Genomic DNA, 53857 nt, shown 5'->3' on the forward strand with positions numbered 1-53857 from the left:
CGGTAAGTAGAATCTTCATTATCTAACCCCTTCTCTCGTATGATACATCTCTATACCCGCTAATCACCGACGTAGTCTGATGAAATCAGGTGACTGGATGGATTGAATGTCTGCTGCATCTTTAGAAATACTTCATACATTTGACATTTCGGGTTTATACATTGATAATGCATATCAAGTAAGCGCTTTCAAATAAGAATCAGGAAGGAGTATAATAATAGAGGAAATTGGAAAGTAAGGTTTCATATTACACATTTGCATTCTTGTAATCTCATTGTAATATGCAGTATAATACGAATAGTAAAAAAGGAGTGAATTGTATGAAAAATTTCAAAGCTTTACTGCTTTTCCTAACTCTAACACTCGTTCTTGCAGCCTGTAATTTCGGCGGAGACAGCGGCGGAGACACTAGTGAAGAGAGTGCTTCAGGCGAAGGAGAATCCGGTGGAAAATCCATCAACCTCTCGATCGCTTCAGATCCACCATCCTTCCACCCGGCACTGGCAACTGATACAACATCAGGTGCAATCATGGCCAGCGTCTTCGAAGGTCTGACACGTCTCGACCCTGAAGGCAATCCGGAACCGGCGATGGCAGAAAACATCGACGTAAGTGAAGATGGCCTCACTTATACGTACACCCTAAGAGATGCACAATGGTCAAACGGTGACCCTGTCACTGCACAAGACTTCGAATATGCTTGGAAATGGGCACTTGACCCTGAAAATGCTTCAGACTACGCTTACCAACTCTACTACATAGAAGGTGCTGAAGCTTATAACACAGGCGAAGGCTCAGTAGATGATGTAGCAGTTACAGCGATTGACGATAAGACACTTGAAGTCAACCTTGTAAACCCGACGCCTTACTTTGACGAACTGACAGCGTTCTACACATACTATCCGGTCAACTCCCAGGTAGTAGAGGAAAATCCGGATTGGCATACAGATCCAGCCGGTGAGGACTACATCGGAAACGGGCCTTTCACACTTGAAAGTTTCACAAGCTCTGATGAAATCGTCCTGACGAAGAACGACAACTACTGGGATGCTGAAAATGTAGCACTCGAAACAGTCAACATCGACATGGTTGAAAGTGCAGCGACAGCACTCAACATGTATCAGGCCGGCGAACTTGACTACCTCGGTTCACCATTCAATACAATTGACCTGAATGCTCTTGAGCAATTCAAGGAAGAAGGTACACTGAATGTCAGTGACCAGGCCGGTACTTACATGTATGTATTCAATACCCAGGATGAAGTAATGCAGAATGTAAACATCCGTAAAGCTCTGACACTCGCAATCGACCGCGAAGGGCTCATCGAAAACGTCACTAAAGGAGAGCAGGTTCCGGCAACCGGCCTTGTTCCTCTGACTATGGAAGGTTTTGAAGAGCCAGGAAACTACTTTGAATCCAACAACATCGAAGAAGCGCAAGCGGCACTCGATGCAGGACTTGAAGAGCTTGGCATGAGCGACCCATCAGAACTTACAGTTGCACTATCCTACAACACTGATGAAGCACACGCAGCGATTGCACAGTTCATCCAGCAAGGCTGGGCTGAGAACCTTGGAATCAATGTTACATTGGATAACGCAGAATGGCAGGTATACCTCGAGACGCTTGATTCAGGCGAATTCCAGGTTGGACGTTACGGCTGGCTCGGAGACTTCAATGATCCGATCAACTTCCTTGAAATCTTCAAAACAGATGGCGGTAACAACGACACTGGCTGGACAAACGAAGAGTATACCCAGCTGCTGAATGATGCTGCTCAGGAAACAGACGAAGCAGCACGCACTGAAATGATGCAAGAAGCTGAAGAGATTTTGATGAGTGAATATCCATTTGCACCGATCTACTTCTACACGAATCTCTCAGTACACGAAGACAAAGTTGAGAATATGAATGCCGATCCACTTGGAAACGTTCAATTGAAATACGTAGATATTCAAGAATAAGAAATATACTGACAGGTGAGTATGCTTACATACTCACCTGTCACTTTTGAGAAGGGAGCGTTACAGATGATCAAATATATAGGTCAGCGCCTGATATATATCATCATCGCTTTATTTATAATCATCACCGCAACATTTTTCCTGATGCGCCTGGCTCCAGGTAATCCTTTTGCGTCTGAAAGAGCAGTACCCCCGGCCATCCAGGAAAGTCTGAATGAAAAATATGGACTGGATAATCCTTGGTATGTACAGTATGGAGAATACCTTCTGAATACTGTTCAAGGTGACTTCGGAACGTCCATGAAGTATAGATACCGCGAAACGAATGAAATGATTGCAGAAGGCTTCCCGATCTCCATGACACTTGGTCTGGAAGCAATGTTCATCGCCGTCGGAATGGGTGTACTGATCGGTACGATTGCCGCCCTCTTCCATAACAAATGGCCGGATTATGCGATGAGCATTGTCGCCGTCATAGGCATATCCGTACCATCCTTTGTCATGGCATCGGTTCTGCAGTATTACCTTGCACTCCAGGTTGGATGGTTCCCTATAGCCGGATGGAATGGCTTCATCTACAGTATATTGCCGGCGGTGGCACTCGCATCCACGCCAATGGCATTCATTGCGAAACTAACACGCTCAAGCATGCTTGAAGAGACAAACAGCGAGTATGTAAAAATGGCTAAAGCCAAAGGTATATCAAAATGGGTCGTTACCTTTAAGCATGCCTTGAGAAATGCACTGCTCCCTGTTGTCACATATCTGGCACCACTCACAGCAGGAATCATCACCGGCAGTTTCGTCATAGAAGAAATTTTTGCGATTCCTGGTATGGGTAAATATTTCGTAACCAGCATCACCAACCGGGACTACACAGTAATCATGGGAACTACCGTATTCTACTCGATCATACTGCTGCTTGCTGTATTGATTGTAGATATTCTTTATAGCTTCATTGATCCACGCATCAAGTTGAGAGGAGGAAAATCAAGTGGCAAATAAAGATATTCCAAAACTCAATTCTTCCGATTTTGAAATTGTTGGATCACGGACTGAGGAAGCGGAAACGCTTGCCAAAAAATCCATTTCCTTCTGGGGTGAAGTGGCTCGAAGGTTCATTAGAAACAAGCTTGCTCTTGTTGGATTCATTACATTGTTCATCATCATTCTGGGCGCAATTTTCGGTCCAATGATTTCGGAATTCACATATAGACAGCAGAATGGCGACTACAATACGAGTCCGAATGGCACCTACTGGTTCGGTACGGACGACCTTGGCCGTGATGTTTTCACGCGTGTATGGGTCGGGGCGAGGATCTCGATCTTCATCGGCTTCGCCGCTGCCATCATCGACTTGATCATCGGAGTTGCCTGGGGGTCTATCGCTGGACTTAGAGGTGGACGTACAGATGAGATCATGATGCGTATCGCAGATATTCTGACTGCCATCCCCTACTTGCTTGTCGTAATCATCCTGCTTGTTGTCATGCAGCCGGGACTGATCCCGATGATCATCGCCCTGTCACTTACAGGCTGGGTGAACATGGCACGTATCACACGATCTGAAATACTCAAACTCAAAAACCAGGAATATGTACTTGCTGCCAGAACACTTGGTGCCAAGAACATGCACCTGATCAGAAAACACCTGCTTCCGAATGCACTCGGTGCCATTCTTGTCACAATGACACTGACAATACCGAATGCGATTTTCACAGAAGCATTCCTCAGCTACCTGGGACTTGGTGTACCTGCGCCACTGGCAAGTTGGGGTACCATGGCAAATGACGGCTATCCCGCCTTGACCAACGCGCCTTGGAGACTATTTTTCCCGGCATTGCTCATCAGTTTGACAATCTTTGCATTCAATGCAATTGGTGACGGATTAAGAGACGCTCTCGATCCTAAGTTAAGGAAGTGATATAGATGAATGAACCAGTTCTACAAATAAAAGATCTGCAGATAGATTTCTCTACGTATGCAGGTACTGTAAATGCCGTCCGAGGCGTCAGCTATGATGTCTTCAAGGGGGAAACACTTGCCATTGTCGGTGAATCAGGTTCCGGCAAGAGTGTGACCAACCAGGCAATCATGAAATTGCTCCCGCAGCCGCCTGCCATCTATTCCGGTGGAGAAATCCTGTTTGATGGCAAAAACCTGCTGGAACAGTCCGAAAAGCAGATGGAAAAAATACGCGGCAACGATATCAGTATGATTTTCCAGGATCCGATGACTTCACTGAACCCGACGATGAAAGTCGGCAGACAGATTACAGAAGTAATGCTCAAGCATCAGAAAATCTCAAGAAGCGATGCTAAAAAACGTGCACTTGAACTGATGCAGATGGTCGGTATCCCAATGCCTGAGAAAAGACTGAACCAGTACCCACACGAATTCTCAGGTGGTATGCGCCAGCGTGTCGTCATCGCCATCGCACTGGCTGCCGATCCCAAGCTGCTCATTGCAGATGAACCGACCACAGCACTTGATGTAACCATACAGGCACAGATTCTTGACGTTATGAAAGATATCCAGAAAAACTCGCAGACTTCCATCATTTTCATCACTCATGACCTCGGTGTGGTCGCCAACGTGGCAGACCGTGTGGCAGTCATGTATGCAGGTGAAATCGTGGAGATCGGTACAGTAGATGATATATTCTATAACCCGCAGCACCCGTATACGTGGGGACTACTGGGATCGATGCCTGACCTGAATGAAGAAAAGGGCCAGAAGCTACGTACGATCGAAGGGTCACCGCCGGATTTGACGGATCCGCCAAAAGGCGACGCATTTGCGCCGCGCAATCCGCATGCGATGAAGATTGATTATGAACAGAATCCTCCAATGTTCAAAGTGAATGATCACCATTTCGCCAAAACTTGGAGGCTGCACCCTGATGCACCTGAAACAGAGATTCCTGATATAATCAAAAACAGATACATGCAGTACTCAGGAGGAGTGAAAGAATGACGGAAGCTATCCTGGAAGTAAAAAATCTTGCAAAGCACTTCGGGCCTAAGAATAACCCGCTCAAAGCTGTAAATGATATTTCTTTCCACGTCATGCCCGGTGAGACACTGGGGCTTGTTGGAGAATCCGGTTGTGGCAAGTCCACTACCGGCCGCACAATCATCAAGCTGTATGAAAAGACCGGTGGCGAAGTCATCTTTGATGGCAAGCATACCGATCAGCTGTCCCGAAAAGAGCAGAAAACATTCAACCAGAACCTTCAGATGATTTTCCAAGATCCATACGCGTCACTCAATCCAAGGATGACCGTCTTCGAGATTCTATCTGAAGGATATGACATTCATGGTCTTCACAAGGACAAGAAGGAAAGACGCCGGAAGATAAACGAACTGCTCGAGTCCGTCGGACTGAACCGTGAACATGCCAACCGCTATCCCCACGAGTTCTCCGGGGGCCAGCGCCAGAGGATCGGTATCGCACGCGCCCTCAGCTTCGATCCGAAACTGATCATCGCCGATGAACCGATTTCTGCACTTGATGTTTCCATCCAGGCCCAGGTCGTAAACATGATGAAGGAGATACAGGAAGAGCGTGGACTCGCGTATCTCTTCATTGCACATGACCTTTCCATGGTAAAATACATCTCTGATCGCATAGCAGTCATGTACATGGGGCAGCTTTTGGAAATTGGTGATGCCGCAGATGTATATGAAAACCCGATACATCCCTACACGAAATCACTGCTTTCTGCAGTACCGCAACCTGACCCTCATACTGAAAAGAACCGCAGAAGAGTCGGTTATGATGCTGACCAGCATAATTACGCCGAAGGTGAAGAAGTGATTCTGAGAGATTTCGGCAACAACCACCAGGCGCTCTGTTCCAAGAAGGAATACGACAGCTGGAGACAATAGAGTCACTCAAACTGAAAACACCCGTAAGCTCAAGTTTAACCTTGGCCTACGGGTGTTTTGCTTTTTATGCCATCTGATTCCTTGTTACAGAAACAGCAGCAGTACAGTATAGCCGAGCATGCCTGAGAAAAAGGCAGGAAAGCTGCTTTCCCTCTCTTCCGGCAATTCTTCCTTCATGACGTTGAGGATGACGCCGCCTGCCAGAAAGGCAGTGAGCACTGAGATGACAAGTATATTCAGCTCCGTGAATACACCGACGAACCAGCCGATGGTGATGGCCACCGCAAGCAGCCAGCGGCCATATCGATCATAGTCATCCTTGTGCGCTGATCTCAGCGCCTTATCATTTGTGATGAAGTGGATGCCCATGGCAAAGAAATAAAGCAGCATGCCCCACTCGGACTGGTATTCTCCTCTGAGCAGCAGGTAGCCGATGATGGCGTTATATAGTGCGAAAGAACAGATGTGAAGCCAGAAGACACCGGATGAGGCCTTGTCTGTCCCCTTTTCTGCACCCCGCTTCCTGGACTTCTTCGCAAGCTGCTCCAATCCATAAAAGATGACAAGCCCGAGCAGCGCAATGATATAGATGTGGCTTTCAAGAAACTCGAGCCCTTCAATTGCCCCTTCGAATTCCTGCTGGTACTCTCCAAGTTCAGGCAGAAGGTGCATGAAGACATATGCAACGGATATGCCCCCGGCAATCGAAAGAAACTTGCTGCGAGGGTCCACTCTCAGAAACTTCATCTGCTTTGAAAGCAGATGAATGATTACAAAACCTATCGCAAATATCAGACTGAACCAGATTCCCATGGCACTACCTCCTGTAAATCGATCAATACAAAGCTGTTCCCGTCGTTATTTTGTATAAACAAACAAAACGGGTATCAGCTGAAGGGACGGCTTGCCTAACGTGCTTCATTCAACGCTTCATCCAGTGCCATTTTCCTGGAATTGATGAATTTATGGTCAACTTCATGTAGTACTGCTTTATCGAAGCGATCGTATATATAACGGCTGAATGGCCTGATCTCCTGTTTGACATCTTCTGAACTGTTCAACGCGATATTCTGCATCGATTCGAGCAGTGTTTCCAGAACGACAACATCCTGCCTGCCATAGAAGCTGATCTGCGAAAGTACATTATACAGCTTTTCCTCCACACTGCTCCTTCTTGTAATCAGGCGTCCAAGGTGGCGGTCATCATGGTAAATGACATACGTCCCGGTATGCTTGAAGCTCTTTATAAGCGCTTCAGTCAAGTAGTGGATGCACTGGACTGCTGTATTCGGGTCATTGATTCCTGGGGAAAGTGCCCGAAGGGCGACATCCACTATTTTATGGAGTCCATAATCCACATCCTGATAGACATTCTGTTCCCTGCCGATTGTGACATTGCTGATCAGGCTATCAGGGACTTCTACATCTTTTCCATGACTGATGGTCAGAATCTCGGTGGATGTCGTTACAAATTCACCAATCAGCGGGGTGACACGGATGACTGCATCATTCTTCTTCGCCCATTGGAACAGGTCATCGTGATCGATGAACTGGATGAAACCAAAGCTCTCGGAACTGAGTACAGTTGTCTCATCATACTGCTCCACCATCTCCGGCTTGAGGCTGGTGACCGATACATGCGCCTGATCCAGCCGCTCCCCTTCCCGATCAATTTCATCCTTGACGTCATCCACCAGTGAATCAATCAGGTTGCTGACCTGTATGCTGGAAGCAACGAAATGGATGAAATAGGCAAAGAAGAACAGGCAGAGTACAGCAAGCAGTACGGCAACGATTGCTGAAATGACTTCTCCTTCAAAAGTGGCCTGCTGCATGAAGGCCAGGGAAAGGATGGAATATAGAAAGCCGCCCATGAACACGCCAAGTACGCGCATCGTTCTTCTATCATTCACAAAGTTGGTAAGAACGCGAGGAGAGAACTGTGATGAGTATGTTGTCAGAACGACCATGATGGTGGAAAAAGTGATGGTCGTCATGGTCAGAAGTGCGCCTGAAATCGAACCGAGTATCTCTTTGGCCAGGTCGACTTCAGTCGCCAGGAAGAACGGCAATTCGAAATCGAGCCTCGGAAGCACATTTATATCAGTATAGACAGCAATCAGGGCAAGAATGACTGCCAGCAGACAATAGAATACCGGTGTCACCCATATGCTGTCTTTTATTTTCAGTATATACTTCATTGCAACGCTCCTATTCATGAAATTCTATAGTTCATCATACCCTGCACAAAGTGGATTACTCAAACCAAAATTAAGAAGAGACCTGCAATCGTCATGATTGCAGGTCTCTTCTAATCAATCTATTCTGTCACTTCACGTCTGTGACCCCGGAGCCTGAAGTGGCGATGGCCGCCTTTATTTTCACGATGCAGGAACCGGTCCAGTCCGAAGCTGCCTGCTTTGTGTCCGGATACCAGGATGATCATGCCGATGATGATGTAGAGCGGATTCACTGATACTGTGCCGGCAAACAGGAATGCAAAGTTCATCATCAGTCCGAAGAATGCAGCATAGGCTGTGAAACCACCAAGCAGAAGTCCGAGACCGACAAGCAGTTCACCCCAAGGTATCATGACATTGATTACGGGGCTCATCGGTAGAAAGACGTTTTCCACTAGAAACGTATACCATGGATAGACCGCATTGCCATCAGGACCGAGAACTGGATTCTGTACCGCATTTTGCAGGAATCCGGATGCATCAAAGCCACCTGTCACTTTACCGAGACCACTCGTAAACCATCCGAAGCCCAAGTAGACTCTCAGAACCAATAGTACCAACTCACTCGCCTTGTGTGCTTTCAACCAACTCATCATAATTTTTTTCTCCTCTCTTATGTTCCGTTCTTTTCTATAGGTTTATTATATGTGAAATTAGTCACAATTACAATACTATATTGTTATTTTTTTCACATTTATTTATAAAAAAGAACCATATGAGAGGAAACCCTTCTCAATCAAGCACCAGCATGTTGGATGCATCGAACTCCCATTCAGCCCCATAGGCCACTTCCCAGTAGTAGCCATCGATATCAGTGAAGTAACCGCCATAACCGCCCCATGATAAAGGCTGTGGTGTCTTTACCACTGTCGCTCCATGCTGGACCACCCTATCCATAATGTCGTCCACTTCCGCTTCTGACTTCCCGTTGTAGGCGAGCGTCACACCATTGAACCCACCTTTCGAAACTTCCGGCGGATTGTCCCTATTGATGTCTGCAGCCAGCTCCTGAATCGGGTAGAGCGACAGCTTCGACCCTTCATTACTGAAAAAGACAACAGTCGGATGTGCCTCGTCTCCAACGATATGAGCTTTGAATCCGATATTCCGGTAAAAATCGAGTGAAGCTGAAATATCCCTGACGCCGAGAGTAACAAGATTGATACGATTCATTCCATCATCTCCTGATCATCATTTTGTTCAATGTAATTATACACTTAAAATAATGGCGATAGAAACCCCTCCTCGTATGAGAAGGGGCATACATCATATTTCTGCAGCGGCTGTTCTAGGAATCGAGAAACTGCAGAATCTGTTCATTCACATATTCCGGCTGTTCCTGATGGACCCAGTGGGTTGCTTCCTCCACCCATGCCACCGAACTGCTGCTTGCATACTTCAGGCTTTCTTCTGCGAGCTTTTTCGACAGAAACTGGTCGCCCGTGCCCCAGATGATCTTTACAGGCATTTCAATCGTATGTTTCGGGATGTGCTTCGTGTTTGCTGGAAGGGCACGATACCAGTTCAGCATGCTCGTCAGCGCCCGAGGCCTTTCCCATGAAATCCTATATGCTCCGAGGTCATCTTCTGTGAATGTACCTCTCCGGCTCGTCTGGACGAGTGCCTGTGCCATATACGCATAATCTTTACTGCTCATGATCTTCTCGGGCAGCATGGGAATCTGGAAGAAGAGAATGTACGAGCTTCTCAGCCCCTGCGAGGGCGTTTTGACAAGCACTTTAGGAAACGCAGCGGGATGCGGCATATTGAGGACGACGAGACGGTTCACCTTCTCAGGATGTGTGCCGGCAAGCTGCCAGGCCACGCCCCCACCCCAGTCATGACCGATGACTGCTGCATTGTCATATCCATAGTACTCGATCAATCCGGCAATATCCTGCTCAAGCTTATTGATACTATAGGCATTTTTGCCTTCCGGCTTATCACTCTTATTGTATCCCCGCTGATCGGGTGCCACGACCCTGTAGCCTGCCCCAGCCAGCACACGGATCTGTTTCCTCCAACTGAACCAGAATTCCGGAAAACCATGGAGCAGAACGACCAGTTCCCCATCCTCGGGCCCTGAAACAGCGACGTGAAGCTGGATGCCATTCGTCTGAATGTACTCGAAGTCAATAATATCAGTTACAGCCACAATACAGTCCTCCTGTCATCATTTCATGCTCCACTATACCCGGTTTCCATCCATGAACCACATGTCCATATTGAAAAATCCTCTCTGCCATCCAGGCAAAGAGGACTATATTCACTCGGAATGCTTGCATCTGCTCCCCACCATGTAGGCAATGGACAGTGTAATGATAACCATGAGCACAAGGCCCACATACACCATCCATAAATTCGCTAGCAGGCCCGCCTGCATCATTGCAGCCGTGACATTTGCCAGTGCATGAAGCACAATTGCCAGCGGGAATAGATACCACTTGCCCTTCTGCATCACTGCCACAAAGACGATGACAGACAGGCCGATATGCAGACTGATGGCAAGAATGCGCTCGAAGATGCCAATGATATACATATAGCCCGGTGCGCCTGTAATGCTTTCCAGGACGCCTGCAGGCAGTTCGTTCAAAAGGCCACTGCCGTTATTCACCAGTATGCTCAATATCAATACATTGAACGTCGAAAGCCCAAGAACGATGATCGCCTCGACACCCCCATGACCAACACCATATGACACCGCCGAATCAATCTGCCTGTACTTCCGCTTCATCAGCAGAAAAGCGACCAGCCTGCCCGTCTCCTCGAATATGCCTGCAGCCAGAACCCCATACAGCACGTACAGCCAGGGAGAGCTGTCAAGAAGTGCAATCGATCCATCCACTCCGGGTCTGAGCACGAGGAAGTGGGCAATCTGTTCCAGCACCATCGCAAAGACGATGAAAGTCGCTGCACCAATAAGTATCGGAACCCACTGAATCTGGAACCTCTTCCTCAGTACCAGTATGAAAATGAAGGGCAGCATCAGCGATGCCAGTACGACAAGCCCCATGATAATGATATTGCCGGTTGAAACCATATTTCCTCCCCTGCCTCGTCATCAGAATAGTAGGTGTTGATACATATATTACCAGAACCGCTATTTCAACTCCAGTTTCTTCCGGAGCAAGGTGAGGAACGCTGCCCGGTCCTCCTTGCTGAACGGCTTCGGCCCTTTCGTCCTGCCGCCACCTTTGCGGATCATGCTGCCCATGTGACGTGTCGCAAGCAGGTTGTCGATATTCAGGTCATTATATTCAAACCCTTTATGATGCAGCACGATGCAACCCTTAGGCAGAAGCAGGGAAGCCAATCCATAATCCTGAGTGACGACGATGTCCCCTTTCTTCGCCAGCTGGACAATCCGGAAGTCCGCCGCATCCGGTCCCGCTTCGACATAAACGGCCTCTACATGCGCCGGGAGGTCTTTACTGGAATAATGGGATAGACTCGATACCAGAGTGACTGGAACACTCGCCCGGGCCGCTTCTTCCATGACAATATCCTTTACTGGACACGCATCGGCATCTACAATGATCTTCATCTTTCCGCCCCCTCTCCATCAGTAACAGTATATCAGAGACGGAATATGTATGGATATTTTAAACAGATTCTACAAAAGAACGATAGAAAGAATATATTTCTGCCGCTACTCCAGAATGGGTATAAAAGAAAAAAGTGTTAATGTAATATGTAAGTGTGACGAAGTCCGGCTCAGCATATGTGTCATGAACTGGAGAGTTGAAATTATCTTTACGTCGATGATCAGTACTTCAATACTTTGTGGAGAAAGAAGGTCGATGGACATCTTAATATTAAATTCTCTGCTAAGGGGCGGTATACCATTTGTCATCATGGGCAGTATCGCACTGCTGCTCTATTTCCAAAATGACCTTTCCAACGCGAAGAGCACATTTCTGGTGGGTCTCATCATATTTTTCGTTGCTGCAGCTTCAGTCATTTATGACCTGGATCACTGGAGCATCTTTAAAAGGAGTATCATCCATTTCCTGACTATGCTCATCACAGTCTACCCGATTCTTTTATTCAGCGGCTGGTTTGATATCACTTCCATATCTGACGCTTTGATCGTATTGCTCATCTTCCTGCTGGTTGGTGTGGTCTTATGGTCCGTATTCATGATATTGGCCAGAATATTCGCCTGGTAGCTGCAAGGAAAGTGTAGAACATGAATATATCGCACTATCCCCGGGGGCCGTCTCCTTTGACTTGCTTCAAAGTCGCAACGATAAGAAAGCTGACAATGACAAGCAGCATCCAGGAACTCACCTTGCCCAGGTGGACGATGCTCCAGACGTCTGCCTGGTTCGGATATTCCCATGCACTGAAATAGGTCGCAATATTTTCAGCAATCCAAATGAAGAATCCGATGAGCATAAAGGACAATACGAGCGGCATCCGGTAGCGGGTGCCGCCGACCTTGTAAGTCACCCGGCAACGCCAGAAGACGATGATGACACACCCGCATAGCCACCAGCGGACATCCAGCCAGTAATGGTGGGTGAAGAAGTTCAGATAGATTGCCGAAGCGAGCGGCACTACAATCAGAAGCGGTGGCCACCGGATCAGTTCGACGTCGAGACGTCTCCAGGCCTGGCAGAGATAGCTCGCGACACTCGCATACATGAATCCGCTATAGAGCGGCACACCGAACAGTTTGAAATGACCAGGCTCCGGATAGGACCAGGAACCCATATGTACTTTGAATATTTCCAGAGTCAGGCCGATGATGTGGAACACGGTGATCACTTTCAGTTCGTCCCGTGTCTCAAGTCCCGACCGTATCATCCCCCACTGGGTCAGCAGACAGATGATGAGCAGCCAGTCGTAACGCGGCAGAAGCGGTAGTGTTATGACTTCCGTCAGTGCCAGGGAGGCAAAGATGACGACCGGAAATATGCAGGACAGTGCCTGTGCCCAACCAAAGCGAACAAGCTGTTTCATTGCTCTCATGGCTACCGCCTCCCGGACCATTCAGATTCTACACACCGCCATACCTCCGTTTTCTCTGACCGTACGCTTCCAGCGCATCGATAAAGTCCTGTCCTGTGAAATCCGGCCACAGAATATCGCTGAACCAGAATTCCGTGTAGGCGAGCTGCCAGAGCAGGAAGTTGCTCAGCCGCTTCTCACCTCCTGTACGGATGAGTAGATCAGGTTCTGTCGTATCTGCTGTATACAGATACTTCGAAAACTGCTCCTCATCCAGTTCCTCCAAGGACAACCTTGCCGTATTCAGATCAGCAAAGACCGCCTTCATGGCGCTCAGCATCTCCTGCCTGCTGCCATAGTTGAGTGCAAAGTTCAGCTGCAGCCCGTCGTTATGACGGGTGCGGTCGATTGCATATTGGATGGCTCTACGGGTCGCAACCGGCAGTTTGCTCATATCACCGATCGCCTCGATGCGTACATTATTCGCCATAAGCTCAGGCAAATGCACACCGAGAAATTCCTTAGGCAGTTTTAGAATGAATTCAACCTCGGTCTTTGGCCGCTTCCAGTTCTCCGTGGAAAACGTATAGAGCGTGAGTGCATCGACACCATAGTCGACTGCCGTCTTGACCACTTTGACGACAGTTGCGACACCCTCCTTATGACCTGCAAACCTCGGCAGACCACGCGCCTTCGCCCAGCGCCCGTTCCCATCCATGATAATTGCGACATGCTTTGGCACATTTGTTTCAGGTCCACCGATTGATGCTGTAGATTCATCATTATATAAAGGATCTCTCATCGACATACATTTACCTCCATTCTGTTTAAAAGACCTGCTTTACACTTCAGGATATTTCAAATTCCTTTGAAGTGCGGCTGAAAAAATGAAAACCATAGCCGAACCGGCGATGATGAACGCACCGATCAAGATGGCTGGTGCATCATCTACTGCCATGAGACGGTACAGGAAAGGCAGTTCCAGAATGTACACAATACCGATGGCAACCGCACAGTATTTAATCTTTCCCACTGCTTTTATCGCTTTTTCCGAAGATGCTTCGTCTCTGCTCATATAGCCAAGGAATTTCAAAGCCTGGTACAGCGCAAAGAAGAACGGAATCATCCCCATATACATGCCAGTCAGTACTGGATACTGTAACTCTGCCAATTAAGCCGTCGCCCAATACCGAGACTCCGGACTGAACCTGGACAATCCGTAGATGCATCCCGCAAGAATTGGAGCACCGACAATCAGAATCAACACTTTGAGGAAATTAAGGTTCATTTTCGCCAACATCATATCCAATCTCATAGGATCACCTCTTCTTTATCATAAGCCTATAATAGCATATATTTATTGATAATCAATAAATATATATTAAAAAGCAATACTTTTTTGCTGTATAGTATTACATCAGATCTCTTCACAAAATAGAACCACCCTCCATTAAATGTGGAGGGTGGTTCTATCGATGGTTCAATTATCCGTATTCCTTCTGGTGCGCTTTCTTCAGCTTAAGGTAGTCTTCGTCTTCCCGTACTGTTTTCCACTTCTCTTCGAAAATGGAAGCCGACTCCGCCTTTTCCGAATCAATATCCCGCTCGTTCACTTCACCGTTCTTGTCGTACTTCCTCCCGCCTTTATAGTTTGCGTAACGACGAGATCTTGTATATCCCATCTGCAGAAACTTCCTCGCCATATCCATTCCGACAAAATCGTCCTTTTCCTTATAATCCAGATACATCTGATATATCTTATCGGATGATTCCTTTGCGATCTCAGGCGTCTTGAATCGCCAGTGCGGGAGAATTTCACTCTTATAGGGCTCCACCATCAGTACACCCTGCTCCCCTCTCCCCACTCTGTAGAGTTCAGGCTGCTCACGAAAGTTGATGTTGTCGAAATCCAGATCATAGTCAAAAGCCATTCATATCCGCCTCACTTATCTCTGTTTTTCCAACTCTGTACCCTTTATTCATACGTCCGAAAAGTACTACCATAATCAGACCCGTCCACGATCACTTTGAAGGCCGGGTCACTCTTTCCCCTATGATAGCCATCGCTTTTCGCGTCATGAATCGGCTCGCCTGGGCAACCCAGTAGTTATTGGCACCATCTACGATATAACTCCTGTTCTTTTCGATACCTTTAAAACCCGTCTTAACGACAGACTCCGGTGTGCCTTTGATTCCCCCCGGCATGTCTGTTGTGCCCATCACATCAAAGAATGATGTCTTCGTCGTTCCCGGACAAAGTGCCAGAACTCTTACCCCAAGATGCCGATTCTCTGCATATAGAGCCTCGGAGAAGGATAGAACAAACGCTTTCGTAGCTGCATATGTCGCCATATAGGCAAGCGGCTGAAACGAAGCGACGGAAGCTAAATTCACAATGATCCCCTCTCTCTGTTGCTGCATGTACGGCAGAAACTGGTGTGTCAGTCCTACGAGAGTAGATATGTTGAGTCGGATCATTTCCTGTTCCCGATCGATCGAAATCGTTTCAAAACGACCATGGGTGCCGAAACCTGCATTATTAATCAGGATATCTACGTCCAGACCAAGCTTCTTGATACGTTCTGCCAACTCATCTACTGAATCCGCTTCGGATAAATCCAGCGGAAGGACATACGTATCTACTTTGTACTTCAATGCTAGTTCGTCTGCCAATGCATTAAGCTTGTCATCAGAGCGTGCAACCAGAATGACATGGCTTCCTCTGGAAGCGAGCTCTTTCGCATACGTCTTACCAATGCCTCCTGAAGCCCCTGTAACAAGCGCTGTCTTGCCTTTATAGTTCACCATCTTCGAAACCTCCACTGTACATGTGTAATAAATGGGCTCCTAAATCTTTTAGAAACCTCTGTTCACATTTGCTTTCGTAACTTCCTGCAGGTAGATTTACTTCAATTACACCTATAAGTAACTTTCCCTAATATATCAAATATAGTATGTTCTAATTACTATTAAGATTAAGGATTTGTTCAAATAAAATAAAAAAGCACTTCCCATTGATGGGAAGTGCTTTGAAACGATAATATCTCGATTAACGTTTTGAGAAATATGTAGCAGCTTTCTAAGTATATCTCATCCTCTTAGAGCCTTACACATCTATATTTTTCGATTATTCATTTGGATAGAAAGGTATGTAAGAGTATTTAAATTGATTTTACTTGAACCAACTTGAACCAATAAGAAGAATGCTAGTTGAATACAATATTAGTACATTCATTCCTCTGGTATCAAGAAGCATCACTGAAAATATCTCTTACTATTTTCTACAGTCTCAAATAATTCATTTTCAATTCGTTTCATATATTGTTCCATGAACTCCCAATCTGGATTGCCATCACCTTTTTCAGGTAACAATAAGCGTTCATTTCTTAATCTATTATTATTTCTCTTGTAGCCAAAGTTATACTTCCCTCTTACTTTATCGGCAACTGTAGTAATGAATGTTCCTGTGTATTTATTTATATGCGAATTATATCCCATAGTAACGTCTGAGGTGGCGATAAATTCTTCAAATTTATAAACAGAGTAGCCCATTGAACCTTCACCGTTTCTTATAAAGATTATTGTGTTACCTCTTGAAGTTAATTTTGGAACTTTCTCAACAAAAGTTAATACTCCATTATTTTTATTTGTTGCTCCTACATATGGTATTGTACCGTCTTCTTTTAGATGAACCAATCCTTTACTTTTCCCGGGAATTAATTCTTTAAAAATATCTCCTAAGCGAAAGCTTTTCCATTTAATATCGGCTAACTCTCGTTTGTCTGTAATTTCATGAGGTATAAAGGACTCTTTTGGTGTCACTTCTTCCTCTATGTCTCTCATGATTTTTTCCATTAGAGCCCAGTAAGGTTCGCCGACCTCATCAATTGGTAATAAAATTGTTTCTTTTTTTAACCTTGTTAAATTTCTTTTATAACCAAAATTATATTTATCTTTATTCTGATCCATAATCGTAGTTAAGAACATTGCATTATACTTATTTAACTCTTTATTATAACCCGCGGATAAAGTTGTAGATCCGATAAAGTCTTCTTCTTTATAAAAGGAAGTTCCCATGGAACCTTCGCCATCCATAACAAAAACTATACATTTTCCTTTTGTTATTAACTTCTTTTCTTTTTTCACAAAATACATCGTGCCGTTCCTCGCATTTGTAGCACCTACATAAGGTATTTCAGGTATATTTTTATTTAGCAGTGAAGCATTGTTGCATTTACACTTCTCTATTTCAAATAGGGAATCGAATTTAAACTTTTTCCACTTTACATTTGCTAATGTTAATTTATCAGTCATTTTCTTTATCACCTATCCTCTTAAAAAGATGACCTTTTCCGTGACTTCTCATATCAAACTGATAGGTTAAATAGTTTGCCATTGTTAATTTAAAATCATCTTTCGTTGGTGGCGTATCATTGAAGTAATAAAAACTATGGAGCCATTCATCTTCAGCCGATGCCGTTGATTGAACAATGAAATTAGTATCTGCGTCTTGATAACCTTTCAACACGTCTAGTAAGAACTCTTTTTTAGATTTCTCTGTGCCATCTCCCACTAAACCAACATGTTTTCTAACTACATATCCATCATCAGAGAAATCAACAAAATTTACACGTTTTTTTTCATTATGAGGTATGCCAGCTGTAAAGACTACAATACATGGGTTTGTCCCGATGCCGTAAAATGTATCTTTATTTAAAGATATAACAGTTTCTAACGTATGGTTTTTTAATATTAATTTCTTTTTTTCTTTGTCTTCTTTAGTTTTACCAACCATGGTACTTTGCGGCACTATCGCACTTAATTTCCCACCTACATTAATCATTTCTAAAGATTCTTTAATGAAGTTTATTTCAGCTAAGTAATGTAAATTCTGAGTTTTCGCTTGAGAATAGGGAGGATTTATTAAAACTTTTGTAACTCCCTCTTTTTTAATCTCCTCTTTATCCACATGGAATAAATCATCTCTTCTAAGATTACTTTTACCGTCTCCACGTAAAATCATATTCGTAGTAGCAATTGTGAATAACTTTTGTTGTAATTCAATACCGTATAATTGATGTTGCTTTACTCTGTCTACTTCATCTGGTTCGCATTGTTCTAACATTTTGTTCATTGCTGAAATTAAAAAAGCTCCAGTACCACAAGCTGGGTCTAACACAACATCATGCTTGTTTACTTCTATTAAATCACACATTAAATTAGTAATATGACGAGGTGTAAGGACAATACCTAATGAATTCCCATCGTTCCCTCCATACTTTACAAACTCACCATAGAAGTTGCCTAATATATCAAAATCAGTGTGCTTAATCTTGGTATGTAATTTCTCTCTTAGTTTTAATGCAAAATACTTTATGGGCGACATTCCGAGGATGTCTTTACTTCTATTTAATGTTATGTCTGTACGAATAAAATTAAATTGGTCTAATAATTCACCCACTTTTGCGTAAGGAATAATACCAGAATTATTTAAATAAACTTGTACTGCATTGAAGATTAAATCTCCATCATGTCCTCTCTCTCTTGTTACTGATTGTAATGAATCAAGGTTAAAAGTTGGTTCTTCTAATGCTAATAAAATCGCTGAAACAACTGTCGCTTTCTTTTCCCCTTCTAGTGATCCATGATTTCTTAAGTCTTCATGTAATTCAGAAGCTATTGCATTAACTTCTCTAAGTTCTCTTTCCTCTTTTGGTAACTCACCTAAAACAGTAACTTTATAAAATTCTTCTATATTATCGGGATGTAAATCTTCTAAGTTATTAACTTCTCGTAATTCTTTTATTTCTTTAGAATTAACATATACTACTTTAATTTCATTACTATGACTATCTCCGCTGGCTCCAATCGCAAATGCTTGTTTAACTGTATTTGTATTATCAACTATATGCTTGGCATAATGTACTGCACCATTCACAGCATATTCAGCAATAGTTGGTCTGGTCAAATCAATTGCTCCTTCACTATCATAAGAAACATTCTTGTTTATATCTGCCTTATCTTCAACTACTACTAAATATCCATTAGAGAAGAAAAGAAATTCTGGCTTCCCAACGTTCCCCATAATTCTTTTACTTGCTGTCCTCAATGCTTCTTTAATCTCCACATTGGTACTTCCTTGTTCTTCGTATTCTACACCTAAACTTTCAATTAACTTTCTAACATATTGGTCAATACCGCTTCTCTCGTTTTTCACTCATATCAATCCTTTTACTTTTTAAATTTACATACTTTCTATTCTTTTCTAACTTGATCTATTTAATTGTTTTAATAGTAATTACAGTTGTGTTAACGAAGATTTTTTATATATGCTTTTTCCTTAAGTTCTAATATTGCTTGTCCATATTCTGAATCTGAATGCATCGATGGTTCATTTATAATGAACAAAATTTTTTCTAAATGCTCTTGCTCGAAGCTAACGTCTGGGAATAATTTCTTAAAGCACATCTCTAGTTTGTCTTCTTTGATTCTATTTAAAGCAGGCACACTATAATCATACATGTTATCAATTTCATGTTGCCTCATGTCTGCCTCAGAAATATTTGATAAAGAATTATAATATTCTATCCTGGCTTTTTCCTCCTCATTCTTCATATTTTCCCCAAGAATTTTTATGTTTTCACGTTTTAATTCTTTGTTCTTTTTTCTTAATAAATTTACTCTTTTAATTTCTTCTAATTTTAAAATATCAGATTTTCTATATCTGATATCTCTATTTCTTGTCGGACGAGGTTGAATACAGTCAATATTTAACTCTTCTATCCATCTTTGTATTGTTCTTTGAGTAACTAGATATTTCACACCATATTTCTTTTCGATAAAATCTAATATTTCCTTTTGAGCAACCTCTTCTTTTAAAAGATTGTCAGCTTTTTCATTTAACATTTCATCATCTCCTCTTCAATGTCACAATAAAATCAAGAAATGTCGCTATAAAACATATTAGCATCAACACCTGAGATTAAGCAACCAAAAATATATATTGTCATGATGACATGTCTTGATAGAATGATGTTTATTGGGTAAGCTTAAATAGATTAAAAAGAAAGGAGGAAAGCCCAAATGATTGTTAAAGGATATTATTCATCTTCAAAAAATTGGTCATTTCCAGAAGTAGTTATAGATTACTTTCTAGAAGATATAGAAGATGAATTAACCTTAAGTAACGTTCAAAGCAATATTGCAATTCTAGAAAATTACAGAAAGAGTTCCAATGAAGATGCTATTGATATTGTTCTTGGAAACTACACATTAGACGTACAAGGTAGTGACGAAGCTTGCGCAACAATAAGAGGCTTAGAGTATGTCGAACATATTTTAAAAGGCACAAATGCCGAAAAATAAAATCAAGAAAGAGGTAATTCACTATGCCGATCGCAAATGCATGGGTATTCACAGAAACCAAGTTCAAAGCAGAGGAATTTTTAAAGAATACACATAACGCTTATAGATTGGTTTCACAGAGACCATATGTAAGTAAAAAAGATCCAGATGAAAAAGGTATTACGTTAACCTTATTAATTGCCAAAGATGATACAGATTACGGCATCGACAAGAAAACCGGTCTTAAAAGAGATAACAACACATTAAATACCTTTGATGTCACTGTCTTAAATGGTAAGGACCGTATCGATGTTCAAAAGGGCGACTATGTACGTTTAATTGATTTCGATCAAGAAAAATCTTTTGTTATAGGATTTGACTTGATACTTCGATTTAGAAACGTGGAAAAAATCAATGCTCAAACAAAGTAAGTTAAGAACACAACGACAACAGAATGGCATCTTTATGTATGGTACTTGCTTTATGCTCGTACTACTAGTTTTATCTTTGCACTATGTTGACTCCCAACTAACGTTGGGAGTTTTTAAACAAGCAAAAAATTTAATTATAGTGTTTGTAGCAATGATATTTTTCATTAACGCATCTATATGGCTAATTCGTAATAACATTCAAAAAGGTTTGAAATATGCCATATACCATTACTTCACACTGTTAAAGATAAGAAAAGCTTTTCTTGATGCTGGCTATTTCAACAAAAGAATTTATTTAAATATTGATATAGCAGAGCTACCAAAAGTGAAATTAGAGTTTTCAGATGAATATTTTAAAGCTAAGTTATTTGTCGAGAACATTAATCTCAATAAAGATATAGGCGACATTAACCTTTCTTATGCACTACGTAATTTCATTGTTGATAGAGCATATTTATCAAATAATGAAATTTACTATATTTTTGAAATTTACGATAGTAGGGTTGATCAACAACTCAAATTCAATACCATTTGGGAATTGAAAAACCAATCTACTCAATTAGATAACTACACGCTGCTTATCGATAAGTCTGTTTCAATTTCTTTATATGGAACTTTGCTAGTCGGGCAAACTGGTTCAGGCAAAACCTATGCGCTTTATTCTCTTATCCTACAGATGCTGACTAAAGATATTTCATACAATATTTACTTTGCCGATCCAAAAAATTCAAGTCTTGCTGTCCTTGGAGAACGGATTTCACAAAAAAATACCGCCACTGACATAGAAGATATTATTAAACTTCTACAAAGATTCAATGGAGCTATGGAAGCTAGAAAGAAAGACATTAAAAAAGATCTTGGTACGAAATTAGAAGCAACATATGCTGATTTCCGTTACGAGCCATATATCTTTATATTTGATGAATTCGCTAGTTTTCAAACCGTATTGCAGACAATGGACAAAAAAAAGCGTGACGAGGTTATGAAGCTGTTATCTCAAGTGGTGTTACAAGGACGACAATTAGGGTTTTTCATATGGATAGTTATGCAAAAATCCGACGCTACATTATTACCTACTAATCTACGCGAAAACTTGCCAGTAAAGTTTGTACTTGGCAATGCTGAAAAACAGACTTATACGACGGCTTTTGGTACTGGAGTAGACATAACAGAAAAAGAGCTTACATTAGGGCAAGGAGTCTTTACTTGTCCGATCATAGCGAACACACCAAAGATTTGTCACTTTAGTTATTTAGATTTTGACATATTAGAAGCTGTGAATCACTTAAGAGCGGAGCGTGGATCATGTAATGACCCACGCTCCGCCAACGATGAATATTACAGTTAAAGCTATTAAATCAGCATTTTAACACAACATGGGAGTGATAGTTTTGTTAGATGTTCAAGTCGATGAATTTACATTAGTACTTCAAACAACAAAAAGACCTAAGTATATAGAAGGATGGGAAAGTATGGCTATCAGTATCATTAATGAATTTGTTAAATTAGCTAAACTGGAAACTCTAATAGGCAATCTAAGAGAAACGTCATATTCATTACCTCAAGGCTATTCGAATGGTTTTGTGTGTGATGATAAACCCTATTATTTCGCTATCGCTTACCATACTGATTTTATTCAAATGGGTGTTTGTATAAAATTTTCAGCCCATGCTTGGATGGAATACAGAAAACAATATGAGTTAATGTACGCTAATTCTTTTCAAATTCATCAGCTTTTCAGAGTTATAAATAACACAGCACTATATACTTCGAGGCTTTCAAGAATTGATATAGCGATTGATTTTATTAATGAAAATTTAAATGTAAATACAATTTACAATCAACTATCAAAGAAAAATCAAATAGTCAAAACCGCTGCTGGTCGAAAAAATCACTCGTATTTATCAGCAATAACTAAAAATAATATTACATCAACCTTTTATCTGGGCTCAAAGGGTAAAAATATTAAAGCTTTGCTGAGAGTCTATGACAAGAAGCTAGAACAAGTTGAAACCATGGGCATTCGATATGAAGAAGCTAGCCAGTATGATAGCTGGGTACGCTTCGAGGCAGTCTATAAAGGCACTTATGCCCATAACTTATCAAACGAGCTTGAAAAGATAAATAATGACACAGAATTAAAAGATTTGTTAGTTTCAGCCTTAACAGATCGTTACCAATTTTATTACGAAAAATCTCAACGGCTTACCACCTATACGACTAAAATGCTGAATTTACTAAATCAGAATGTATTTATCTTTAATTCACCCTCTCCTCGGATGAACTTATTAGAACAATCACAGAAGCATATATTAAATGGTTCTGGGCTGTTTCCTTATTTGTTTAAGGTTTGGAGTATATGGGGTGACGACGGGTTACAAAGGTGTTTAACATTTCTCTATGCTGAATTTGAAAACTACGAACCCACTGACGATGTTAGAGCCTGGCTAAAAAAATATTCATTAATATATTTAAAGCAAGGTCAACCTTTCAAATAGTTTAATTTTAAGGAGTTGAAATCTTCATGAGTAATATTGACAATACTAAAAATTTAAAAGAATATCCCTACCTTTTAACTAGAGAACAAGCATCCAGATTTTTAGGTATAGACCCTAAATCATTTGATAAGTATATGCGCCCCCATGAAGAACTTGAACGCTTCATGATTGGTCGTCAAGAACGTTACACGATTAATTCATTAATTAAATTTATTGAAAAACAATCCGTCTAAATTACTAATAGTTGATAGTTTGCCAGATTCAGAATACAATTCAGGTGTATTCAACTAGCATCTATCAACTATTTTTATGAAAGGAATTGATAGTATGGCTAGTATCGTTAAAAGAGGAAAGTCGTATAGAGCACAAGTTTCACTTTACAAAAAAGGGAAACATCAGAAAATCACTAAAACCTTTTCAACAAGGAGGGAGGCACAGCTCTGGGCTTTAGAAACTGAGCTAGAAAAAGGGAACGGTAAACAGCTCGCTCACAGATCAACGACCTTTGCGGACTACTTCGACAACTGGATGTATTTAGTAAAAATGAATGACGTTAGAGAAACGACCTTTCAAAACTATCTAAGGGCATCCAAGATAATAAGAAAGTTATTTCAAGACATCAAATTAAACGACTTAAATGATATTGTCGTTCAAAAAAAGATTGATGAGTACGCAAAAACGCATTCTCGAAAAACAACCCATGAAGTCGTACTGAAAATTAAAGGCGCACTGCGTGATGCGTATGCTAGAGGATATATATCGAACGATTTTGCAAGGTTATTAAAATCCCGCGGCAAAGTACTCGCGAAGCGTAATAAGGCTTTATCCATTACTGACCTCAAGAAGCTTCGCAAATACGTTTTAGAGCACCCTGAGGATGAATTTAACCTTCTTGTACTCCTAGCATTAGAAACGGGTATGCGCCGCGGAGAGCTGTTAGGAATCCGCCCAGAAAACATTGTTCGTTATGGAATAGAGGTTAGGCATTCAATTAGCCCTACTTCCGATGATACTTCATTGAAAACACGTAACGCAAAGCGTGATATTTCTATTAACAAAGAAGTATACGACCGGATTGTACAAATACCCGTGAAAGAAAATGGTTATATATTTAATTTTGGGGGCTTTAAGCAATCTGAGCGATTAGCGGAGTTACTAGACAAATTGCAGATAAACAGAACCACTTTCCATGGGTTGAGAGATACACATGCATCATTTCTGTTTTCTCAAAATATTGATCTGGTTTACGTTTCGAAGCGTTTAGGACATGACAATATTCAAACTACACAGAATTACTACCTTGAATTAATGCCAGAAAAAAAGCACCAGCAGGATGCCGATGCTTTAAATCTGTTGAATGCATTATAGAATTTAATATCAACTTGAACCAACTTGAACCCAAAAAGCTCTGCAAACGTTGGTGTATCAATATTTCTATTAACGCTTTGAGAACTGTGGAGAACGACGGGCTTTCTTGAGTCCGTATTTCTTACGTTCTTTCATACGTGGGTCACGTGTAAGGAGTCCTGCTCTCTTAAGCACGCCACGGTTTTCCGGATCTGCTTCAAGAAGTGCTCTTGCAATACCATGACGGATTGCTTGTGCTTGTCCTGTGAAGCCACCACCATTAACGTTTACCAGTACATCATAGTTACCTTCAGTTTCTGTAACTGAGAATGGCTGATTCAAGTCAAGGATAAGACTTTCGAATGGAAGGTATTCTCTCATGTCACGTCCGTTCACTGTAACGTTACCTTCACCTGGTACGAGACGTACTCTTGCTACTGCATTTTTACGACGACCTGTTCCTCTGTATTCTACTTTAGCCAATGAATTAACCTCCTATTCTTAACCGCGAAGTTCGTAGTTTTCTGGTTTTTGTGCTTCATGTGGATGCTCGCTTGCAGCATATACATGAAGTTTCTTGCCTTGTGCGCGTCCAAGTCTGTTTTTCGGCAGCATGCCTTTGATGGAGTTTTCCAGCAGGCGTACAGGGTTCTTTTCTCTCAGTTCACCAGCAGAGATGGATCTGATTCCACCTGGATGCCCAGTGTGTCTGTAGTAGATCTTGTCCTGTGCTTTGTTACCAGTCATTTCGATCTTTCCAGCATTGATGATGATGACGTTGTCACCTGTATCAACGTGTGGCGTGTATGTCGGCTTGTTCTTACCGCGCAGTATGGATGCAACTTCAGAAGATAGACGACCAAGTGTCTGTCCTTCTGCATCGATAACATACCATTTACGTTCAATATTGGCTTCGTTGGCCATGAATGTTTGACGCATTTCCAGTCCTCCTAAATATATGAGTGGTTCTCTCGTTTATGCTCCCTAAAATAAAAAAAGCTTCGTTTGCTTTATATCTTGTTCACAATAAGTTTCCGGGGCTCATCGTGGGTGATATAAAATTATACCGTTGTCTATGATAACCTTAATAGGGTATTTTGTCAATGTTTCAGCGGTTTCTTTTTAATTTTTCCAGTGCCGCTTCGCGTTCTTCATCGTTGAGGAATACGCGTTCGAGGTAGAGGCCTTCGGGTGGGGCTGTTTTCGGCACCATTGTCCGGTCTTTGGCTGCAATCACCTCGGGTGTTCTTGCCCCGTCCCAGCGGCCCTGTCCGACTTCAAGCACATAGGCGACCAGAATGCGCACCATGTTGTACAGGAACCCGGAGCCGATGATCAGGAAGTCATAGCCGTTATCGGTTCTAATGAGATCGAACCGGTAGATGTGGCGCACTTTATTTTCAATCGGTGACTTGGCGCTCGTGAAGCTGGTGAAGTCATGTGTACCGACGAAGTGCTGCATGGCCGCGCGCATCTTCGTTTCATCCAGTTCATAAGTGTAGTGGACCTTGAGCCCCTTCTCGAAAGGATTGCGCACATCCCCCTGATAGATGCGGTAGCGGTATGCCTTCCCCTTCGAGTGATGACGGATATGGTAGTCCGGGCTGATGGTCGTCACTTCGTGGATGGCGATGTCATCCGGCATGGCGCTGTTCAGTGCGTGCTGCCATCTGGATACAGGAATATCCAGTCCGGAATCGAAATGGAAATACTGTTCGATCGCATGCACACCGCTATCCGTCCGGCCGGCTGGATGTATCCTGACCGGGGTCTTATGCATGCGATTGAGGATCTTTTCGATCTCCGCCTGCACAGTACGTCCTTTCATCTGATACTGGAAGCCGTTGAATCCGGCTCCGTTATAGCTTATTTTTACCAGGTAGCGCATATCTGTACTCCTTACTGTCTGATCACCCATAGGATGATGCCGAATATGATCATCAGGATCAGGACCATTGTATCCTTGAACCCCCAGTTCAATACGCGATAGTGTGTCCGTCCTTCTTCTCCTTGGTATCCTCTGACTTCCATTGCGATTGCCAGCTCCTCAGCTCTTTTGAAGGAGGAGATGAACAACGGGATGAATATCGGTGTCAGTGCCTGCAGTCTCGACGTGAGGCTGCCTGCCATGAATGTGGATCCGCGAGCGCTCTGCGCCTTGATAATCTTCTCCGTCTCATCCATCAGTGTAGGAATGAAACGCAGGCTGATGGACATCATCAGGGCAATTTCATGCACAGGCACCCGGATGGCCTTCAGCGGCCTGCAGATACGTTCTATGGCGTCTGTCAGCTGCAGTGGACTCGTTGTCAGAGTCATGATGGTCGTGATCAGCACAAGCATCGCAAGACGTATTGTGATGTATATGCCGGTGATGACACCTTCCGATTCGATGGTGAAGAAACCTCCGTCTATAAGTACCGTGCCACCTTTGGTCAGGAAGAGATGCATGAAGAAGGTGAACAGCAGGAGGATCAGTATCAGCTTCAGTCCATTGAAAAGGAATCTGGGTGACAGGTCTGCCATCTTCGTCAGAGTGAGGATGAACAGGATCAGCAGTCCATACCCTGTCCAGTGGTTGGCAAAGAACACGATGACCATGAAGAGGACGACTGCAATGATTTTCGCACGAGGATCAAGCCGATGAATGATGCTGGAGCCTGGAATGTATCTGCCGAGCAGCATTTTACTGAGCATGATTCGTCCTCCACTCTTCATAGAGTCGGGCAAATGCTTCAACATTCTTCGGCATCTGCTCAAACGTGATGCCTTTTCTCTCCAGATCATGCACCAGCCTGACGATATCGGGCGGTTCAAGAGAATATCTTTCGAGCAGCACTTCATCAGTGAGCAGATCATCGGTCCTGCCTTCTTTGACAAGATGGCCTTCACTTAATATTTTCACCTGGTCCGTATACTGGAACACATCATTCATATCATGAGTGACAAGAATGACAGTGATGCCCATATCCTGATGGATGTTCTGGAACAGTTCCATGGTTTCTATATGACTCTCAGGGTCGAGGCCTGCAGTCGGCTCATCCAGGATAAGCACTTCCGGCTCCATCGCAAGAATCCCTGCAATGGCCACCTTCCGCATCTGTCCTCCGGAAAGATCGAATGGAGAAGTGTCGAACAGAGAGGCATCGATATTGAGCAGATGCAGATAATGCCTCGCCTTCTCCTCGGCAGTCCTCTGGTCCATGCCCATATTCTTCGGTCCGAACATGACATCCTTTAGTACTGTCTCCTCGAACAGCTGGTGTTCCGGAAACTGGAACACCATGCCCACATGCTTTTTTACCTGGTGGATATTCCTCTGTCTGGACTTCCTCCTGAGCACAATGTTCCCTGCATGCACTTCTCCGAGGCTCGGAAGAAGCAGACCATTCAAAGTCTGGATCATCGTCGATTTGCCACTGCCTGTATGGCCGACAATGCCGTAGTATAATCCTTCTTCGAATGTTGTGGTGATATTGTTCAGAGCAAGATGCTCAAATGGTGTGTTCTCGTGATAGATGCTCGTCAGATTTTTAAAAGTGATATTCATAGGCGTCTCACCAGCTCATCATACGACATATATGCTCCATCCAGCAGTCTTTTCGACAGCTTGATGTGAAAAGGCAGGACAAGCCGGCTCGCTATCAGTGCATCGGTATCCTGATAGATCTCCTCAACCGTACCCTCGCTGATGATTCGGCCTTCCCGCATGATGACCGCATGATCACTCTGCTCGATCTCTGTCAGATCGTGCGTAATAAAGATCAGCGTTGTCCGGCCTTCATGATGGATTTTCTGCAGGATATCAAGCACTTCGCGCCGGCCTTCCGGATCAATCATGGATGTTGCTTCATCCAGAATCAGAACATCCGGGGCCATTGCCAGTGCACTGGCGATGGCGACCCGCTGCTTCTGCCCCCCGGAGAGCCTTGATGGCTCATGATCCCTGTAGGAAAGCATATTGACTGCCTGGAGCGCTGCCTCTGTCCTTCTGACCATCTCTTCTCTTGGCACACCATTATTTTCAAGGCCGAATGCCACATCATCTTCAACGGTTGCACCGACAAACTGATTGTCCGGATTCTGAAAGACGATGGCAAACCGTTTTCTCAGTTCAGCACGGTTTTCATCGTCCAGCACTGTGCCCTCCACTCGGATGACGCCTTCATAGTCTTCAAGTATGCCCATCAGAATCTTCACCAGTGTGCTTTTGCCTGAACCGTTATGGCCGATTATGGAAACCCAGTCTCCTTGATGGATGGATAGGGAGATATGATCCAATGCCCTATGTTCACCTGATCTATAGCTATAGGTCAAACTTTCAAATTCAATCATATCTCCACCGCCATTTTTATGTAATAAAAAAGCGCGTACCCTGCATTTGGGAGTCGCGCGTCTATTCTGTATAGCCTGCAGGGTACGTTGAGCTAGACAATATGGCCCTGTGGGGCCATATTATCGTAACACTCATTCTGCTTTTATATGATTACGCTTCTTCAGTCGCTGCTGCGCCCTGAACGAACTCGATTACTACGAGTTCTGCGCCGTCGCCACGACGTTCACCAAGTTTCTTGATGCTAGTGTAGCCACCTTGACGATCTTCAAAACGTGGTGCGATATCTTCAAAAAGCTTTTGAAGTGCGTACTGAGTTGTACCGTCTTCATTTGCGATTTCAACATTACGTACAGTCTGACCCGCACGGCGTCTCGCTGAAAGATCTCCACGCTTGCCGAGAGTAACCAGCTTGTCTACGACTCTGCGCAGTTCCTTCGCTCTCTGTTCAGTTGTTGTAATGCGTTCGCTTACGATAAGGGATGTTGCCAGATCACGAAGCATTGCTTTTCTTTGGTCGGATGTACGTCCTAGTTTTCTGTAGCCCATTTCAATTTACCTCCTTTATCAGTCTTCTTTACGGAGCCCCAGACCGAGGTCCTCGAGTTTGAATTTGACTTCTTCAAGAGACTTGCGTCCCAGATTTCTTACTTTCATCATATCTGCTTCACTCTTATCAGTGAGTTCCTGTACAGAATTGATTCCTGCACGCTTCAAGCAGTTGTAGGAACGTACTGACAGATCGAGTTCTTCAATGGACATTTCAAGAACTTTCTCTTTCTGGTCCTCTTCCTTCTCGATCATGATTTCGGCATTTTGTGCCTCATCAGTGAGTCCAACAAATATATTCAGGTGTTCTGTCATGATTTTGGCAGCAAGAGATACACCTTCCTGCGGTGTAATAGAACCATCAGTCCAGACATCCAGAGTAAGCTTGTCGAAGTTTGTCATCTGACCTACACGCGTATTTTCAACCGTGTAGTTTACACGTTCGATCGGCGTATAGATGGAGTCCACCGGAATGACACCGATTGACATTTCGCTTTTGTTATTCCCATCAGCAAGAGTGTAGCCTCTGCCGCGATCTGCGATCATTCGTACTTTGAACTGTCCACCGTTGGATATTGTTGCGATCTTCAGGTCACGGTTCAAGATTTCGACGTCACTATCATGGGTAATATCTCCAGCTGTAACGACACCTTCTCCGTTAAAGTCGATTTCCAGAACTTTTTCTTCGTCGGAATAGACTTTAAGTGCCAGCTTCTTGATGTTGGTGACGATTGTTGTAACATCTTCCACAACGTTTTCAATTGTAGAAAATTCATGCAGTACATTTTCTATTTCTATCGTTTTGACTGCCGCACCAGGTAATGATGATAAAAGAATGCGACGTAAGGAGTTCCCAAGTGTTGTTCCATATCCTCTTTCAAGAGGTTCAACAACAAACTTACCAAACTTAGAATCTTCCGATACTTCGACTGTTTCAATTCTAGGTTTTTCGATTTCTATCATTTGTCTACTTATCCTCCCTTTAAACGTCGGAAATATTATGCAGCCATGTGTTTTACATTACACTCGGAATTGTCCTGTGACCAGTAATTATACACGGCGACGTTTAGGTGGACGGCAGCCATTGTGTGGTACAGGAGTGACATCTTTGATTGCTGTGATTTCAAGACCTGCAGATTGAAGTGCGCGGATCGCTGATTCACGACCTGCACCAGGGCCTTTTACTGTAACTTCAACAGATTTGAGTCCATGTTCCATAGCTGCTTTTGAAGCAGTCTCAGAAGCCATCTGTGCAGCGAATGGAGTTGATTTCTTAGAACCTCTGAAACCAAGTGCACCTGCTGATGACCATGACAGCGCGTTACCAAAATCGTCAGTGATTGTGACAATTGTATTATTGAAAGTTGAACGGATATGAGCAATTCCAGTTTCAATATTCTTTTTCACTTTACGTTTACGTGTTTGTTGTCTACGAGCCATATTTTCTCCTCCTTTTCCCTAATTATTTCTTCTTGTTCGCTACTGTTTTAACTGGACCTTTACGTGTGCGGGCATTGTTCTTTGTATGCTGTCCACGCACTGGCAGTCCACGGCGGTGACGGATACCTCTGTAAGATGCGATTTCCATCAAACGTTTGATGTTGAGGTTCTGTTCACGACGAAGGTCACCTTCGATTTTATAAGTGTCAACGACTTCACGAATAGTGTTGAGTTCGTCTTCAGTAAGATCTCTCACACGTGTACTTTCGGATACATTAGCTTTTTCAAGAATTTCTTTCGCTCTTGTGTTGCCGATACCGTAAATATAAGTGAGGGAGATTACAACACGTTTTTCACGTGGTACGTCTACTCCTGCAATACGAGCCATATGTTACACCTCCGATATTATAATATTAACCTTGCTTCTGTTTATGCTTAGGGTTCTCACAGATTACCATAACTTTGCCTTTTCTGCGGATGACTTTGCATTTTTCACAGATAGGTTTGACTGATGGTCTTACTTTCATGTGTTTTACCTCCTTAGAATGTGGAGTCCATTATTTAAAACGATAAGTGATTCTGCCACGTGTAAGATCATAAGGTGACATTTCAACTGTTACTTTATCGCCAGGAAGAATACGTATATAGTTCATACGGATTTTACCTGAAACATGAGCGAGAATCTCATGTCCATTTTCAAGTTCCACTTTGAACATGGCATTCGGCAAAGTATCCAATACAGTGCCTTCCAACTCGATAACATCTTGTTTACTCATTTCAAATTCCCCCTTTACAGCTTTCTAATCTCTATTAGAAATTCACTTCAGGTGAAGATTGGACTACACTTAACGTCAAAATATGAACTTGGATATTTTTCGTTATGATACAAGTAACATTCACCTAGAAGTGTCTGAAAAGGTGAATATCCTTATATACTTTGCAGAATCGCATCGACATCATCGAATACTTCATCAATGTCACGAGAGCCATCCACTTTGACAAGCACGCCCTGGTCTTCGTAGAAGTCGAGCATAGGTGCCGTCTGCTGGATGTTCACTTCCAGACGATTTGCAACTGTTTCAGGGTTGTCATCTTCTCTCTGATACAATTTGCCGCCATCCAGGTCACAAACGCCTTCCTGCTTTGGCGGATTGAAAACGAGATGGTAGGTCTTGCCGCAGACTTCACAGATACGTCTGCCGGTCAACCGGTTCATCAGCTCTTCTTCAGCCACTTCAACGTAGATTGTTCTATCAATCTTCGTTCCAAGTTCCTGCATGATGCTGTTCAATGCTTCAGCCTGTTCCACTGTACGTGGAAAGCCGTCCAGCAGGAAGCCGTCTTTGGCATCGCTCTGGCTCAGACGCTCTTTGACAATACCGATCGTCACTTCATCCGGAACAAGTTCGCCTCTGTCCATGAAGGACTTGGCTTCCTTGCCGAGTTCTGTACCGTTCTTGATTGCAAGGCGGAACATATCCCCTGTTGATATATGAGGGATCGGGTATTTCTTTATAATCTTGGACGCCTGAGTTCCTTTGCCGGCACCAGGGAGTCCCATCAATATAATATTCATACGCTTTTCCTCCTACCTACGCTTTCTGAAACCGCGGTATTCCTTTTGGTTTGCTTGAGCTTCCAGCTGCTTCATGGTCTCAAGAGCGACACCAATAACAATCAGAAGACTCGTACCTCCAATTTGAATCGCCTGGGGCAGATCCATGAACTTGGTGATGAGCAGTGGCAGTATTGATATGCCGGCCAGGAAAAGTGAACCAACAAACACGAGTCTGTACAGAACAGAAGTGATGTAGTCCTGGGTGTTTTTACCCGGGCGGATGCCAGGTACATAACTTCCCTGTTTCTTGAGGTTATCTGCCATTTTTTCCGGATTGACCTGAACAAACGAATAGAAGTACGTGAATGCAATGATCAGAGCGACATAGAAGATCATGCCTACCCAATCTGATGGATCAGCGAATCTTGCAACTGTCTGAGCCCAGTTGGCATCAGGGAAGAATAGTGTCAATGTCTGCGGCAGCATGAAAAATGCCATCGCAAAGATGACCGGTATTACCCCAGCCGGATTGACTTTAAGCGGCAAGAATGTTGATTGTGGTGCCAGCTGTGATGATGTTCTTTGGCGTTTGGCATACTGCACCGGTATTTTACGGACAGCCTGCAGAATGAAGACTGCAAATGCCGTGATCAGTATCAGCATGATAAACAGACCCACCATTCTGAGTATTGCCATCGTCATATCATCAGCACCGACAAAGTTCTGTTGGTACAACTGGACGATTGCATTTGGAAGCACACCAAGTATACCTGCAAAGATAATGATCGAGATGCCGTTTCCGACACCGTGGGTCGTTATCTGTTCACCAAGCCACATGAGGAAGGCTGTTCCTGTAGTAAGCACAAGTGCAATGAGCAGGTAGGAACCGACGTTGGTGCTGTCTAGCAGCATACCGCCGAACATCCTGTTGAAGGCAAAGGACATTCCAAGCGATTGTATAAACGCAAGTATGATGGTGAAATAGCGCGTAAACTGACTGAGTTTACGTCTGCCGACCTCACCCTGCTTGGCCCATTCAGCAAATTTAGGTACAACGTCCATCTGAAGGAGCTGTACGACGATTGATGCTGTAATGTAGGGCATGATGCCCATGGCCAGGATGGAGAAGTTCATCAGTGCGCCACCACCGAAGGTGTTCATTAGATCAAGCACGCCCTGTTGACCTGCTCCCATATCGAACACACTCGGATCCACTCCCGGAACCGGGATATATGTGCCGATCTTGAAAATCACGAGCATTGCCAAAGTAAATAGAATTTTACTTCTGATTTCTTTAATCTTAAAGAAATTGGATAACGTGCCGATCATTAGATCACCTCGTAGCTTCCGCCCTGTTCCTCAATTGCTTTGACAGCTGAACTTGAAAACTTATGAGCTTTTATTGTTAATTTCTTCTCAAGAGTACCATTGCCTAATACTTTGATACCAGATTTTTCATTCTTAACAATACCAGTTTCTTTCAGCATTTCAGGTGTAACTTCAGTACCTTCTTCGAAACGATTCAGATCGCTCAGGTTAAGCACTGCATATTCTTTACGGTTAATGTTCGTAAATCCACGCTTTGGAATACGACGGAATAGTGGGAGCTGTCCACCTTCGAATGTTGGTCTAACTCCACCACCGGAACGTGAATTCTGACCATTATGACCGCGTGCAGAAGTCTTACCATTACCAGAAGACATACCACGACCTACACGATTACGGCTTTTGCGAGCACCTTCTACTGGTTTCATCTCATGTAATTTCATCTTCGCACCTCCTATATCATAATATCATTATTTTTCTTCAACTGAAACTAAGTGGCTGACTTTGGCAACCTGACCTCTGAGCTGAGGTGTATCTTCACGCTCAACACTATGGTGAAGCTTTCTCAGGCCTAGAGAAGCAACTGTTCTTCTTTGAGTTTCAGGCTTCCCGATCAAACTTTTTACGAGGGTTATTTTAATTTTAGCCATGTCTGTAAATCCCTCCTTAATTTTGTAGCTCTTCTACTGATTTGCCACGCAATTTAGCGACATCTTCTGCGCTCTTGAGCTCAGTAAGACCTGTCATTGTTGCACGTACCACGTTGATAGGTGTGTTTGCACCGAGTGACTTGCTCAGGATGTCGGAAACACCAGCAAGCTCCAATACGGCACGAACCGGTCCACCAGCGATAACTCCTGTACCAGGTGCTGCTGGCTTCATGAATACTTTACCGGAACTGAAACGTCCGATGATTTCATGTGGAATGGTACCTTCTACCAATGGTACTTCGATAAGATCCTTCTTGGCAGCTTCGATAGCTTTTTTGATTGCTTCAGGCACCTCTTGGGCTTTACCTGTACCAAAGCCGACACGTCCTTTTTTGTCTCCTACTACAACAAGTGCAGAGAAACGGAAACGACGTCCACCTTTTACAACTTTAGCGATACGGTTGATTGTAACAACGCGCTCTTCGAATTCCTGTACTTTCTCTTCTCTACGAGCCATAAATGTTATTCCCTCCTTCGATTAGAATTGCAGACCGTTTTCGCGGGCAGCCTCTGCGAGTGCTTTCACGCGTCCGTGGTATAGATATCCACCGCGGTCGAATACTACGCTTTCAATACCTTTGTCTTTAGCACGTTTTGCGATCAGTGTGCCTACTTCAGCAGCTGCGTCTACGTTTGATCCGATATTGCTGTTGAAATCGGAATCTTGTGTAGAAGCACTTGCCAGTGTCACTTTTTGGCTGTCATCAATCAACTGAGCATAGATATGCTTGTTAGAGCGATAGACATTAAGACGTGGTCTTTCTGAAGTGCCAGAAAGTTTGCTGCGTACACGCTGATGTCTTTTTTGACGCACTTTATTTTTATCAATCTTAGCGATCATTGATGTTCACTCCTCACTTTATAGATTATTTACCAGTTTTTCCTTCTTTACGGCGTACAAGTTCGCCTTTGTAGCGGATCCCTTTTCCTTTGTAAGGTTCAGGTGGACGTACGGCACGGATTTTGGAAGCAAGAGCGCCAACGCTTTCTTTGTTGATGCCTTCAACCTTGACGTTCGTATTGCCATCCACTGAAATGGAAAGATCCTCGGAAGGTTCGAATTCAACCGGGTGAGAAAGCCCAACACTGAGTACCAGTTTGCTGCCTTGCATCTGCGCACGGTAACCGACACCGACAAGCTCAAGTTCTTTAGAGAATCCTTGTGATACTCCAACGACCATGTTGTTGATCAGGGCACGTGTTGTACCATGATTTGTACGGTGTTCTTTGGAATCACTTGGTCTTACGACCTGTAGTGTATTGTCTTCCATTTCGTAAGTCATTTCTTCGTTAAATGTGTTAACAAGTTCACCTTTGGGACCTTTAACAGTAACAGTAGATCCATTGATGTCAACTGTAACATCACTTGGTATTTCAATAATACGTTTACCTACACGGCTCATTTATTTGCACCTCCTGTTAATTGATTACCAAACGTATGCGAGAACTTCCCCGCCGATATTTCTTTTGCGTGCTTCTTTATCTGTAAGCACACCTTCGGATGTTGAGATCAGTGCAACGCCAAGACCATTAAGGACTTTTGGAAGCTCTTCTCTTTGAGCGTATACTCTAAGACCAGGCTTTGAGATACGTTTCAATCCAGTGATAACTCTTTCGTTCTTGCTACCATATTTGAGGAATACACGGATGACTCCTTGCTTGTCGTCTTCGATATATTCTACGTTTTTAATAAAACCTTCTGATTTAAGAATCTCTGCAATTTCCTTTTTGATATTGGATGCAGGGATTTCAAGTGTTTCATGTCTCACGATATTCGCATTTCTGATGCGAGTCAGCATATCTGCAATTGGATCTGAGATTGTCATTACTAATTGCCTCCTTTCAATTTATGGCGATTACCAGCTTGCTTTTTTGACACCAGGAATCTGACCTTTGTAAGCAAGTTCACGGAAACATATACGGCAGAGCTTGAATTTGCGAATGACTGAATGTGGTCTTCCGCAACGTTCGCAGCGTGTGTATTCTCTAACTTCAAACTTCTGTTTCTTTTGCTGTTTAGCAATCATTGATTTTTTAGCCACAATTTCGCCTCCTTATAGCTTACTTTTGAAATGGCATACCGAACTGTGTAAGCAGCTCACGGGCTTCTTCGTCTGTGTTCGCTGTTGTAACGACAACAATATCCATACCTCTTACTTTGGATACTTTATCGTAGTCGATTTCAGGGAAGATAAGCTGTTCTTTAACACCGAGTGTGTAGTTGCCGCGTCCATCAAACGCTTTTTTGGAAATACCTCTGAAGTCTCTTACACGTGGGAGGGATACTGAAATCAGTTTATCCAGGAAATCATACATTCTTTCTCCACGAAGTGTAACTTTAGCTCCGATTGGCATACCTTCACGCAGGCGGAAAGTTGCGATGGATTTTTTAGCTTTGGTGATTACCGGCTTCTGACCTGTAATTGCCTGTAGTTCTTCTACTGCTGTATCGAGTACTTTAGAGTTCTGAACTGCATCACCAACACCCATGTTTACAACAATCTTCTCGATTTTTGGTACTTCCATTACAGAAGAATAGTTGAATTTGCCAACAAGTTCGTTTTTAATCTGTTCATTGTATTTTTCTTTCAAACGTGCCATTGGATGGACCTCCTTCCATTACTAATTAATTTTTTTCGTATTTTACAGTCGGAATTTCTTTTCCTGATTTTACAGCTACTCTCACTTTAGTTCCGTCTTCTTTAACTTCATGACGGATGCGAGTGCGTTCGCCTGATTCAGGGTCAACGTGCATAACGTTGGATACGTGGATAGCCGCCTCTGTTTCGAGGATGCCGCCTTCAGGGTTCATCTGTGAAGGTTTAAGATGTTTCTTCATCATATTGACGCCTTCGACGATGACACGGTTTTTAGCAGGGATTGACTTAAGTACAGTGCCCTCTTTGCCTTTATCTTTACCGCTGATTACAACGACTTTGTCTCCAGATCTTACGTGCATGGGAATCGCACCTCCTTGTTTAAATGTCGATTAAAGTACTTCTGGCGCAAGTGAAACGATCTTCATGAAGTTGCCTTCACGGAGTTCACGTGCTACTGGACCGAAGATACGAGTACCTCGTGGACCTTTATCATCACGGATGATCACGCATGCGTTCTCATCGAATTTGATATAGGAACCATCTTCACGGCGTACACCAGATTTAGTTCTAACAATTACAGCTCTTACTACTTCACCTTTTTTAACAACGCCACCAGGTGTTGCATTTTTTACAGTTGCAACGATGACATCGCCAATATTTGCAGTCTTGCGACCTGTTCCACCCAAGACCTTGATAGTCAGCACTTCACGTGCACCTGAGTTATCTGCCACTTTTAAGCGGGTTTCCTGTTGGATCATGCGAATAGACCTCCTTTATCCTCGATAGTTTAGATGACTACTGCTTCAACAACGATTTCCACGAGACGGAAACGTTTAGTTGCTGATAGTGGACGTGTTTCTTCGATTCTTACTACGTCACCAGTTTTTGCAGCGTTGTGCTCATCATGCGCTTTGTATTTTTTAGAGTATTTGACACGTTTGCCAATGATCGGATGTCTTTTCTGTGTTTCAACGACTACTGTGATCGTTTTGTCCATCTTGTCGGACACTACGCGACCTTGGTAAACTTTACGTTCGTTTTTACCTTCCACTATATGAGCCTCCCTTTAATATTATTGGCTTGCTTTCGCTTCGTCGAGCTCTCTCGCGCGGATAGTTGTTTTCATTCTAGCGATAGTTTTTCTAACCTCTTTGATACGAGCAGTGTTCTCTAGCTGACCAGTAGCTAGTTGAAAGCGTAGGTTGAAGAGCTCTTCCTTCAGTTCTTTGACGTTATTTTCAATTTCGGAAGTTGTCAGATCACGGATTTCATTAGCTTTCATTCGTATCACCACCTAATTCTTCACGTTTAACAATCTTGGTTTTTACTGGAAGTTTGTGGCTCGCGAGACGAAGTGCTTCTCTAGCTACCTCTTCTGGGACACCCGAAACTTCGAACATAATACGGCCAGGCTTAACTACTGCCATCCAGCCTTCTACAGCACCTTTACCGGAACCCATACGTACTTCCAATGGTTTTTTAGTATAAGGTGTATGCGGGAAAATACTGATCCATACTTTACCGCCACGCTTCATATAACGCGTCATTGCGATACGCGCAGCTTCAATCTGTCTGGAAGTGACCCAGGCTGTCGTTGTTGCCTGCAGTCCGTATTCACCGAAACTTACTTCAGTTCCGCCTTTTGCGCGTCCTTTAGTATCCGGACGATGTTGACGACGGTATTTTACTCTTTTAGGTAATAGCATTGTTATTTTCCTCCTTTACTTTTTGTCATTCTTGACAGGAAGAACTTCTCCACGGTAGATCCATACTTTAACACCGAGTTTACCGTATGTTGTATCTGCCTCTTCATGTGCATAGTCTATGTCTGCACGAAGAGTATGCAGTGGAACTGTTCCTTCGCTGTATCCTTCAGAACGTGCGATATCTGCGCCACCGAGACGACCTGAAACTTGTGTTTTAATACCTTTAGCTCCAGCTTTCATCGCTCTTTGTAGTACTTGTTTTTGTGCTCTACGGAAAGATACACGGTTTTCAAGTTGGCGTGCAATGTTTTCAGCAACCAGCTTCGCATCCATATCAACTTTCTTGACTTCAACAACATTAATGTGGATTTTCTTGCCTGTGATATTTGTCAGTGCAGTACGCAGCTTGTCGATCTCGCTACCGCCTTTACCGATCACCATACCAGGTTTGCCAGTGTGAAGCGCAATGTTTACACGGTTTGCAGCGCGTTCAATTTCAACTTTTGAAACAGCTGCATCTTTAAGATTATTTTCGATATATTCACGAATTTTAAGGTCTTCGTGCAGCAGGTCTGCAAAGTCTTTCTCTGCGTACCACTTAGCCTCCCAATCACGGATGATACCAGTACGAAGCCCAATAGGATTTATCTTCTGACCCAAATTAATTCCCTCCTTGTGGTTGTTATGCGTTCTCTTCTACTTTTGTTTCTTCTGTTTCCTGAACTTCTTCAGTTGAAGGTTCTGAAACAACAATAGTGATATGACTAGTACGTTTGTTGATCTTTGTCGCACGGCCTTGTGCACGTGGACGGAAACGTTTCAATGTTGGACCTTCGTTGGCATATGCTTCAGAAACATATAGGCTGTCGATATCCATGTCGTAGTTGTGCTCAGCATTGGCTACTGCTGATTTGAGCAGCTTTTCAACTACCGGCGAAGTTCTTTTGTTTGTTAGTTTAAGAATTGCGATCGCTTCTCCGACTTCTTTACCGCGAATGAGGTCAAGAACCATTCTCGCTTTGCGGGGAGCAATTCTAACTGTTTTTGCAACTGCTTTCGCTTGCATCTTTCGTTCCTCCTTTATTCCGTCTTATACCTTATCGTCTTGTTTTCTTGTCGTCGTTTCCGTGGCCTTTGAACGTTCTCGTTGGAGCGAATTCTCCAAGCTTGTGACCGACCATATCTTCAGTTACATATACCGGTACATGTTTGCGTCCATCATATACAGCGATTGTATGACCGATGAAGTTAGGGAAGATTGTAGAGCGGCGTGACCATGTTTTGATTACACTTTTTTTGTTATCTTCGTTGAGTTTTTCCACCTTGTTCATGAGGTGATCGTCAACAAAAGGTCCTTTTTTAAGACTGCGAGCCATTTTGGCGCCTCCTTCCAATAATGCGTGCGGATGTAGAATCCGCACACTACTTTGGTTTCATTATTTCTTCTTCTTACGTCCTCTTACGATGAGCTTATCAGAACGATTTTTGCCTTTACGTGTCTTCTTACCGAGGGTTGGTTTACCCCAAGGAGACATTGGTGACGGACGTCCGATTGGCGCACGGCCTTCACCACCACCGTGTGGGTGATCGTTAGGGTTCATGACGGAACCACGAACTGTAGGGCGTTGTCTCTTCCATCTTGAACGACCCGCCTTACCGATGTTGATCAGTTCGTGCTGTTCGTTACCGACAGAACCGACAGTTGCGCGGCAAGTTGCAAGGATCATGCGTACTTCACCAGAACGGAGTCTGACAAGAACATATTTACCTTCCTTACCGAGAACCTGGGCACTTGCACCGGCTGATCTCACCAGCTGGCCGCCTCTGCCTGGTTTAAGTTCGATATTGTGGATTGTTGTACCTACAGGAATATCAGTAAGTGCCAGTGCGTTACCAACTTTGATGTCCGCTTCCGGGCCACTCATGATTTCGTGTCCTACTGTTACACCTTTAGGTGCAATGATGTAGCTTTTCTCACCATCTGCATATACAACCAGCGCGATGTTCGCTGAACGGTTTGGATCATATTCAATCTGAGTTACACGACCTGGTACGCCATCTTTGATACGTTTGAAGTCGATTACTCTGTATTGACGTTTGTGTCCGCCACCTTTGTGACGTACTGTGATTCTACCTTGGTTGTTACGTCCCGCTTTTTTCGGCAGCGGCTGTAATAGTGACCGTTCCGGCGTCGTTGATGTGATCTCAGCGAAGTCGGAGCCAGTCATATTACGACGAGCGTTGGTGGTCGGCTTATATTTTTTAATCGCCATCTCGTTTTACCTCCTTATTGGTAATTGTTGATTAGAATATTTCGATAGTACCTTCTTTAAGTGTCACGATTGCTTTTCTTCTTTTTCTTGTATAGCCGCTGTAACGTCCCATACGTTTCTTCTTCGGCTTGTAGTTCATTATGTTCACTTTGTCGACTTTGACGTCAAAGATCTTTTCAACTGCATATTTAACTTGTGTTTTGTTTGCTTTTACATCCACGTCAAATGTGTATTTGTCCATGGACATCAAGTCAGCAGAACGCTCAGTGATTACCGGGCGTTTAATGATATCGCGTGCATCCATTACAGAAGCACCTCCTCTGCTTTATTGATAGCACCTTCAGTGAAAATAACACGGTCTGCAGAAAGGATGTCGAGTACGTTGAGCTGCTCTGGTGTCAACACTGTAACACCTTGCAGGTTACGGGATGAAAGTTCGACATTTACATCTTCGCCTTCAAGTACAAGCAGTACTTTTCTGTTTGCGTTCAGATTTTCAAGAATTGCTGTGAAGTCTTTTGTCTTCGGCGTTTCAAGTGACAGGCTGTCAACAACAGTCAATGCTTCTTCATTAACTTTTGCGGACAGTGCTGAGCGAAGAGCCAGACGACGCATTTTTCTAGGCATTTTGTAAGAGTAGCTTCTTGGCGTAGGGCCGAATACTACTCCACCTCCACGGTAGTGAGGTGCACGGATCGTACCTTGACGTGCATTACCTGTTCCTTTTTGTCTGAATGGTTTCTTACCACCACCGCTGACTGCGGAACGGTTCTTGACTGAGTGGGTACCGCGGCGAAGTGACGCACGCTGCAGGTTCACTGCTTCAAAAAGCACATGTTGGTTCGGCTCAATGCCGAAAATATCCTGGTTGAGTTCTATAGAATTAACTTTGCTTCCTTCTTTAGTTAATACATCTACGCTTGCCATTGTGTTAAATCCTCCCTTCCTAAATTACTATTTATTTAACACCTTTTTTGATTGCTGTTGCGATTTTTACGTATCCTTTACGTGGACCAGGTACGTTGCCTTTTACAAGGATGACGTTGCGTTCTGCGTCCACTTTGACGATTTCAAGATTCTGCAGTGTAACAGTTTCTCCGCCCATGCGTCCTGGCAATGCTTTGCCTTTGAATACGCGTGATGGGTCGGCACCCTGTCCCATTGAACCAGGTCTTCTGTGGTAGCGGGAACCGTGGGACATAGGTCCGCGGCTCTGGTTGTGACGCTTGATTGCACCCTGGAAACCTTTACCTTTGGATGTTGCTGTCACGTCTACCAAGTCGCCTGCCGCAAATGTATCTACAGTGACTTCTTGACCGACTTCGAATTCATCTGCTGCGAGATTTTTGAATTCGCGTACGAAGCGCTTAGGAGCTTTGCCGGATGCTTTAGCATGTCCAGTTTCAGCCTTGTTTGCATATTTGTTTGTTCTCGCACCTGCGAAGAACTCACGCTTGTCGTCGAAACCGATTTGTACTGCACTGTACCCATCAGTTTCTTCCGTTTTCTTCTGCAGCACTACGTTGCCTGCTGCTTCAACTACAGTTACTGGAATAAGCTCGCCGTTTTCTCCGAAAACTTGAGTCATTCCCACTTTTCTACCTAAGATTCCTTTGGTCATCGAAAGTCGCACCTCCTGCTATATTTTATAATTTGATTTCGATGTCCACACCAGATGGCAGGTTGAGTCCCATCAGGGCATCTACCGTTTTCGGTGTAGGGTTTGCAATGTCGATAAGACGTTTGTGTGTACGCTGCTCAAACTGCTCACGGGAGTCTTTGTACTTGTGTACCGCACGGATGATTGTGTATACAGTCTTCTCAGTTGGAAGTGGAATCGGTCCGGAAACATCTGCACCCGAACGCTTCGCTGTTTCAACAATCTTCTCTGCTGACTGATCCAGCACTCTGTGGTCGTACGCTTTCAAACGAATACGAATTTTTTGTTTTGCCATTATTTAACCTCCTTTTGGTCGTCATCATTGATTGATAGACTTCTCCACGAAAATTCTCTTGCACGCTGCCATGGCAAAGCGGCCGGGCGTGTCAGTAACCTCTCGCTTCATCGATTCAGAAAACGCGCGCCTTCTTATGTAAGGCGGTGTGTTCTTTAACATGGACATATCACGTCCATTTCAGTCCAACGTTAGATATATTACACGAAAAGAGCGAAAAAATCAATAGATAACTCAAGATTTTTTCACTCTTTTTCAACCGGACTGCCAATACGCTGCCCAATTATACAGTATTCAGTTACAAATTACAATGTCTATTCAGTCATAAATATAAAATAAAGTATGAAAATCACAAACAGACCATACATGATCGGATGAATCTCTTTTCTTCTGCCGGCCATGATCATGGTGATGGGGTAGAAGACAAAACCGATGGCGATGCCGGTAGCGATACTATAGGTTAACGGCATCATGAACATGGTCAGGAATGCCGGAACTGCGACTTCAAACTGGTCCCATCTCACTTTGGACAGATTTGAGACCATGAGTGCGCCGACGATGATCAGTGCAGGTGCTGTCACTTCGGAAGTGAAAGTGACGATGAGTGGAGACAGGAAGATGGCCAGAAGGAACAGTACACCGGTGATGACACTTGCAAAGCCTGTTCTTGCCCCTGCTGCCACGCCCGCTGTGGATTCGACATACGACGTTGTCGTCGAAGTACCGAAGATGGCACCGGCGATTGTTGCAATCGAGTCGGACAGCAGTGCGCGTCCGCCCCTCGGCAGCTTGTTGTCCTTGATCATATTCGCCTGGCTCGCTACACCGACCAGTGTACCTGCAGTATCGAAGAAATCGACAAACAGGAAAGTCAGTACAACGATCAGAAACTGGATATTGAATATTTCAGCTGGATTCGCAAATGCTTCGAATGCCGCACCAAATGTCGGTTCTATGCTTGGAACCGAACCGATGAAGCTCTCAGGAAGCGGCACAAGCCCGAAAATAAGACCGATGATTGCAGTGATGATCATACCGAAGAATATCGCGCCCGGCACTCTTCTTGCCATCAGGATGACGGTGATGACCAGACCTGCCACAGCAAGAAGTACAGTCGGATCGTGAATCACACCAAGGCCGACCAGCGTCGATTCGTCCGTTACAATGATGCCGGCACCCTGCAGCCCTACGAACGTGATGAAGAAGCCGATACCGGCGCTGACTGCCATTTTCATTTCCATCGGAATGGAGTTGATGATGTACTCCCTCACACCACTGATGGTCAGCAGCGCAAAGATCACTCCGGAAAATAGAACGCCTGTCAGTGCAGTCTGCCAAGGGATGCCCATTGTCAGGATGACGGTGAAAGCGAAGAACGCATTCAGACCCATTCCCGGCGCAAGCGCAATCGGATATTTTGCATATAGCCCCATCACCAGACAGCCGATGAATGCTGCAAGTGCTGTGGCAACAAAGACTGCGTCCATATCCATGCGCATCGTTTCAGGTATCCCTTCTACACCCTGCAGGGATAATATGGATGGGTTGACGGCGAGTATGTATGCCATGGAGAGGAAAGTGGTCAATCCCCCGATTATTTCACGCCGGTAGCTTGTGCCATTTCCTTCGAAGTCAAAAAACTTTTTCATAACCTACTCCATTCTTTGATCAGTTTGTTTGATACTATATTATCTTGATGATTTCCTTATCTTCCCCACCGAGAAATCCGACGAGCAGACGGCGAGTGAGGGGCAGCCATATTTCGATAAGTTTACCCAGAGACAGAATGATGATGAGCGTACCGATGAATACCGGTCCGCCAAGCAGGAATCCTGCCACAGCAGCACCCAGCTCCATGATATTCCTTGCCATCGATATTTTCAATCCGAACTTTTCAACCAGCAGCAGCATCAGTGTATCCCGCGGTCCGGCTCCAAGATTCGGAGTGATATAGAAGGCGACGCCAAAAGCCATGACAAAAAGGCCGATTGCAAAAACGATGATATGCTGGGACCAGCCTTCAAATTCCGGGATAAGCCAGTTGAATACATCAATGAACAGTCCGACCGCCACCATATTGATGTATACTCCTGCTTTAGGAAGACGGCGGGTAAAGATAGTAGTGACCAGAACGATGGAGGCACCGGCAATGATCGCCCAGCTTCCGATTGTCAGACCAAAGGTCTGCCACAGGCCATAGTGCAGCACGTCCCATGAACCCAGACCGAGAAGCCGCCCTTTGATGGTCAGTGATATGCCAAGTGCAAGTATGATCAGTCCTATTACGTAGAACAGCCAGCGTTTTGCTACATTGCTCGACATGTGACACCTCCTCGACTTTATTATCTAAATCAGTTTACGCCCATGTGATGAAAAACGCAATATCATTCGAGAACACTTCCGAAACGTTTGAAGCATTCAGCGTGCGGGAAAATTATAATAATTGAATAATGAACGGGAGGAAAAACTATGAAAAATAAATATATGATGGCAGGTATCCTCCTTTCGGCATCACTTGCGATGACCGCATGTGGAGAGGGTGAAGTGAGCGAAGACACATCCGAGATGCCGGAAGCGGATGAAGTTGTAGAGGAGAATCCAGTCAACACTTCAGAGGAAGGAACTACGGAAGAGCCTGCTGAATCCAGTGAAGAGGCAACCACGGAATCTTCAGACGGCAGCGAAGATACATCCGAAATGCCTGAAGTGGACGAAGTAGTGGAAGAGAACCCGACCAGCACCTCAGAGGAAGGAACTACGGAAGAGCCCGCTGAATCCAGTGAAGAGGCAACCACGGAATCTTCAGGAGGAAGTGACGATACTTCAGAAATGCCGGAAGTAGATGAGGTTGTGGAAGAGAATCCGAGCAGTGATTCGGAGGAAGGGACAAGCGAATAGATTGCTGTAGTAAAAACTGAGAGCGACCGAAAAAAGGCGCGACCCGTCGGGTCGCGCCTTTTTATACTTCCACAGCCTGTATGAATTGGGCCAGCTTCCCTGCATCGAGGTGATTCTTAATACGGTATCCTTCGTGGAAGTGTCCCACATACTGGTTGCCCAGTACATTTCTTATATCAAGTGTCATGGCTGCAAGATCGAAGTACCGGTCTCTTACGCCCACATTTCCAAGATCCACACTGCCGGTGATATAGTTCTCATTGATAATGACATTGGAAAGGGTGAAGTCTCCGTGGGTGAAGACCGGATCTGTATGGATATCATCTTCCGAATATATGAATGGGCATTTATCGATGTTCTGCCTATGCAGGAAGCTCAAGTATCTTCCGATCTGACGCATGGTGGAAATAATCACTTCCGGCTGCTGCCGCTGCAGAAATGCTGCTGCATCAATACCCGGAAGCGCCAGATAAAACATCCACGCTCCATTTTCCTCATATAAAGTAACCGGTTTCGGTACACCTCCCACCCCATTCATTTCCATCCATAGCAGTCTTTTGTATTCCCTGCGGGTCCTTCTTGGATCATCGCCATAGGATTTTGCCACCAGTGGTTCCTTCGGCTGGTACATGTTGGGCGGGTCTTCGCCTCCATATTCAAGCAGGTGGATCTGTGCATCGGAACTTCCCTCGAGCGATGTCCAGTCATAGTATTCCTCATATATCTCAAAAGTGTGCATGCAAGTCCCTCCAGTCACTATCATTCTACTTCAATTATCGTTAGAATGTCATCAGTGTTTCCCCTAATATCAATTGCATTATGATATGATACAACTATAATTCAAGGTGGTGAAAGTAATGGATTTGAACTATAGACTCGAGGAACTTAAAAATGAGTATATACGGATTCAGGGCGATCTGGAAAAGCTGGAATCCACCGGCAACAGTACATCAAAAATGGAAGAGCGCCTTGTTCAGATAGAGACGGAGATTGCACAGATAAAAAAGGAAATCAGAAATAATCAATAGGAAGTGCCTACCATGAAAAAAATGATCCTGTTCATTATGATCATACAATTTCTCATATATTTCGGCTTCAGCATGATCATCCCCGTCATCCCGGAGCTTGTTACCGAGCTCGGTGTATCCACAATGCACATGGGCTGGCTGCTGGCTGTCTACTCCATTGCCAGCTTCCTCTCGGCACCTTTCTTCGGTAGACTGAGCGACCGTTATGGACGTCGTCCGATTCTGCTGTACGGTCTATTGGCATTCAGCTTCAGCTTTCTCCTGTTCGGCATGTTCATCGACGTCCTGTGGGTACTTTATCTGAGCCGGCTGATTGGGGGCGCCGCTTCGGGCGCACTCTACACGGCAACTACCAGCATGGTGGCCGATCTGACCACACGGGAAGAGCGGACACGGTTCATGGGACTCATCGGAATGTCCATCGGTCTCGGTTTCATTTTCGGACCAGGGATAGGCGGCCTGCTCACCCAGATCAGTCTGAGCTTCGCATACTACATGACCACCCTTGTCATCGTCGGTGCACTGCTGTTCAGCATGTTCAAAATCAAGGAGACCTATCGTCCCGGGAATCGGGCCGGCAAGGAGATTACACTGCCAAGCGAGTACTTCCTGAAACCCGTCGGCATCCTGCTCATCTGTACGTTCTTTGTCATGTTCACCATGAGTGGCATGGAAAGCACATTCCAGCTGCTCGGCATCGATCGGATCGATATTACACCTGCCCAGATGGGCGCACTGTTTGTAGTAGGTGGCATATTCAATGCTGCAGTCCAGGGTGGATTCATCGGCCGTCTTAAAGATGGCCAGGAGTATCCTGTCATGCTTGCCGGCCAGATTCTGACTTTGACCGCCTTCATTCTGCTGCCGTTCATGTCGAGTCTGCTATACGCAGGGGTGTGCATCGTTCTCCTCATGACAGGAAATGCGCTCGTCAAAACGCTGCTCACTTCCCAGATCACCAAAGAGGCACACAGCGATGAAATGGGACGCATGACCGCCACTACATACTCCCTGGACAGTCTGGGGAGAATTTTCGGACCGGTCGTCTTCAATATACTGTTCGTCCTGACTTCGGGACTGCCCTTCCTGTTCGGAGCAGCTGCAACGCTGCTGTCCACCTACTTCATTTTCCAATACTTCAGGAAAAGGAGGAATTTCTCATGATTCTGACCATACTTATGCTGCTTCTGTATCTGGTTATCGGGGCAGCAACCATACTTTTTGTAAGAAACCGGACACTCGATATTTTAAGGCTCATCGCCGGTATCGCATTCATGCTGATAATGACGGCCACTGCCCTCAATGCCCAGAACCCGGATGGCGTACTTGTATTTGCACTCGCCGTCTGCCTGTTCCTATCAGTTGAAATCACCGGCTTCAAGGAAGCTAAAGGGGACCGTTCGCGTCTATTCATGATACACGCCTTCACACTCATGATCTCCGCCGTCCTCATCATCATGCTGCTGACGCAGTAACAGGGAAAGAGGTGGAAACTTGAGACGCGTCATACTGATTCTGCTCATCCTCATGCAAATCATGTTCTTTATAAACTACATCATCAATGATGGTGTCATATTCTTCAATATATACGTATGGGCGCTGCTGAGCCTGATTTCACTTACAGCGGGCTGGAGGGCAACAAACTCCGAACCGAACCTTTATGAAAACAGCAATATCCATCTTGCACTGTCCATCACGCTGCTGCTCATGTCGATAATGTCTCTGATCTTCATACTGCTCATCATCATTACACGGCCCTATTTCCTATAGCCGGTCAAAAAGAGGGGCTGGGACATAAATATCTTCATCACAAATAATCCGTACGCTAGCTTTCCTGGGGCATCGCGTAAGCCTGTAGTCTTACGCTGATGCTATTTCCCAAGGAGTCGAACGTACGGATTATATTTATATTTCATGACATGCATCATCTGATCGAAACTTTTGTCCCAGCTCCTCTTTTATAATACATGGCTTATCGTCGGTCTTTGATGGATTTCAAGGTCTGGTTGAGCTTCACCTTGCCTTTTTGGAATATCGGCACACCCATTTCAGCCAATGTATACAATGGCCGATGGATGATATAGTCGAACTCTCCAACCTTTTCGCTCACTTCTGTTCCCCACATCTTCTTGAACTGCCATAGCCCGAAATGCGGCGAGTCTTTCGGTGGCGCTGCACTGACACCACCGAAATCATATGTCTTCGCGCCATTATCGCGCGCATATTTCATCATTTCATACTGCATGTGGTGATTCGGAAGATACTCCCTGTAGAGGTCAGAAGAGGCGCCGTACAGGTAATAGGACTTATGTCCGGACTGGGCAAGCAGTGCGCCCGACAGGATGACACCTTCAGGATGATCCTTCTTCAGCTCGTCGGTTTCCTGCTGCTGCTTTTCGAGCTTCTGCTTTCTGTTGCCGATATCCCGGAGCTGATTCTCCTTTTTAGTGCCTTCCTTCTTCTTCTCAGCCTTTGCCAGCTCTTTGTGCACCTTCTGCAGATCTTCTTCAATCGCTGCAGCAGCCTTCTCCGGAATCAGCTTCACCAGAAACAGTTCCATATGTCCGTTATCATGGAGATTATCATAGAGAGATTCAAAGTAGGTGATGTCCCTCGTCAGGAAACCATCCCGCTGTCCGGTCTCCTTCATGAGCTTGACAAATGTCGGCAGATCTCCACGCGACGCCCTATAGACCTCCGTACCCCGGCGGAGTGCATTGCGGACTGTGGTCCGGTTATTTCGATCATAACTCTGAAGCAGGTCCTCGTCGCTTTTATCGATCGCAGCCACCATTGTCTGGCGAGGCTGTATATTGTCCTTGCTCATGCCATCTTTCAGACCACGATGTCTGAAGCCGATCGACTTGAGATATTCTATCGTATCAGGATGTGCTTCAAGAGGCAGATCCGGATCTATCTTGATGGCATACGCCTTCTCATCCCTGGCAATCTGCAATGCTTCATCCAGCATGAAATCCACTAGTTCCCGATTCTTATAGTCGCATACGAATCCTCTCGATATGTAGCATAGCGTATGTTGAAGTCTTGGCACCCTTTTGAAGAGCAGAAGCCCGACGCCAAGCACTTCCCCGCCATCATCACCAACCGCCAGACGCCTCGAGTACCAACCGGTAAGACGCTTGGATCCCGCCCAGTCGGTCAGCTGCAGCAGATCGCCATGCGGATGGCTCTCTACAAATTGATCATGTTCATCTTCTGTCAGGTTCAACAATTTAAGCATATTGGTCTCCATTCAAATAAAATCTGATATAATTGTCTCATGAAAGGTGGTCCTATCATGAGACAAGGTATTTTGATCTTTCTTCTGCTTATCAATATCGTCAGCATAATACAGCTCGGACAATATGAGAGCGGTGAACTTATTGCCCTGATGAGCGTCAGAATAATCCTCAGCGTCATCACCATCATGTTGAGCATAGCTTATATACTCGTCAGAGGTTCAAAGTCTCTGATCATTCTCAGTGTCATCACAGCACTTTCAGCCTTCATCCAACTCGCTCTGATCGTCTATATAAACTTGTAGACAGCACCTTTGTATATGACCGGCTCTCCATCCATTTCCACTTCCAGAGTGATGGATGGAGTTTTATTTTCAGAAAGGGTGATGGTGGTGTGCGGATCAACTTCGCCTTCCCATATGCCGATGACATCAAAAAAGGCTTCCCATACCTTTCTGCTCCGAACTTCGTGATGGATATTCATCTGTGGGCTCAAAAGATCCCCTCTCAGCTGCCTGATCCGGGCCAGCCGCTGCATTTTGGATTCTTCCCACTGGATGAAGAACGGAAATATTTCCGAATCATCTTCAATATAGAGGAGCTTCCAGCGGATGGTTTCCGTCCCCGCTTTGCGCTCCATATCCACTGGACCAATCGGTGTGAAGCCCTGTGCACGATATCGATCCGCCAATTGGTGAATTTCATCCGTAGCAAGAGCATAGCGGATGAATCCCTCCTCATACCCCATTACATCAATGGTTCTGGCAAATGAATCCACCGACTCCTGCAGATGCTGATTGAAGATCGCCTCGTCATAGATGCCCAGATATTCGATGTATCTCAGGTCAAAATACGACAGCAGGTTCTCCGTACCCAGTCGTTCGTGCCGCCCTCCGGAATGGATGGGCAATACACCTTCCGCCTCCACTGTATCCAGCTGTTTTACATAATGTATGATGTGATCGAATTCCACCATGCCGTTCACCTCTTTTTTACTATATCATAATACCATGCAACAATACCGAAAACCAAAAAATGCAGCCTGCCCTATAGGGACAGGCTGCTCGCTCTATGATTTGATGACGTCTGGTGCATCCTGCTCGAGTCTTTCCTGTTCTCGCATGCGCTCTTCTCTTGTGACGATCCGCTTTTCCGTTTCGCTGTCGAAGAAATGCCCTTTGTTCATATCGAATGCAAATTTTATGACGTCTCCCGGATCCAGCTGGTTCCGTGCATCCACCCGGGAAATGAATTCCTGCCCTTCAAGCTCGGAATACAGCATGATTTCGGAACCGAGCAGTTCACTTACTTTCACCTCTGCATTGAATGCTGAAGCGAGTTCCGACTCGACAAAAACGGCTTCTTCCCGAACGTCTTCGGGACGGATGCCGAATTTGATCGGCTGATTGTCATAGCCCTGGTTGATCAGCATCCGACGTTTTGCTTCAGGAATTTTCATAGTGGAATCGCCAATGACCAGTTCTCCATTTTTGATTTCTCCATTAAAAACATTCATCGCAGGTGCACCGATGAACTGGGCAACGAAAACATTCTCAGGAAAATCATAGACTTCCTTCGGTGTACCGACCTGCATTATATCACCCTTGTTGAGTATGACAATGCGTGTCGCCATGGTCAGTGCTTCCGTCTGGTCATGCGTAACGTAGACCGTCGTGGTTTTCAGACGCTTGTGCAGCTTGGTAATTTCCGCACGCATCTGGACCCTCAATTTGGCATCCAGGTTCGACAGCGGCTCATCCATAAGAAAGACGCCTGCATCCCTGACGATGGCACGGCCAAGTGCCACACGCTGCCGCTGGCCACCGGATAGCGCTTTCGGCTTACGGTTCAGAAAGTCTGTCAGCCCCAGAATTTCCGCTGCGTTTTCAACACGCTGTTTTATTTCCCGTTTTGGCGTCTTCCGCAGCTTCAGACCAAATGCCATGTTGTCATATACACTCATATGCGGATAGAGTGCATAGTTCTGGAATACCATAGCGATGTCCCTGTTCTTCGGCTCCACATCATTCATCTTCTTGTCATCGATATAGAAAGCACCATCTGTAATCTCCTCAAGTCCTGCAATCATCCGCAGCGTCGTCGACTTGCCGCACCCGGAGGGGCCGACCAGCACGATGAATTCACCATCATGGATTTCAAGATTGAAGTCATGTACAACTGTCGGACCGTTATCATATTTCTTCTTTATATGTTCAAGCTTTAATTCTGCCATCCCCACTCACTCCTTTAAGCCCACCACATATCAGTCGGCTTTTCTCTGATTATAACATTCTGCAAAGTCTTTACAGCAGTCTGGAAGCCCTCTTCGATGGACATCAGTCCATCTTCATGTTCAATGGATACAACATAGTCGTAATCGTAGGTTCTGAGCGCACTCATCATGTTCGCCCACTCCTCGATGCCATGCCCGAGCCCTACACTTCTGAATGTCCAGCTTCTGTCTCTGATATTGCCGTATGGATTCATATCCAGATATCCATGCATATTCAGATTATCGGTGTCGATATAAGTATCTTTGGCGTGGAAATGATGAATGGCATTTTCACGTCCCAGAATTTTTATTGCCGCTACAGGATCAATGCCCTGCCACCACAAGTGGCTCGGATCAAGATTTGCACCGATATATTCATTTGTCGCTTTTCTCAATTCCAGCATTGTATGTGGAGAATGGATAAGGAAACCGCCATGAAGTTCCAGGCCGATTTTGACATCGTGTGCTTTCGCCACATCTGCGATATCCTTCCAGTATGGAATGAGCCTGTTTTCCCACTGCCATTCCTTGATCTGGGAGTATTCCTCAGGCCATGGTGTCACCGGCCAGTTGACGGCTGTATCGGTCGCGTTGCCTGCTGGTGTACCACTGAACGTATTGACGACCGGTACATCCAGAAGATCGGCGAGTTCAATCGTTTTACGCAAAACCGTGTCCGATTCCTCACGCAGGGACGGGTCCGGGGAAATCGGATTGCCGTGACAGCTGAAGGCACTGATGATCAGGCCACGAGATGCGAACTTATCAATATATGCGTGTCTTGCCGTTTCCGATTCAAGCAGTTCATCAAGATTACAGTGCCTGCTGCCAGGATAGACACCTGTGCCGATTTCGACTCCATCCAGACCGGATGCTTTGACGTAATCCAGCATTTCTTCGAGTTCCATGTTCTGGAATAATGGATTGAATACTCCGAGTTTCATCTATTTGCCTCCTAAAGTCTGATACTGCGCTGTTCCTTCGAGCTCAAGTAGATTGCTTCGATTATTTTTGATACTTCTTTTGCCTCCGTGGACTTCACTGTCAGCGGTGTATTGTACTTGATGGCGGAAATGAAGTTCTCAGCCTGCAGCCGGCTGTAGGTCTCGTCCACTTTTATATAGTCGATGCGCATTGTCGTCATAAGATCCTCATCCGCCTGGTTGACCTTCATATCAAATACATCGAGACCCGCTTTTGCGCCTGAAATACTGATATGATTTTCATCTTCCGGGATATTTGCCGCCCAGCTTGTTTCAAACAGCATGGACGCCCCATTATTGAAGCGGATGAATGCACTGAC

At 44.4% G+C, this 53857-nt stretch carries 77 protein-coding genes (2 of these 77 only partly in view); 18 read left to right on the forward strand and 59 right to left on the reverse strand.

Features of this window, described 5'->3' with window-relative positions; all coding sequences use genetic code 11:
• Window positions 1-19 carry the 5' portion of an NAD-dependent epimerase/dehydratase family protein gene (locus J4760_RS10050; protein WP_237605608.1) on the reverse strand. 1409 nt of this gene lie to the left of the window's left edge, so only the first 19 of its 1428 coding nucleotides appear in the window; its start codon is at window positions 17-19; its stop codon lies beyond the left edge, outside the window.
• 301 nt (window positions 20-320) lie between these two features.
• Here J4760_RS10050 and J4760_RS10055 point away from each other — a divergent pair, with 301 nt between their 5' ends.
• From J4760_RS10055 to J4760_RS10075, 5 genes are all read left to right on the forward strand, one after another.
• The gene (locus J4760_RS10055) at window positions 321-1964 is read left to right on the forward strand and encodes a peptide ABC transporter substrate-binding protein (RefSeq protein WP_145288094.1); all 1644 of its coding nucleotides are present in this window, start codon (window positions 321-323) and stop codon (window positions 1962-1964) included.
• Between the two features lie 66 nt (window positions 1965-2030).
• Window positions 2031-2969, forward strand: coding sequence for an ABC transporter permease (locus J4760_RS10060; RefSeq protein WP_145288090.1), 939 nt, complete (start codon window positions 2031-2033; stop codon window positions 2967-2969).
• Window positions 2959-3888 (forward strand): ABC transporter permease, encoded by a 930-nt coding sequence (locus tag J4760_RS10065; RefSeq protein WP_145288087.1) that lies wholly within the window; start codon window positions 2959-2961, stop codon window positions 3886-3888. The genes J4760_RS10060 and J4760_RS10065 overlap by 11 nt, the downstream gene beginning before the upstream one ends.
• Before the next feature lie 5 nt (window positions 3889-3893).
• The gene (locus J4760_RS10070; RefSeq protein WP_237605609.1) at window positions 3894-4940 is read left to right on the forward strand and encodes an ABC transporter ATP-binding protein; all 1047 of its coding nucleotides are present in this window, start codon (window positions 3894-3896) and stop codon (window positions 4938-4940) included.
• Entirely contained in the window at window positions 4937-5854 is a 918-nt protein-coding gene (locus J4760_RS10075; protein ID WP_145288081.1) for an ABC transporter ATP-binding protein, read from the forward strand. Before J4760_RS10070 ends, J4760_RS10075 begins: the two co-directional genes overlap by 4 nt.
• Window positions 5855-5938: 84 nt before the next feature.
• Here the strand turns inward: J4760_RS10075 and J4760_RS10080 are convergent, their stop codons facing one another.
• The 7 genes from J4760_RS10080 to J4760_RS10110 form a co-directional block, all read right to left on the reverse strand.
• On the reverse strand, window positions 5939-6667 hold the full coding sequence (locus J4760_RS10080) for a ZIP family metal transporter (RefSeq protein ID WP_237605610.1): 729 nt from the start codon (window positions 6665-6667) through the stop codon (window positions 5939-5941).
• A gap of 95 nt (window positions 6668-6762) precedes the next feature.
• The gene (locus J4760_RS10085; protein WP_237605611.1) at window positions 6763-8055 is read right to left on the reverse strand and encodes a DUF2254 domain-containing protein; all 1293 of its coding nucleotides are present in this window, start codon (window positions 8053-8055) and stop codon (window positions 6763-6765) included.
• 119 nt (window positions 8056-8174) lie between these two features.
• Window positions 8175-8690: a DoxX family membrane protein gene (locus J4760_RS10090; RefSeq protein WP_237605612.1), complete on the reverse strand. Its 516-nt coding sequence runs from the start codon at window positions 8688-8690 to the stop codon at window positions 8175-8177.
• A 136-nt stretch (window positions 8691-8826) separates the two neighbouring features.
• On the reverse strand, window positions 8827-9267 hold the full coding sequence (locus J4760_RS10095) for a VOC family protein (RefSeq protein WP_237605613.1): 441 nt from the start codon (window positions 9265-9267) through the stop codon (window positions 8827-8829).
• 115 nt (window positions 9268-9382) lie between these two features.
• Window positions 9383-10249 carry an alpha/beta fold hydrolase gene (locus J4760_RS10100; protein ID WP_237605614.1) on the reverse strand — a complete coding sequence of 289 codons (867 nt, stop codon included), beginning with the start codon at window positions 10247-10249 and terminating at the stop codon, window positions 9383-9385.
• Window positions 10250-10360: 111 nt separating this feature from the next.
• The gene (locus J4760_RS10105; RefSeq protein ID WP_237605615.1) at window positions 10361-11134 is read right to left on the reverse strand and encodes a YhfC family intramembrane metalloprotease; all 774 of its coding nucleotides are present in this window, start codon (window positions 11132-11134) and stop codon (window positions 10361-10363) included.
• 60 nt (window positions 11135-11194) lie between these two features.
• Window positions 11195-11638: a YaiI/YqxD family protein gene (locus J4760_RS10110; protein WP_237605616.1), complete on the reverse strand. Its 444-nt coding sequence runs from the start codon at window positions 11636-11638 to the stop codon at window positions 11195-11197.
• A gap of 256 nt (window positions 11639-11894) precedes the next feature.
• Between J4760_RS10110 and J4760_RS10115 the strand changes: the two genes are divergently transcribed.
• A complete protein-coding gene (locus J4760_RS10115; protein WP_237605617.1) occupies window positions 11895-12263 on the forward strand; it encodes a DUF3021 family protein in 369 nt (122 codons plus the stop codon).
• A gap of 34 nt (window positions 12264-12297) precedes the next feature.
• Here J4760_RS10115 and J4760_RS10120 read toward each other — a convergent pair whose 3' ends face one another.
• The 8 genes from J4760_RS10120 to J4760_RS10155 form a co-directional block, all read right to left on the reverse strand.
• The gene (locus J4760_RS10120) at window positions 12298-13068 is read right to left on the reverse strand and encodes a DUF817 domain-containing protein (RefSeq protein ID WP_145288052.1); all 771 of its coding nucleotides are present in this window, start codon (window positions 13066-13068) and stop codon (window positions 12298-12300) included.
• A 28-nt stretch (window positions 13069-13096) separates the two neighbouring features.
• Window positions 13097-13855, reverse strand: a complete 759-nt coding sequence (locus tag J4760_RS10125; protein ID WP_370637563.1) for an undecaprenyl pyrophosphate synthase — start codon at window positions 13853-13855, stop codon at window positions 13097-13099.
• 33 nt (window positions 13856-13888) lie between these two features.
• Window positions 13889-14218, reverse strand: coding sequence for a DUF2975 domain-containing protein (locus tag J4760_RS10130; RefSeq protein WP_237605618.1), 330 nt, complete (start codon window positions 14216-14218; stop codon window positions 13889-13891).
• 313 nt (window positions 14219-14531) lie between these two features.
• Entirely contained in the window at window positions 14532-14978 is a 447-nt protein-coding gene (locus J4760_RS10135; protein ID WP_237605619.1) for a DUF4385 domain-containing protein, read from the reverse strand.
• A gap of 91 nt (window positions 14979-15069) precedes the next feature.
• A complete protein-coding gene (locus J4760_RS10140) occupies window positions 15070-15855 on the reverse strand; it encodes an SDR family NAD(P)-dependent oxidoreductase (protein ID WP_237605620.1) in 786 nt (261 codons plus the stop codon).
• A gap of 447 nt (window positions 15856-16302) precedes the next feature.
• Window positions 16303-17361 carry a restriction endonuclease subunit S gene (locus J4760_RS10145; RefSeq protein WP_237605621.1) on the reverse strand — a complete coding sequence of 353 codons (1059 nt, stop codon included), beginning with the start codon at window positions 17359-17361 and terminating at the stop codon, window positions 16303-16305.
• On the reverse strand, window positions 17354-19264 hold the full coding sequence (locus J4760_RS10150) for an HsdM family class I SAM-dependent methyltransferase (protein ID WP_237605622.1): 1911 nt from the start codon (window positions 19262-19264) through the stop codon (window positions 17354-17356). The genes J4760_RS10145 and J4760_RS10150 overlap by 8 nt, the downstream gene beginning before the upstream one ends.
• 92 nt (window positions 19265-19356) lie before the next feature.
• Window positions 19357-19953 (reverse strand): MerR family transcriptional regulator, encoded by a 597-nt coding sequence (locus J4760_RS10155; protein WP_237605623.1) that lies wholly within the window; start codon window positions 19951-19953, stop codon window positions 19357-19359.
• Between the two features lie 177 nt (window positions 19954-20130).
• Here J4760_RS10155 and J4760_RS10160 point away from each other — a divergent pair, with 177 nt between their 5' ends.
• The 6 genes from J4760_RS10160 (at window position 20131) to J4760_RS10185 (ending at window position 24688) form a co-directional block, all read left to right on the forward strand.
• Window positions 20131-20412: a hypothetical protein gene (locus J4760_RS10160; RefSeq protein WP_237605624.1), complete on the forward strand. Its 282-nt coding sequence runs from the start codon at window positions 20131-20133 to the stop codon at window positions 20410-20412.
• A 23-nt stretch (window positions 20413-20435) separates the two neighbouring features.
• Window positions 20436-20822, forward strand: coding sequence for a hypothetical protein (locus tag J4760_RS10165; RefSeq protein ID WP_237605625.1), 387 nt, complete (start codon window positions 20436-20438; stop codon window positions 20820-20822).
• Window positions 20806-22170 carry an FtsK/SpoIIIE domain-containing protein gene (locus J4760_RS10170; RefSeq protein WP_237605626.1) on the forward strand — a complete coding sequence of 455 codons (1365 nt, stop codon included), beginning with the start codon at window positions 20806-20808 and terminating at the stop codon, window positions 22168-22170. The genes J4760_RS10165 and J4760_RS10170 overlap by 17 nt, the downstream gene beginning before the upstream one ends.
• Before the next feature lie 124 nt (window positions 22171-22294).
• Window positions 22295-23320, forward strand: coding sequence for a replication initiation factor domain-containing protein (locus J4760_RS10175; protein WP_237605627.1), 1026 nt, complete (start codon window positions 22295-22297; stop codon window positions 23318-23320).
• Window positions 23321-23346: 26 nt separating this feature from the next.
• On the forward strand, window positions 23347-23553 hold the full coding sequence (locus J4760_RS10180) for a helix-turn-helix domain-containing protein (protein ID WP_237605628.1): 207 nt from the start codon (window positions 23347-23349) through the stop codon (window positions 23551-23553).
• 94 nt (window positions 23554-23647) lie between these two features.
• Window positions 23648-24688, forward strand: a complete 1041-nt coding sequence (locus J4760_RS10185; RefSeq protein ID WP_237605629.1) for a site-specific integrase — start codon at window positions 23648-23650, stop codon at window positions 24686-24688.
• A gap of 69 nt (window positions 24689-24757) precedes the next feature.
• Here J4760_RS10185 and rpsI read toward each other — a convergent pair whose 3' ends face one another.
• The 37 genes from rpsI to J4760_RS10370 form a co-directional block, all read right to left on the reverse strand.
• A complete protein-coding gene (gene rpsI, locus J4760_RS10190) occupies window positions 24758-25150 on the reverse strand; it encodes a 30S ribosomal protein S9 (RefSeq protein WP_145288040.1) in 393 nt (130 codons plus the stop codon).
• A gap of 18 nt (window positions 25151-25168) precedes the next feature.
• On the reverse strand, window positions 25169-25606 hold the full coding sequence (rplM, locus tag J4760_RS10195) for a 50S ribosomal protein L13 (protein ID WP_145288037.1): 438 nt from the start codon (window positions 25604-25606) through the stop codon (window positions 25169-25171).
• A gap of 169 nt (window positions 25607-25775) precedes the next feature.
• Window positions 25776-26555 carry a tRNA pseudouridine(38-40) synthase TruA gene (gene truA / locus J4760_RS10200; RefSeq protein WP_237605630.1) on the reverse strand — a complete coding sequence of 260 codons (780 nt, stop codon included), beginning with the start codon at window positions 26553-26555 and terminating at the stop codon, window positions 25776-25778.
• Between the two features lie 11 nt (window positions 26556-26566).
• Window positions 26567-27364 (reverse strand): energy-coupling factor transporter transmembrane component T family protein, encoded by a 798-nt coding sequence (locus J4760_RS10205; protein ID WP_237605631.1) that lies wholly within the window; start codon window positions 27362-27364, stop codon window positions 26567-26569.
• A complete protein-coding gene (locus J4760_RS10210) occupies window positions 27354-28217 on the reverse strand; it encodes an energy-coupling factor transporter ATPase (protein WP_145288028.1) in 864 nt (287 codons plus the stop codon). Before J4760_RS10210 ends, J4760_RS10205 begins: the two co-directional genes overlap by 11 nt.
• Window positions 28214-29002: an energy-coupling factor transporter ATPase gene (locus J4760_RS10215; RefSeq protein WP_145288025.1), complete on the reverse strand. Its 789-nt coding sequence runs from the start codon at window positions 29000-29002 to the stop codon at window positions 28214-28216. The genes J4760_RS10210 and J4760_RS10215 overlap by 4 nt, the downstream gene beginning before the upstream one ends.
• A gap of 151 nt (window positions 29003-29153) precedes the next feature.
• Entirely contained in the window at window positions 29154-29549 is a 396-nt protein-coding gene (rplQ, locus tag J4760_RS10220; RefSeq protein WP_145288022.1) for a 50S ribosomal protein L17, read from the reverse strand.
• Window positions 29550-29567: 18 nt separating this feature from the next.
• Window positions 29568-30512, reverse strand: coding sequence for a DNA-directed RNA polymerase subunit alpha (locus tag J4760_RS10225; protein ID WP_145288019.1), 945 nt, complete (start codon window positions 30510-30512; stop codon window positions 29568-29570).
• Between the two features lie 87 nt (window positions 30513-30599).
• Window positions 30600-30989, reverse strand: a complete 390-nt coding sequence (rpsK, locus tag J4760_RS10230) for a 30S ribosomal protein S11 (RefSeq protein WP_145288016.1) — start codon at window positions 30987-30989, stop codon at window positions 30600-30602.
• 22 nt (window positions 30990-31011) lie between these two features.
• Window positions 31012-31377 carry a 30S ribosomal protein S13 gene (gene rpsM / locus J4760_RS10235; protein WP_145288012.1) on the reverse strand — a complete coding sequence of 122 codons (366 nt, stop codon included), beginning with the start codon at window positions 31375-31377 and terminating at the stop codon, window positions 31012-31014.
• Between the two features lie 25 nt (window positions 31378-31402).
• Entirely contained in the window at window positions 31403-31516 is a 114-nt protein-coding gene (rpmJ, locus tag J4760_RS10240; protein ID WP_003156543.1) for a 50S ribosomal protein L36, read from the reverse strand.
• Window positions 31517-31546: 30 nt separating this feature from the next.
• Window positions 31547-31765, reverse strand: a complete 219-nt coding sequence (gene infA / locus J4760_RS10245) for a translation initiation factor IF-1 (RefSeq protein WP_017547668.1) — start codon at window positions 31763-31765, stop codon at window positions 31547-31549.
• A 152-nt stretch (window positions 31766-31917) separates the two neighbouring features.
• Window positions 31918-32565 carry an adenylate kinase gene (locus J4760_RS10250; RefSeq protein WP_145288009.1) on the reverse strand — a complete coding sequence of 216 codons (648 nt, stop codon included), beginning with the start codon at window positions 32563-32565 and terminating at the stop codon, window positions 31918-31920.
• A 12-nt stretch (window positions 32566-32577) separates the two neighbouring features.
• Window positions 32578-33876 (reverse strand): preprotein translocase subunit SecY, encoded by a 1299-nt coding sequence (secY, locus tag J4760_RS10255; RefSeq protein ID WP_145288004.1) that lies wholly within the window; start codon window positions 33874-33876, stop codon window positions 32578-32580.
• Window positions 33876-34316 carry a 50S ribosomal protein L15 gene (gene rplO, locus J4760_RS10260; RefSeq protein WP_237605632.1) on the reverse strand — a complete coding sequence of 147 codons (441 nt, stop codon included), beginning with the start codon at window positions 34314-34316 and terminating at the stop codon, window positions 33876-33878. Before rplO ends, secY begins: the two co-directional genes overlap by 1 nt.
• Before the next feature lie 27 nt (window positions 34317-34343).
• Window positions 34344-34523, reverse strand: a complete 180-nt coding sequence (gene rpmD / locus J4760_RS10265) for a 50S ribosomal protein L30 (RefSeq protein WP_237605633.1) — start codon at window positions 34521-34523, stop codon at window positions 34344-34346.
• A 16-nt stretch (window positions 34524-34539) separates the two neighbouring features.
• Entirely contained in the window at window positions 34540-35040 is a 501-nt protein-coding gene (gene rpsE / locus J4760_RS10270; protein WP_237605634.1) for a 30S ribosomal protein S5, read from the reverse strand.
• 21 nt (window positions 35041-35061) lie between these two features.
• Window positions 35062-35424: a 50S ribosomal protein L18 gene (gene rplR / locus J4760_RS10275; protein ID WP_145287993.1), complete on the reverse strand. Its 363-nt coding sequence runs from the start codon at window positions 35422-35424 to the stop codon at window positions 35062-35064.
• A gap of 25 nt (window positions 35425-35449) precedes the next feature.
• Complete coding sequence (rplF, locus tag J4760_RS10280; RefSeq protein WP_237605635.1) at window positions 35450-35986, reverse strand: 50S ribosomal protein L6; 537 nt, start codon at window positions 35984-35986, stop codon at window positions 35450-35452.
• A gap of 24 nt (window positions 35987-36010) precedes the next feature.
• Window positions 36011-36409 carry a 30S ribosomal protein S8 gene (gene rpsH / locus J4760_RS10285; protein ID WP_145287987.1) on the reverse strand — a complete coding sequence of 133 codons (399 nt, stop codon included), beginning with the start codon at window positions 36407-36409 and terminating at the stop codon, window positions 36011-36013.
• Between the two features lie 30 nt (window positions 36410-36439).
• Window positions 36440-36625: a type Z 30S ribosomal protein S14 gene (locus tag J4760_RS10290; protein WP_145287984.1), complete on the reverse strand. Its 186-nt coding sequence runs from the start codon at window positions 36623-36625 to the stop codon at window positions 36440-36442.
• Window positions 36626-36644: 19 nt separating this feature from the next.
• Complete coding sequence (gene rplE / locus J4760_RS10295; RefSeq protein WP_237605636.1) at window positions 36645-37184, reverse strand: 50S ribosomal protein L5; 540 nt, start codon at window positions 37182-37184, stop codon at window positions 36645-36647.
• 25 nt (window positions 37185-37209) lie between these two features.
• On the reverse strand, window positions 37210-37542 hold the full coding sequence (gene rplX, locus J4760_RS10300) for a 50S ribosomal protein L24 (protein WP_145287978.1): 333 nt from the start codon (window positions 37540-37542) through the stop codon (window positions 37210-37212).
• A gap of 30 nt (window positions 37543-37572) precedes the next feature.
• Window positions 37573-37941: a 50S ribosomal protein L14 gene (rplN, locus tag J4760_RS10305; RefSeq protein WP_145287975.1), complete on the reverse strand. Its 369-nt coding sequence runs from the start codon at window positions 37939-37941 to the stop codon at window positions 37573-37575.
• Between the two features lie 29 nt (window positions 37942-37970).
• Window positions 37971-38234 carry a 30S ribosomal protein S17 gene (rpsQ, locus tag J4760_RS10310; RefSeq protein ID WP_237605637.1) on the reverse strand — a complete coding sequence of 88 codons (264 nt, stop codon included), beginning with the start codon at window positions 38232-38234 and terminating at the stop codon, window positions 37971-37973.
• Window positions 38235-38255: 21 nt separating this feature from the next.
• Entirely contained in the window at window positions 38256-38465 is a 210-nt protein-coding gene (rpmC, locus tag J4760_RS10315) for a 50S ribosomal protein L29 (protein ID WP_145287970.1), read from the reverse strand.
• Window positions 38455-38889, reverse strand: a complete 435-nt coding sequence (gene rplP, locus J4760_RS10320) for a 50S ribosomal protein L16 (RefSeq protein WP_145287967.1) — start codon at window positions 38887-38889, stop codon at window positions 38455-38457. The genes rpmC and rplP overlap by 11 nt, the downstream gene beginning before the upstream one ends.
• Window positions 38890-38904: 15 nt before the next feature.
• Window positions 38905-39549, reverse strand: a complete 645-nt coding sequence (gene rpsC / locus J4760_RS10325; protein WP_145287964.1) for a 30S ribosomal protein S3 — start codon at window positions 39547-39549, stop codon at window positions 38905-38907.
• Window positions 39550-39571: 22 nt separating this feature from the next.
• Complete coding sequence (rplV, locus tag J4760_RS10330) at window positions 39572-39955, reverse strand: 50S ribosomal protein L22 (RefSeq protein ID WP_145287961.1); 384 nt, start codon at window positions 39953-39955, stop codon at window positions 39572-39574.
• A gap of 31 nt (window positions 39956-39986) precedes the next feature.
• Window positions 39987-40265 (reverse strand): 30S ribosomal protein S19, encoded by a 279-nt coding sequence (gene rpsS, locus J4760_RS10335; RefSeq protein ID WP_040105344.1) that lies wholly within the window; start codon window positions 40263-40265, stop codon window positions 39987-39989.
• Between the two features lie 60 nt (window positions 40266-40325).
• On the reverse strand, window positions 40326-41162 hold the full coding sequence (rplB, locus tag J4760_RS10340; protein WP_145287958.1) for a 50S ribosomal protein L2: 837 nt from the start codon (window positions 41160-41162) through the stop codon (window positions 40326-40328).
• 31 nt (window positions 41163-41193) lie between these two features.
• A complete protein-coding gene (rplW, locus tag J4760_RS10345) occupies window positions 41194-41466 on the reverse strand; it encodes a 50S ribosomal protein L23 (RefSeq protein ID WP_160656949.1) in 273 nt (90 codons plus the stop codon).
• Entirely contained in the window at window positions 41466-42089 is a 624-nt protein-coding gene (gene rplD / locus J4760_RS10350; RefSeq protein WP_145287952.1) for a 50S ribosomal protein L4, read from the reverse strand. Before rplD ends, rplW begins: the two co-directional genes overlap by 1 nt.
• A gap of 31 nt (window positions 42090-42120) precedes the next feature.
• Complete coding sequence (gene rplC / locus J4760_RS10355) at window positions 42121-42783, reverse strand: 50S ribosomal protein L3 (RefSeq protein ID WP_145287949.1); 663 nt, start codon at window positions 42781-42783, stop codon at window positions 42121-42123.
• Window positions 42784-42808: 25 nt separating this feature from the next.
• Window positions 42809-43117: a 30S ribosomal protein S10 gene (rpsJ, locus tag J4760_RS10360; RefSeq protein ID WP_145287947.1), complete on the reverse strand. Its 309-nt coding sequence runs from the start codon at window positions 43115-43117 to the stop codon at window positions 42809-42811.
• Between the two features lie 314 nt (window positions 43118-43431).
• Window positions 43432-44766 carry an NCS2 family permease gene (locus J4760_RS10365; protein WP_145287944.1) on the reverse strand — a complete coding sequence of 445 codons (1335 nt, stop codon included), beginning with the start codon at window positions 44764-44766 and terminating at the stop codon, window positions 43432-43434.
• A gap of 34 nt (window positions 44767-44800) precedes the next feature.
• Window positions 44801-45439, reverse strand: a complete 639-nt coding sequence (locus J4760_RS10370; RefSeq protein ID WP_237605638.1) for a YczE/YyaS/YitT family protein — start codon at window positions 45437-45439, stop codon at window positions 44801-44803.
• A 147-nt stretch (window positions 45440-45586) separates the two neighbouring features.
• On the opposite strand from J4760_RS10370, the gene J4760_RS10375 reads away from it, so the two are divergent.
• A complete protein-coding gene (locus J4760_RS10375; RefSeq protein WP_145287938.1) occupies window positions 45587-46015 on the forward strand; it encodes a hypothetical protein in 429 nt (142 codons plus the stop codon).
• Window positions 46016-46076: 61 nt separating this feature from the next.
• Here J4760_RS10375 and J4760_RS10380 read toward each other — a convergent pair whose 3' ends face one another.
• Complete coding sequence (locus J4760_RS10380; RefSeq protein ID WP_237605639.1) at window positions 46077-46754, reverse strand: phosphotransferase; 678 nt, start codon at window positions 46752-46754, stop codon at window positions 46077-46079.
• 118 nt (window positions 46755-46872) lie between these two features.
• On the opposite strand from J4760_RS10380, the gene J4760_RS10385 reads away from it, so the two are divergent.
• The 4 genes from J4760_RS10385 to J4760_RS10400 are packed head-to-tail and all read left to right on the forward strand — an operon-like array spanning window position 46873 to window position 48813.
• Window positions 46873-47043 (forward strand): SE1832 family protein, encoded by a 171-nt coding sequence (locus J4760_RS10385; protein ID WP_237605640.1) that lies wholly within the window; start codon window positions 46873-46875, stop codon window positions 47041-47043.
• Window positions 47044-47055: 12 nt separating this feature from the next.
• Window positions 47056-48207, forward strand: coding sequence for an MFS transporter (locus tag J4760_RS10390; RefSeq protein WP_237605641.1), 1152 nt, complete (start codon window positions 47056-47058; stop codon window positions 48205-48207).
• Window positions 48204-48518 carry a membrane stabilizing protein MspA gene (gene mspA / locus J4760_RS10395; RefSeq protein WP_237605642.1) on the forward strand — a complete coding sequence of 105 codons (315 nt, stop codon included), beginning with the start codon at window positions 48204-48206 and terminating at the stop codon, window positions 48516-48518. Before J4760_RS10390 ends, mspA begins: the two co-directional genes overlap by 4 nt.
• A 19-nt stretch (window positions 48519-48537) precedes the next feature.
• Window positions 48538-48813, forward strand: coding sequence for a hypothetical protein (locus J4760_RS10400; RefSeq protein WP_145287920.1), 276 nt, complete (start codon window positions 48538-48540; stop codon window positions 48811-48813).
• Between the two features lie 202 nt (window positions 48814-49015).
• On the opposite strand, the gene J4760_RS10405 is transcribed toward J4760_RS10400, so the two are convergent.
• Window positions 49016-50284, reverse strand: a complete 1269-nt coding sequence (locus tag J4760_RS10405; protein WP_237605643.1) for a lipid II:glycine glycyltransferase FemX — start codon at window positions 50282-50284, stop codon at window positions 49016-49018.
• A gap of 57 nt (window positions 50285-50341) precedes the next feature.
• On the opposite strand from J4760_RS10405, the gene J4760_RS10410 reads away from it, so the two are divergent.
• On the forward strand, window positions 50342-50587 hold the full coding sequence (locus J4760_RS10410) for a hypothetical protein (protein ID WP_145287915.1): 246 nt from the start codon (window positions 50342-50344) through the stop codon (window positions 50585-50587).
• Here J4760_RS10410 and J4760_RS10415 read toward each other — a convergent pair.
• The 4 genes from J4760_RS10415 to J4760_RS10430 form a co-directional block, all read right to left on the reverse strand.
• Window positions 50572-51258: a VOC family protein gene (locus J4760_RS10415; RefSeq protein ID WP_237605644.1), complete on the reverse strand. Its 687-nt coding sequence runs from the start codon at window positions 51256-51258 to the stop codon at window positions 50572-50574. The two genes, J4760_RS10410 and J4760_RS10415, sit on opposite strands and share 16 nt — an antisense overlap.
• A gap of 93 nt (window positions 51259-51351) precedes the next feature.
• On the reverse strand, window positions 51352-52515 hold the full coding sequence (locus J4760_RS10420; RefSeq protein ID WP_145287905.1) for an ABC transporter ATP-binding protein: 1164 nt from the start codon (window positions 52513-52515) through the stop codon (window positions 51352-51354).
• A gap of 14 nt (window positions 52516-52529) precedes the next feature.
• Window positions 52530-53498: a sugar phosphate isomerase/epimerase family protein gene (locus J4760_RS10425; RefSeq protein ID WP_237605645.1), complete on the reverse strand. Its 969-nt coding sequence runs from the start codon at window positions 53496-53498 to the stop codon at window positions 52530-52532.
• Window positions 53499-53509: 11 nt separating this feature from the next.
• Window positions 53510-53857, reverse strand: the final stretch of a protein-coding gene (locus tag J4760_RS10430) for a Gfo/Idh/MocA family protein (protein ID WP_145287903.1). Its footprint extends 684 nt past the window's final position; only the last 348 of its 1032 coding nucleotides appear in the window; the start codon falls outside the window, past its right edge; it ends in the stop codon at window positions 53510-53512.

It is taken from the genome of Salinicoccus sp. ID82-1, from assembly GCF_021991715.1.
GTDB classification, from domain to species: Bacteria; Bacillota; Bacilli; order Staphylococcales; family Salinicoccaceae; genus Salinicoccus; species Salinicoccus cyprini.

What these genes read in the sequence shown, in the direction of transcription:
- J4760_RS10225 (WP_145288019.1), bottom strand. Translation starts at nt 30,512, where the DNA reads ATGATAGAAATCGAAAAACCTAGAATTGAAACAGTCGAAGTATCGGAA.
- mspA (WP_237605642.1), top strand. Translation starts at nt 48,204, where the DNA reads ATGATTCTGACCATACTTATGCTGCTTCTGTATCTGGTTATCGGGGCA.
- rplE (WP_237605636.1), bottom strand. Translation starts at nt 37,184, where the DNA reads ATGGCACGTTTGAAAGAAAAATACAATGAACAGATTAAAAACGAACTT.
- J4760_RS10070 (WP_237605609.1), top strand. Translation starts at nt 3,894, where the DNA reads ATGAATGAACCAGTTCTACAAATAAAAGATCTGCAGATAGATTTCTCT.
- J4760_RS10170 (WP_237605626.1), top strand. Translation starts at nt 20,806, where the DNA reads ATGCTCAAACAAAGTAAGTTAAGAACACAACGACAACAGAATGGCATC.
- J4760_RS10405 (WP_237605643.1), bottom strand. Translation starts at nt 50,284, where the DNA reads ATGCTTAAATTGTTGAACCTGACAGAAGATGAACATGATCAATTTGTA.
- rpsS (WP_040105344.1), bottom strand. Translation starts at nt 40,265, where the DNA reads ATGGCTCGCAGTCTTAAAAAAGGACCTTTTGTTGACGATCACCTCATG.
- rplM (WP_145288037.1), bottom strand. Translation starts at nt 25,606, where the DNA reads ATGCGTCAAACATTCATGGCCAACGAAGCCAATATTGAACGTAAATGG.
- J4760_RS10090 (WP_237605612.1), bottom strand. Translation starts at nt 8,690, where the DNA reads ATGATGAGTTGGTTGAAAGCACACAAGGCGAGTGAGTTGGTACTATTG.
- J4760_RS10125 (WP_370637563.1), bottom strand. Translation starts at nt 13,855, where the DNA reads ATGTCGATGAGAGATCCTTTATATAATGATGAATCTACAGCATCAATC.
- J4760_RS10105 (WP_237605615.1), bottom strand. Translation starts at nt 11,134, where the DNA reads ATGGTTTCAACCGGCAATATCATTATCATGGGGCTTGTCGTACTGGCA.
- J4760_RS10060 (WP_145288090.1), top strand. Translation starts at nt 2,031, where the DNA reads ATGATCAAATATATAGGTCAGCGCCTGATATATATCATCATCGCTTTA.
- J4760_RS10425 (WP_237605645.1), bottom strand. Translation starts at nt 53,498, where the DNA reads ATGAAACTCGGAGTATTCAATCCATTATTCCAGAACATGGAACTCGAA.
- rpsK (WP_145288016.1), bottom strand. Translation starts at nt 30,989, where the DNA reads ATGGCTCGTAGACAACAAACACGTAAACGTAAAGTGAAAAAGAATATT.
- J4760_RS10160 (WP_237605624.1), top strand. Translation starts at nt 20,131, where the DNA reads ATGATTGTTAAAGGATATTATTCATCTTCAAAAAATTGGTCATTTCCA.
- J4760_RS10055 (WP_145288094.1), top strand. Translation starts at nt 321, where the DNA reads ATGAAAAATTTCAAAGCTTTACTGCTTTTCCTAACTCTAACACTCGTT.
- rpsJ (WP_145287947.1), bottom strand. Translation starts at nt 43,117, where the DNA reads ATGGCAAAACAAAAAATTCGTATTCGTTTGAAAGCGTACGACCACAGA.
- J4760_RS10370 (WP_237605638.1), bottom strand. Translation starts at nt 45,439, where the DNA reads ATGTCGAGCAATGTAGCAAAACGCTGGCTGTTCTACGTAATAGGACTG.
- secY (WP_145288004.1), bottom strand. Translation starts at nt 33,876, where the DNA reads ATGATCGGCACGTTATCCAATTTCTTTAAGATTAAAGAAATCAGAAGT.
- J4760_RS10385 (WP_237605640.1), top strand. Translation starts at nt 46,873, where the DNA reads ATGGATTTGAACTATAGACTCGAGGAACTTAAAAATGAGTATATACGG.
- J4760_RS10390 (WP_237605641.1), top strand. Translation starts at nt 47,056, where the DNA reads ATGAAAAAAATGATCCTGTTCATTATGATCATACAATTTCTCATATAT.
- J4760_RS10165 (WP_237605625.1), top strand. Translation starts at nt 20,436, where the DNA reads ATGCCGATCGCAAATGCATGGGTATTCACAGAAACCAAGTTCAAAGCA.
- rplR (WP_145287993.1), bottom strand. Translation starts at nt 35,424, where the DNA reads ATGATCGCTAAGATTGATAAAAATAAAGTGCGTCAAAAAAGACATCAG.
- J4760_RS10375 (WP_145287938.1), top strand. Translation starts at nt 45,587, where the DNA reads ATGAAAAATAAATATATGATGGCAGGTATCCTCCTTTCGGCATCACTT.
- J4760_RS10075 (WP_145288081.1), top strand. Translation starts at nt 4,937, where the DNA reads ATGACGGAAGCTATCCTGGAAGTAAAAAATCTTGCAAAGCACTTCGGG.
- J4760_RS10185 (WP_237605629.1), top strand. Translation starts at nt 23,648, where the DNA reads ATGGCTAGTATCGTTAAAAGAGGAAAGTCGTATAGAGCACAAGTTTCA.
- J4760_RS10415 (WP_237605644.1), bottom strand. Translation starts at nt 51,258, where the DNA reads ATGGTGGAATTCGATCACATCATACATTATGTAAAACAGCTGGATACA.
- J4760_RS10410 (WP_145287915.1), top strand. Translation starts at nt 50,342, where the DNA reads ATGAGACAAGGTATTTTGATCTTTCTTCTGCTTATCAATATCGTCAGC.
- J4760_RS10115 (WP_237605617.1), top strand. Translation starts at nt 11,895, where the DNA reads ATGGACATCTTAATATTAAATTCTCTGCTAAGGGGCGGTATACCATTT.
- J4760_RS10155 (WP_237605623.1), bottom strand. Translation starts at nt 19,953, where the DNA reads ATGTTAAATGAAAAAGCTGACAATCTTTTAAAAGAAGAGGTTGCTCAA.
- rpsH (WP_145287987.1), bottom strand. Translation starts at nt 36,409, where the DNA reads ATGACAATCTCAGATCCAATTGCAGATATGCTGACTCGCATCAGAAAT.
- rpmC (WP_145287970.1), bottom strand. Translation starts at nt 38,465, where the DNA reads ATGAAAGCTAATGAAATCCGTGATCTGACAACTTCCGAAATTGAAAAT.
- J4760_RS10145 (WP_237605621.1), bottom strand. Translation starts at nt 17,361, where the DNA reads ATGACTGATAAATTAACATTAGCAAATGTAAAGTGGAAAAAGTTTAAA.
- J4760_RS10215 (WP_145288025.1), bottom strand. Translation starts at nt 29,002, where the DNA reads ATGATTGAATTTGAAAGTTTGACCTATAGCTATAGATCAGGTGAACAT.
- J4760_RS10205 (WP_237605631.1), bottom strand. Translation starts at nt 27,364, where the DNA reads ATGCTCAGTAAAATGCTGCTCGGCAGATACATTCCAGGCTCCAGCATC.
- rpsM (WP_145288012.1), bottom strand. Translation starts at nt 31,377, where the DNA reads ATGGCTCGTATTGCAGGAGTAGACGTACCACGTGAAAAACGTGTTGTA.
- rplF (WP_237605635.1), bottom strand. Translation starts at nt 35,986, where the DNA reads ATGAGCCGTGTAGGTAAACGTATTATTGAAATACCAAGTGATGTTACA.
- rpmJ (WP_003156543.1), bottom strand. Translation starts at nt 31,516, where the DNA reads ATGAAAGTAAGACCATCAGTCAAACCTATCTGTGAAAAATGCAAAGTC.
- rpsE (WP_237605634.1), bottom strand. Translation starts at nt 35,040, where the DNA reads ATGGCTCGTAGAGAAGAGAAAGTACAGGAATTCGAAGAGCGCGTTGTT.
- truA (WP_237605630.1), bottom strand. Translation starts at nt 26,555, where the DNA reads ATGCGCTACCTGGTAAAAATAAGCTATAACGGAGCCGGATTCAACGGC.
- J4760_RS10210 (WP_145288028.1), bottom strand. Translation starts at nt 28,217, where the DNA reads ATGAATATCACTTTTAAAAATCTGACGAGCATCTATCACGAGAACACA.
- rplW (WP_160656949.1), bottom strand. Translation starts at nt 41,466, where the DNA reads ATGGATGCACGCGATATCATTAAACGCCCGGTAATCACTGAGCGTTCT.
- J4760_RS10095 (WP_237605613.1), bottom strand. Translation starts at nt 9,267, where the DNA reads ATGAATCGTATCAATCTTGTTACTCTCGGCGTCAGGGATATTTCAGCT.
- J4760_RS10085 (WP_237605611.1), bottom strand. Translation starts at nt 8,055, where the DNA reads ATGAAGTATATACTGAAAATAAAAGACAGCATATGGGTGACACCGGTA.
- rplO (WP_237605632.1), bottom strand. Translation starts at nt 34,316, where the DNA reads ATGAAATTACATGAGATGAAACCAGTAGAAGGTGCTCGCAAAAGCCGT.
- J4760_RS10365 (WP_145287944.1), bottom strand. Translation starts at nt 44,766, where the DNA reads ATGAAAAAGTTTTTTGACTTCGAAGGAAATGGCACAAGCTACCGGCGT.
- J4760_RS10380 (WP_237605639.1), bottom strand. Translation starts at nt 46,754, where the DNA reads ATGCACACTTTTGAGATATATGAGGAATACTATGACTGGACATCGCTC.
- rplN (WP_145287975.1), bottom strand. Translation starts at nt 37,941, where the DNA reads ATGATCCAACAGGAAACCCGCTTAAAAGTGGCAGATAACTCAGGTGCA.
- rplB (WP_145287958.1), bottom strand. Translation starts at nt 41,162, where the DNA reads ATGGCGATTAAAAAATATAAGCCGACCACCAACGCTCGTCGTAATATG.
- J4760_RS10140 (WP_237605620.1), bottom strand. Translation starts at nt 15,855, where the DNA reads ATGGTGAACTATAAAGGCAAGACAGCGCTTGTTACAGGGGCTTCAGGA.
- rplQ (WP_145288022.1), bottom strand. Translation starts at nt 29,549, where the DNA reads ATGGGCTACAGAAAACTAGGACGTACATCCGACCAAAGAAAAGCAATG.
- J4760_RS10120 (WP_145288052.1), bottom strand. Translation starts at nt 13,068, where the DNA reads ATGAGAGCAATGAAACAGCTTGTTCGCTTTGGTTGGGCACAGGCACTG.
- rplP (WP_145287967.1), bottom strand. Translation starts at nt 38,889, where the DNA reads ATGCTATTACCTAAAAGAGTAAAATACCGTCGTCAACATCGTCCGGAT.
- rplD (WP_145287952.1), bottom strand. Translation starts at nt 42,089, where the DNA reads ATGGCAAGCGTAGATGTATTAACTAAAGAAGGAAGCAAAGTTAATTCT.
- J4760_RS10250 (WP_145288009.1), bottom strand. Translation starts at nt 32,565, where the DNA reads ATGAATATTATATTGATGGGACTCCCTGGTGCCGGCAAAGGAACTCAG.
- rplV (WP_145287961.1), bottom strand. Translation starts at nt 39,955, where the DNA reads ATGCAAGCGAAAGCAGTTGCAAAAACAGTTAGAATTGCTCCCCGCAAA.
- J4760_RS10080 (WP_237605610.1), bottom strand. Translation starts at nt 6,667, where the DNA reads ATGGGAATCTGGTTCAGTCTGATATTTGCGATAGGTTTTGTAATCATT.
- J4760_RS10135 (WP_237605619.1), bottom strand. Translation starts at nt 14,978, where the DNA reads ATGGCTTTTGACTATGATCTGGATTTCGACAACATCAACTTTCGTGAG.
- infA (WP_017547668.1), bottom strand. Translation starts at nt 31,765, where the DNA reads ATGAGTAAACAAGATGTTATCGAGTTGGAAGGCACTGTATTGGATACT.
- rplC (WP_145287949.1), bottom strand. Translation starts at nt 42,783, where the DNA reads ATGACCAAAGGAATCTTAGGTAGAAAAGTGGGAATGACTCAAGTTTTC.
- J4760_RS10420 (WP_145287905.1), bottom strand. Translation starts at nt 52,515, where the DNA reads ATGGCAGAATTAAAGCTTGAACATATAAAGAAGAAATATGATAACGGT.
- J4760_RS10180 (WP_237605628.1), top strand. Translation starts at nt 23,347, where the DNA reads ATGAGTAATATTGACAATACTAAAAATTTAAAAGAATATCCCTACCTT.
- J4760_RS10110 (WP_237605616.1), bottom strand. Translation starts at nt 11,638, where the DNA reads ATGAAGATCATTGTAGATGCCGATGCGTGTCCAGTAAAGGATATTGTC.
- rpmD (WP_237605633.1), bottom strand. Translation starts at nt 34,523, where the DNA reads ATGGCTAAAATTAAAATAACCCTCGTAAAAAGTTTGATCGGGAAGCCT.
- rplX (WP_145287978.1), bottom strand. Translation starts at nt 37,542, where the DNA reads ATGCACGTAAGATCTGGAGACAAAGTCGTTGTAATCAGCGGTAAAGAT.
- J4760_RS10175 (WP_237605627.1), top strand. Translation starts at nt 22,295, where the DNA reads ATGGCTATCAGTATCATTAATGAATTTGTTAAATTAGCTAAACTGGAA.